The organism is Absicoccus intestinalis, assembly GCF_033971885.1.
Classification (GTDB): Bacteria; Bacillota_I; Bacilli_A; order Erysipelotrichales; family Erysipelotrichaceae; genus Absicoccus; species Absicoccus intestinalis.
The window spans coordinates 1-40,934 of the sequence record NZ_JALBUS010000019.1 but is presented as its reverse complement, the minus strand read 5'-3'; the positions used below and the strand labels follow the sequence as shown (position 1 = coordinate 40,934).

Genomic DNA, 40,934 nt, shown 5'->3' with positions numbered 1-40,934 from the left:
AGCTAAAGCATAATCTTGAACTGATGAATAATCGGCCACGAAAGTGCCTTGGCTATAAGACACCAAATGAAGTTATGAACGAAATAGACTCACATACATCGTGTTGCACTTAATTTGACAATTCATCTATGAAAAAAAACAAGGCCATTGGCCTTGTCAGGAAAGGATCTGGATTTGATCGGCAATCTCATTTTGCACTCGTTCGTAAGCAAATTCCGTAAATGCTAATGGATGCACGAGTTCTTTGGCTTTATAAGCATCCCACAATGGACGAATCTCATCATAGAAGGCTTGGTCAAAATGCGTATCAATTTGTCCTTGATCATCTACCTTTAATAAATCATGATAATTGACATCCGCTAGACTAATTTGCTCCTGCGCATGTGCCAATAAGAAACGTACGATATTTTCTGGTGTACGCAAAAAGACATAAGGCTTATCATAACGACCATCTTTAAATACAAAACCTTGAATACAATTTGAACGTTTAATTTTTGCCATAAATAATGCTCCTTTCTTTTTTAGATACGTGGCAAAGGTAGATTGTGTTCAATTTTTTTATACAAGATGAATGTTAAAAAAAATAAAAACTTGCACCAAATCGATGCAAGTTTTTGTCTTAGTCATGTAAATTGTATTTTGCACGTAATTCCGCTTTACGCTCTTCCCACAACTTATCGGCTACAGGACCCCAGTTCTTTGCGTATTCAACGGTTTTTGAACGTAAATGATCCACTGGTTCTGGTTCTTCAGGGTCCGTTGAATGGGCACCTGATTTTTTGACCATTTCAGGTAGAGCATCTGGGTTTTCAAGCATTGGGCAAGGTTTCAATTGATTTTCATTGAAAGGTTGTCCATCATGATAAGCCATGAACATTGGGCTACGTAAACAATCCAACAAAGATTTTTCACGAATGTTGGAATCGCTATAATGGATAAATACACAAGGATCGACATCACCACGTGCATTGATGTGTAAGTAACGACGGCCACCAGCAATACATCCACCAACATATTCACCATCATTTTGGAAATCCAATAAGAACAATGGTTTGGTTGCACGCGCTTTACGAATACGACGCATAACTTCTGTACGTTGTTCTGGATTTGGCATCAATTCAGGCGATGAAGCCATACCGGTTGGCATGAAATGGAAATACCATGTGAAGTAAGCACCTAGATCGATCATCTTTTGGAAGTATTCATCACTTGTGATGGCATCCCAGTTTTGGCTGGTATAGCAGCAACTGAATCCAAATGGCAAACGACGTTCACGCAACAATTGCGTAGCGCGCATAACGGATTGGTAGACACCTTTGCCACGACGAGCATCTGTTGTTTCTTCATTTCCTTCCAAAGAAATAGCTGGAATGAAATTCTTTACACGAAGCATTTCATCCGCAAAGGCTTCATCGATCAAAGTGGAGTTCGTGAAACTCAAGAAGATACAATCATCATGTTTTTCACACAATTTGATCAAATCTTTTTTACGAACCAATGGTTCTCCACCTGTATAGATATACATGTAGACACCCATTTCTTTTCCTTGACGGATGATGTCATCGATTTCATCATAGGAAAGATTCAATTTGTTTCCATATTCGGCAGCCCAGCAGCCAATGCAATGTAGGTTACAAGCACTGGTTGGATCAAGCAAAATAGCCCAAGGAATATTACATTGATATTTTTCACGATATTCATCTTGCTTCTTCCATCCTTCCAAAGCAGAATTGATGAAGAAGTTGACACCTACTTTTTTGATCATTTCAGGATCTAATGTTAATAAACGATCATAAATAAATGAATAATATGGATTGGAAGGGTCTTCAATGATTTTACGGATTCCTACACGTTCACGTTCGAATCCTCCACCAGAAAATTTATCAGCCCAATCCAATAATTTTGGAAAGTTTTTTTTGGGATCTTTGATCGCATAGTCGATGGCTTTGCCAAGTCCTAAGCGTTTAATGTTTGCACTGACATCCATAATACTTTTCCTCCTTATAGTCTCATGGCCTTTAGTTTAATGGTTCCAAAATAAATATGCAAGGGACCAAAGGCCTTAGATAGGCGAAATTTAAGCATTTCATAAAAAATGACCAATAAAATTTTCTATAGTATAATAAAGACAATGAACTCTAGGGGGAATCAGGATGTTAGCCCAACAAAGACAAGAAGCCATCGTGGAAGAGGTCAATGAAAAAGGCTCCGTTTTGGTCAAAGAATTAGCCATCAAATACGATGTGACCCAAGACAGTATTCGTAAGGATCTGAGTATTTTACAGAAACAAGGCTTGTTAAAAAAGACATATGGAGGAGCGGTTCGCATTCGTAAAAAAATTGCCGCCCAGGATCTTGTGGCATCGAAACGAATCAGTCAAAATCGACAAGCCAAACAAGCCATTGCTCAAAGAGCCTATGCATTGATCGAACCCAATGATTTGATTTTTTTAGATCTTTCTACTTCGAATTTAGAATTAGCACGATTATTGGTGGAAAATGATAAAGGTGCAACCATCGTGACCAATATGCTCGATATTGCGAATCTTTATGCGACAACGACCAATCGCCATTTCATATTGCTGGGTGGCTATTTGAACCAACAAGGCGATTCCTTCGCCGGTGCCTTAGCCATTGCTCAATTGAGTCCCTATCAATTTGATAAAGCATTCATTGGTATCGAAGGCGTGGACATTGAATCGGGCAAGATCTTTAATTACAGTGTGGAAGATGCCCTGACCAAACAGGCAGTATTGAAACAAACCAAATCCACCTATATGATGTTGGAAACACGGAAATTTGAAATGGAAGGCAATTATGCCTTTGCCCATATATCAGACTTTACGGGTGTGATCATGGAAACAAAACCAGAAGATAAATATTTAAAGGCATTAGAAAGTTTAGAGGTAATTGATGAATGAATAAAAAATATTTCTTTTTTGATATTGATGGCACCTTAACGGATCGATCCACAGGTAAGATCGTTCCTTCGGCTCAACAAGCTCTGAACGAACTTCAAGATAACGGTCATTTTGTCGCCATTGCCACGGGTCGTGCTCACTATAAAGCCGTTCCTTTTATGAAGGAAGTGGGCTTACACAATATGGTTTGTTGCGGAGGCGGCGGCCTTGTCATTGATGATCAATTGATCAAAAATGAACCATTGGATCTAGCCAAGGCCAAAGCCATCTTAAAAGAAGCAACCAATCTTGGGTATGGGGCGCTTTTGATGTTGGATGATTCGGTGAAAGTCTATGCGAAAGATGATAAATTCAGAGAACAATGTGGTCCGCGCAAAGAACCAACAGAATACATCATTGATCCCCATTTAGATTATGAATCTCTACCTATAATATATAAGATGTATTTTTCTATTCCCAAGGAAGAGGAATATCGATTAAAACGAAAAGATACATTGGGCAATTTGCGGTTTCAACCCGAATATTTGATGTATCAATACGATGCCAAACGACAAGGCATTCTCGATATGATGGATGCACTGCATGCCAATCCCAAAGATGTGGTTGTATTTGGTGATGATCATAATGATCTGGTCATGTTTGATCCACAATGGACATCGATTGCGATGGGCAATGCCACCGATGAATTAAAAGAGCACGCCAATTATGTGACCGATGCCAATGTGGACGATGGCATCTATCATGCATGTCAAAAAATGGGTTGGATCGAATGAAACCATGGAAAAACAAATAGGCATCGAAAACTGGAAATTAATGGATTATGCATATTGTCCACAAATTGTTCAAGAACTGATTGAACAAGGAATCCATATCCAAGATACACACAATGCTTTGATGATTCGTCTGCAACCGCTTTTTGAATGGAAGCAAGTATTAAAATTAATGAATATCATTGATGATCATAAAGAAGAAATCAAAGCCGTGCATGGCATCGATGGCAATAGTGTTTATCTTTTATTGAACTATGGCTTATCTCGCACCATTATTCGTGATTATATTTTTGGCAAGGTCCATCTCGAAGATCTTTTATTCATGAATTGTGAACAAATCATGAAGACGTTGGATCTTTCTGTATACACCGCATCAAAAATTATGGAAGCTTGTCGATTTGCGATGCACATGTTGGTCGAAGACACCGATTTGCGCAAACAAGAAACGCTGCGCAAAGATGTATGTGATTTCTTTCGTGGTACAAACACTATCTTTCCAATCGAAGAAATCATGGAAACGATGTTATGGCGATCGGATGAAGAGCTTTTAAAAGCTATTTTGGACGCTTTGGAAGATGAAGATTTATTGATCCATGATGAACGTGGCTATAAGAATAAAAAGATCTTTGTGCATAAGAGTTTAAGTGAAGTATTGGATGCCATTCCTGATATTACAGCGCGAACGATCGTCGTGGAACATCTATATGGCAAAACCATGGAATCCATTGGTTTACGTTTATCACCACCGATTTCTCGCTCTCGGGTGGGGCAGATCTTTCATCAAGAAATCGATCATTTTCCCGTTGTCAAAGAAGATGCCTATCGGGATTTATTGCTGCACTATGATATGGATAAAGAAACCTTTTATGCCCTGACCGATGCTTTAGAACCCACCTATGGATATCTGCAAGAACGATATCGACCCGATCTGGAAGGTGAAAAAATCCCATTAAATGGCAATATTCTGCGTTGTGATGTGGCCAAAGAATGGGTCGTTAATACCAAGAAATTAAAACAATATCTATCTGCACATTATTTACATGTATATGATCAATGGGTCGACAAAGAAGATCGCAATGGTTTTTTACAAGCGGTGTGTCATTCTTTTGATGGCTATTTCCAAAAAGCTGAAATTGAAAAACGCTATAAAAAAGTCTTACTAGCCGTATGTCCGGAAAAACAAGAAGAGTGGGCACTCCATGATTTTCGTTTGAATGCCGTTCTAAAACAGGGATATCTGGTTCATTCTGCCAAAAAGGGATCACGTTATCGTATCGTGAGTCGCAAATTAGTGCAAGCCATTATTCGTGATACTCAATTGACACAATATCAAGATACCGTTGTATCCACGAAAAAAATTTTTGAAGATCATCGCGAAGTCATGGAAATGTATGATATCCGCGACCAGTATGAGTTGCATTCGTTATTACGCACTGGCAAAGAACGCTATCAAATCGATGTGAACGAAATGGAATTTAGCCGAATGCCGATGTTGGTATTTGGTAAGGGCAATGAAAATGCGATTGTCAAACAGGAAATGCAAGCGTGTGCACCCATTGATGTGGATGTGTTTGCCCGGCGTATGGCGAATAAATACGGCTATGATATAGGATCCTTTCAATCCTATTTGCGACGGAATTTTAATGTCTATATCGAAGAAAATCGCATTGATATCGTGGATGAGACCATCTTACACTCCCAAGATTTTCAAACGATGAAAAAGCTATTGACCAAAGATTTCTATTTTGTGGAAGACTATCAAAAGACCATTGAAGAAAAGCATCTCAATTCGCAATTGATGGATGCTTATGTGATTCGGCGGTTGGGATATAAATTATATGCAGGTTATGTATTGAAAGAACCTTATACACCGGGTCGATATTTTGAACAATGGATCCAAGAACATGCCCAAGACATTCAACCAAGACATAAGGATATCATGACTTTTCAATCGGCATTGGAACGATTGGAAAAACGATTGGATGTATTCGAATGGACACCCGGTCATTATATTACGTTGAAACAACTCCAAATGTCCAAAAAAGACCTAAAACAATACATGGAACAAATTAAAAATGGCGTTGAGAACGGACAATATTTTACGCAACGATCTTTAAAACAATTACAGATCGTTTCGCAACAAGTGGCGAACTCTTTTTATCGATCCATCTTCAAATCCGAAGCCAGCATTCAAATGATGGCCGTTCTGGATGACTGTGTCTTTGTGAAAAATGCACAACCCCATATGCGTGATTTCTTTTTACAATTGATGCATGAACAACCAGGATTGACAGTCAATAGTTGCATTACCTATCTCTATCAGTGGTATGGTATACGTGTGGATCGAAGATATATGCTTGAACATATCATCGATGCGGGTCTATTCTATAGTTTAGATACAGACCGCATGTACGAATCACGGCCACAAGCTATCTTTACACAGGAGCGATTATTCGAATGAAAGAAGAATTTACCATCGATCGTGTGAAACGATTAAAAAAAGATAAAGACTATTATAATTTATTTCGTTATTGTCAATATCATGCGAAAGGCAGTAATTTGGATGCCATTTACGAATTAGGAAACTGTTATCGCCATGGTTGGGGATGTGATCAAAGCGAATTGCATGCACATTTGATTTATACCGAATTGACCCGATTGGGCTATGTCCCGGCGATGAGCGCCATGGCATGGGATTACTACGAAGGAAAAGGCGTCAATCAAAGTTATCGACGAGCGTTCCGCTTTTTTAAAGAAGCGTGTCAATATAATGATTTGGATGCCATGTTCAATATTGCTCTGATGTATTTTAATGGTACTGGTATTGAAAAGGATGCAACATTAGCCGTTCGATATTTTGAAAAAGCAGCGGTATTGGGACATGTTCGATCTCAATTTAATTTGGGTATTTGTTATCACAAAGGCTGGGGCGTTTCTCAAGATTTGGTTAAATCACATTATTGGTTGTCTCAAGCTGCCAATCAGGGGTATCATAAAGCTGGTGAATATTTAGGCCAATTACCATCGTATTATGTACTCGAAGATCTAGAACGGGTCAGCGAACAATTGGAATCCATCGAACAAGAAATCGATGGTCCTGTGAACGTTGATAAGATCCTTCGTAAAATACGACGTACACTTGATCAAATTGAGGAGGAAACACAAAATGAACATGAGTAACGCAAAAGGACATTTGATCGTATCTTGTCAAGCTCTACCAGATGAACCTTTACATTCTAGTTTCATCATGGGACGCATGGCTTTGGCAGCTTATCAAGGTGGTGCCAAAGGAATTCGTGCCAATACCGTGGAAGATATCAAAGAAATCCAAAAGATTGTCGACTTACCGATCATTGGTATCATTAAACATCCATATGGAGATAATCCCGTGTTTATCACGCCAACCATGAAGGAAGTGGATGCTTTGATGGAAGTAAAGCCAGCCGTTATCGCTTTGGATGCTACTTGTCGACCTCGTCCGGATGGAAAAACATTGGATGAAATGGTACAAGAAATCCGTGCCAAATATCCAGATCAAAAGATCATGGCGGATTGTTCCACTTTGGATGAAATGAAACATGCCGATGCATTAGGATTTGACTTTGTCGGAACGACCTTGGTTGGGTATACGGAAGAAAGTAAGGGCGATCATATCGAAACGAATGATTTTGAATTGATTCGTAATTTCATTGCCCAAAGTGATCGACCTGTCATTGCTGAAGGCAATATCGATACCCCAGAAAAAGCACGAAGAGTCCTTGATCTAGGATGTTACAGTGTGGTTGTGGGTTCTATCATTACCCGTCCACAATTGATCACAAAACGATTTGTGAAAGCCGTTGACGGCGAATAAGTCATGCATACGCATGGCTTTTTTTACGTCTTAGCTTTTAAATTTGACCACTTACTGATAAATGAAAGACAGGATCGATCAAATTCTATATAGTGTAAGTGAAGAAAGGGGAACGGGCCATGAAAGCAGAAATTAAAATTGAAAATTGTCCAGAACCTTATGCAATCATCCATACGCCCGAAGTTAATGAACAGGTCCAACGTGTCTTATCCTATATGCGGCAGGATACACATACCTTGATTGGTCAAAAAGACGATCGACAATATGTGTTATCGATCCATGAGATCTTGTTTGCACAAGTCAAAGAGGAAAAAACCTATGTCTACACCATGGATCAAATGTATCGAGTCAAACACCGATTGTATGAAATCAAACAGATGGTCGGCCATGATTTTGTACAAATATCCAAATCATCGATCGTGCGAATCGATGCTTGTGAAAGTGTGGAAATTGATTTTGGCGGGGCGTTGGTCTTGCATATCAAGAACGGACTGAAAACCTATGTATCACGACATTATTTGAAAAATTTTAAGAAACAAATTGGATTGTAGGAGGTCAATATGAAACAAGTCATGAAATCCAGTTGGATTGGTGTAAGTACAGCCACTCTCATTTTTATCATCATTGGCATCGTATTTGATCAAACAAACCAGGGAATCTTGCCGTTGGAAAACTATCAATACACAAAAATGGCAGTGGGATCCATTATTGTTGGATTAGGCTTTGGCTTACCAAGCATGATCTATGAAAAAGAAGAAATTCCGTATGCCATGCAAGTGCTCTTTCATTTGGGCATTGGCTGCGCGATCCTTTTGATTACCGGATATCTGGTGGGATGGTTTACCGATTTTGTGAGCATATTTGTAGAAATGGGCATTTCCATCTTCATTTGGATTGGATTTGATCGTCATTATCGAAAAGAAGCCAAAAAAATTAATCAACAATTAAAAAAGTAGGGTGCACGTATCCTACTTTTTTCCAAATACATAACCCGTCATGGCCATGGAGCCTAGGTTACAAACATTATTAAATACTGTTACTGGATCGTTTCCAGCAGCGCCTAAACAATACAACAAAGGTAAGAAGTGATCGGGTGTTGGTACGGCATAGACCGCATCAGGAAGAGTATCATAATGAATGATTGATGCATGATCGTGGGATTCAACCGCATGAGTGATGGCATCATTGAATCGATGGGTCATTTCTGTACCATCGGGATTGTCCCATTCTACCCGACCAAGATTATGAACGACGTTTCCACTGCCAAAGATCAAATAGCCCTGATCACGTAAAGGTTCTAATTTTTGACCGAGTGCATAGCTTTGTTGCGGATCTAGATGACGATTTACCGATAACTGAACCACGGGAATATCGGCTTTGGGAAACATATGAACCAAGACCGACCACGTGCCATGGTCAATGCCCCATGTATCATCGATCGTAACCTCCGTTCCAAGTAAAGAACGTACGGATTCAGTCAACGGCGCAGAACCAGAAACGGGATATTGTAGTTCATACAATTCTTTGGGAAAACCATACATATCATAAATTTGTTTTGGATGTGCCACACTTTGAATCGATGTATGATCGGTATACCAATGGGCGGAGATGGCTAAGATAGCTTTGGGCTTTTCAATCGAATCGCCAATGGCATTCATCGTTTGGGTAATTTCATTGTTTTCGATGGCAACCATCGGACTTCCATGTCCAGAAAATATAACAGGCATTTTCATAAAGGGTCCTCCTAGTATAAAAAATATACTTGATAAAAAGATTATACTTATTTACACTATAAGCAACAAGTAGGATTTTTTACGCAACTTAGTATCTTTTTATGAACTATTGGAGAACAAATGAAAAAAGAAACATGTCAAACTGCAGGCGAATTTGGAAAATGTCCCTTTGTGACTGCACAACAACTATTAAAAGGGAAATGGGTCATCTTGATCATGCACGAATTGAATGAAGGACCCAAACGATTTGGCGAATTAAGAAGGAGCATTGATATCACCCAAGCGACTCTATCCAGTCAATTGAAAAAGATGGAAGAAGAAGGCCTGATCCTTCGAACCATTTATCCGGAAGTCCCACCACGAGTGGAATATACATTGACTGATATTGGCAAAGAATTTCATATTGTCTTGGCGAGTATTGAACAATGGGGCAATGCCTATATTGAATATTTGAAGAAAAAGGCTTGACTTAAAGTATCCTTTAAGTCATAAGATACGTTCCAGGAGGTATCTTATGTACGAACTTTTACAAACAATTTCAGGTCCAGAAGATGTAAAAAAACTATCGATAGATCAATTGCATACATTATCTACGGAAATGCGCGAGGCTTTATTTAACCGTCTTACCAAAATAGGAGGTCATTTTGGCCCGAATTTTGGGATGGTTGAAGCAGAAATTGCCATGCACTATGTGTTTGATTCTCCCAAAGACAAGTTTGTCTTTGATGTGTCGCACCAAGCCTATCCTCACAAGATGTTGACGGGCCGTTGGCAAGGCTATGTCGATGATGCTCATTTTGTGGAAGATTCAGGTTATACCAATCCCAATGAAAGTGAACATGATTTCTTTAATGTGGGGCATACATCGACTTCGATCACTTTAGCACTGGGATTGGCAAAGGCACGCGATTTGAAAGGAACAGAAGAAAATATCGTTGCCGTCATTGGTGACGGTTCTTTGAGTGGTGGACAAGCCATGGCTGGTTTGAATGTGGCTGGTGAAATGCATTCCAACTTTATTATTCTTGTGAATGATAACGAAATGGCAATTGCAGAAACGCATGGTGGTCTCTACAAGAGCTTGCAGGATCTTCGCATATCAAAGGGAACTAGCCCTAACAATATCTTTAAAACATTGGGTTTGGATTATATCTATGAAGAGAATGGCAATGATGTCGAATCAATGATCGCAGTATTAACGAAAGTAAAGGACATCGATCATCCAATTGTGGTTCACATCCATACGCAAAAAGGTAAAGGATATGCGTTTGCCGAACAAAACAAAGAAGCTTGGCATTGGTGTATGCCATTTGATCGAAAAACGGGGTTGCCTACTGTTGATTTTGGTCCAGAAGAAAATTATTTAACTTTAACACAAAACTATATTTTGGATAAAGCGAAAATGGATCCCGAATTTATTGTGATCACGCCGGCCATGCCGGGTGCCATTGGATTACAACCTGAACAAAGGGCACAATTAAAAGATCAATATCTAGATACAGGCATTAGTGAAGAAGCAGCTGTTTCCATTGCTTCAGGTGTTGCTCGTAATGGCGGCAAACCATTGGTCATCACGAATATGACATTTCTTCAAAGAGCGTATGATCAAATTTCCCAAGATATTTGTATCAACAACAGTCCAGTGACCATGGTCATGAATTTCTCTTCATTTGATGGTTTGACGGATGTGACGCATTTAGGTATTTTTGGTTTATCCACTTTTATTAATATTCCCAATTTGGTCGTATTGGCGCCAACTTGTCAAGAAGAATACCAAACGATGTTAGATTGGTCGGTGAATCAAACGGAAGATCCTATCTTGATCTTGATTCCGGGAAATGGGCTAACGCATCGTGCAGTAGATACAAACTATGTTGATCTAAAGTATCGTATCGAACAACAAGGTGAAAAAATAGCTATCCTCGCGTTGGGTGATTTTTATCAAAAAGGTCAAGAATTAGCTCAAGCAATCGAAAATGAATTTGGTTTTCAACCCACGTTGATCAATCCACGCATTGCTTCCAGTGTGGATGAAGATTTGTTGGAAAATCTTCAAATCAATCATGAGTTGATCATTACCTTAGAAGATGGGGTATTGGATGGCGGTTTTGGTGAAAAGATCAGTCGCTTCTATGGTGCCAAACCGATGAAAGTAAAAAACTATGGGCTCCAAAAAGTTTTCTATGATCGATATGATCCAGCAAAACTATTAGAAGAACTGGGTATGACAACTCCACAAATCATAGAAGAGATCAAACAAATGATATAAGAACTACCGATGGCATTTTGTCATCGGCATTCTTTATAAAAAAGACCTCCACCAAAGTGGAGGCATGTTAATGATTTCGTTTGGTAATAAACATAAGGCCCATTGTGGTAATCAAAAGACCAAAGAAAGAACCAAGAATATGTGTTTGTGTACTTGTTTGTACGGAGGTTGTTGCAACGGATTGAACCGTTTTTGTTTCTTTTTCGTCATTGATTTGTTCTGTTTTTGATGCTGGATCTTGGGTACTAGGGGTCGTACCTGGATCTGTACTTGGATCTGTACTTGGATCTGTACTAGGGTCTGTACTAGGGTCTGTACTTGGATCTGTACTTGGGTCTGTTCCTGGATCTTCTGTATATGGTTCAACCGATAGTGCCGTTGTAGCTGCAATCTTCTTTTGTTGGATCATGGCACCAACCATGTTTTGGAAACCTTTTCCATCGGAGGCTTTTGCACCAGCGGCAGGAATATACACACGGGCCTTACCATATACATAAGCTAAAGTAGAAGCCAATTCCATCGATGTATCTTTGGAAGGTTCTTCTTGGGATACTAAGACAAACGAGCCATTATTTGTGATCGAAGTAGTACCTGTTGTGGTTTCGATACCAGAAGGTAATGTTAAAGTGAAATCACCATAGTATGTATCAGGTACTTGTAATGTCAATATTCCGGTGTACCATTTGCCATCGGCTTTATTGTAGCGGAAGGTTGTATCACCGACAACTTTGATCTGATCTGAAGATGGTTCTTCACTTAATAGAGTGGCAGATGCATTCAATAATTTTACAGCTAATGGATAACGAGAAACATCCGAAATGTTGTTGTTGGTAATGCCATTATCATACATCAATTTCCATAGTGCATAAGCGGTGCTTGTATATGCCTGTTCTTCGGTAACGGCATAGTCGGTACCGAATTCTCTACTATAATATTCCAAAGGATTGTCTGAATATAACATATAGTAAATCGCATTGTAGAACGATGTATTGGTGATATCTGCATAGCTATGGCTCGAAGGGGTAGTGGAACCATAATACGATGCCATTTCTGTTGTAAACTGTACCAACTTTTGATAGTTTTCCGTTTTATTTTTGTAGTCATCATATGTAAATATGGTATCACCTAGTGTGTTATAGAAATCAGAACGAAGCCAATCCGGTGGACTCAGCAAGGTAGTGAATTCACTTTCAGACATGATCACGGGGTCCGAGACAACCTTGTATAGATTTAGACCATTGTATGGATAGCCCGCATATAATAAAGTCTGAATTTTCTGGATCAATGCTGGACTTAAATTGGTCGTATCGATATTGACATACGTATAAGTAGGTGTCTGATACGTTGGCGTATCATGGGGCCAATGGAGTGCATCATTCATGCAATAAAGAATAATATTTCCATTTTCAGCCGAATGGATTTGGGTAGCCTCGTTGTATTCGATCTTTATGGGGTCATTAGCCGATGTTGTGGTATTTTCTTCAGTAGTCGTTGTATCGGTTGTCTGAACATTGGCATTGGATGTATCTTCTGTTGTTGCTTCTACAGTTGTGTTTGTTGTTTCTGTAGCGACCGGTTCTGCTTCTTCCGCATGGATGGTAGAAGAAACCGTCAAAATAGAAAACAGCAGACCAAAGGCAACGCAGAAAATTAATAACGGAAAATAATGTCTTGATTGTGTTTTCATGGGTATTCTTCTCCTTTCTAGCAAAAATGTTGATAGGACAACAATATTGCATTCTTATTATAGCGTCTCACATTGCATCCTTCAAAGGATACGCTATAATAGTGGGATAGAATGAGGTGAAAAAATGCTTAAAAAAGAACAATTAGAAGCTCTTTTAACACGTGCCATGCATTCTTTAGCAGATTTTGCCGAAATCTTTGAAGAAGAAGGCACAAATGAAAATATTTCCATGACCAATGATGAAGTCGAACGTGTAAATCGCACCCAAAAAGCGGGTGTTGGGATTCGTTTGTATCAAGGTGTACAATCCGTATACGGGTATACAAACGATACAAGCATGGAATCACTCAATGAATTGGTGGATTCGTTGCGAGATGGTTTTGGCCGTAAAGAATCGGATGATAGGATTTCTTTGCATCCAGAAACCATTGAAAATAAACATATCGTAAAAATTGATCCCATCGATGCGAAATTAGCGGATAAAGTGGCATTGATCCAGCGAATGGATACCGCCGCAAAACAATATGATCCACGCGTATCAAAGACCCAAACCGGACTCTTATCTGTTCGTCAACATGTTCAAATTTCCAATAGTGAAGGAAAACTGGTACAAGATACGCGAACTCGATGTCGTTTGGTTTGTTCCGCGTATGCCAATGAAGCAGACAATATGCAGTCTGGTTTCTATGGACCCGGTGCCAGCAGTGGCCTGGAATATTTTGAAACCATCACACCGGAACAGATTGGAAAAGAAGCAGCACGAATCGCAATCGTGATGTTGGCAGCCAAAGATTGTCCATCCGGCCAAATGCCTGTCATTATTGATAATGGATTTGGCGGCGTGATTTTCCATGAAGCATGTGGCCATGCCTTGGAAGCCACCGCTGTATCCAAGAACCAAAGTGTTTTTGCGAATCAATTAGGCCAACAAATTGCCAGTACAAAAGTAACAGCTATTGATGATGGAACCATTCCGAATGGATGGGGTTCTGAAAACATTGATGATGAAGGAAATCCACAAACGCGTCGTGTCTTGATCAAAGATGGTATCTTACAATCGTATATGGTTGATCGTCTGAATGGCCGTCGCATGGGAATGGCATCCACTGGATCCGCTCGTCGTCAATCGTATAAATTTGAACCAACCAGTCGAATGTCCAATACGTACATTGCTCCTGGTACCGATTCTTTCGAATCCATGTTTGTCGGTATCAAAAAAGGTCTATATGCGAAAAAAATGGGTGGTGGATCGGTGAATCCACAAACCGGTGAATTTAATTTTGCGGTCAATGAAGGCTATTTGATTGAAGACGGCAAGATTACCGATCCGGTCAAAGGTGCTTCTTTGATTGGTACTGGTGCTGAAATCTTAATGAATATTGACAAAGTCAGCGATAATTTAGAACGTGGTCAAGGCATGTGTGGTTCCATCAGTGGTTCCATTCCTGTGGATGTTGGTCAACCAGCTATTCGCGTTTCCCGTATTACAGTAGGAGGTACGACCAGTGAATAAAGAACAATGGATCAAGCGTGCCTTACAAAAAGGCATCGAAGCTTTTGAAATCTATCAAAGTGTACAAACCGAAAAAAGCATCACTTGGTTTGATGGTCATATGGATACGATGACAACCAGTCATGTGCTGGGAACTTCCATTCGTGGTATCTATGAAGGAAATATGGCTTATATAGCCATGGAAGAGGTCAATGATGACCAAATGGATGCGGTATTGGATGAATTGATCGATCAAGCAAAGATCATCAGCACCAAAGATAAAGATGTTTTACGAAAACCAGAATCGTTTGATGTAGTAGAATCACCAAAAGACTGGGTTGCTCCATCTACCCAAGCCATCAGACAATGTTTGATGGCCTTGGAAAAAGAATTGCTTGCCTATGATCCTCGGGTGATCCAAGTAGCCTCTTTGGGATGGGAAGAAAGCGCATCCAGTCGAGAAATTACTAATTCGTATGGCATGCATGTGGCCGATCAATCGCAAGTTCAATATTTAGTTGCCAGCGTTGTTGTACGTGAAAAGGATGTCGTTAAAGATGATTATGAAATTGCGATCATTGAGAATTTAGATCAGTTTGATCATGAAAAATTCGTTAAAAAGTTGTGTGATAAAGCTTTATTTAAACTTCATACGACATCATTAAAGTCCGGCGAATACCCTGTGATCTTTTCTCAGGAAGCCATGACCGCTTTATTTGGATCTTTTATTGATCTCTTTAATGGTGATTTGATCTATAAAGGCATTTCACCCATCAAAGATCAATTAAATGAGCGTATCTTTTCCAATAAGATCACGATCATTGATGACCCGCAAAATACGGATTGTCTGACCATTGCGAACTTTGATGATGAAGGTTGCCCAACCCAAGCCAAAGTTCTTGTCAATGATGGTATTTTTGCCAATATGTTGCATGATACAAAAAGCGGCAATCGCATGGGAATGGAATCCACCGGAAATGGTTTTAAATCTGGATATGCCAGTGCCATTAGCGTTCAACCCATGAATTGTTATATTGAGCCTGGCCAATATACATTGGATGAATTGTGCGAAGAAATGAAAGATGGCGTAGTGATCACCGATTTGCAAGGATTACATGCAGGATTGGATTTTGTGAGTGGGAATTTTTCGCTACAAGCCAGCGGCTATACGGTAAAAGACGGGAAAAAAGAGCATGCGCTTGCCTTGATCACGGTTGCAGACAATTTCTTAGAATTAATGAATAAAGTCGTCGAAGTAGGCAATGATCTCGATTGGCAATTTCATCAAATTGCCAGCCCAAGTATTCGCTTTACAAAATGTGCCATCAGTGGCCAATAAGGAGGTTCTTATGCAACAATTTCGTAATACAGCTATGAAACAAGCCATCCAAGCATTGCGTCAAGACGAGAATCCAATCACGATCCAACATATGAGAGATTGCTTGGTGGTTGGTCAATTGTTAGTGCCAGCCCAATGGGATAAAGATCCAATCAGAGATAATAAGGGACAAATGGTTTTCTCACCTGACACCAAATTTCAATTGATGGTCATTGCCGATGATGAAGGCAAGTATTACTTTCCTATGTTTACCAGCATGGAAGAACTGCGCAAATGGGACAAAGAAGAAGAAGTGCAATCTTTGGTCATGACTTTTGATCAATATTTGCCATTTGTGAAAGTAGCACAAAATGATATCCAAGGTATCGTGATTGATCCGTATAGTGAAGATGTGCCTTTGACGTGCCAATACATCTTGGACATCAGTGAACAAAAAGATAATGAATTCCAAGCCAGAGACATTCGAGCAGATGATGAATTTGATCTAAGAGATCCTGTTGCGAATGTGGAAGCCATGATCAGTCAACTTCAATATTTAGGAAATCGCTATTCAGAAATCAAAGCCATTTACTTTAAAGAACGCCTGGTCAAAGGGAAACCATCCCATTGGTTTGTGATGGTGGATATGGATCCAGAAAATCCCGAAATATTCCGAAGCATGGGAACGACTTGTGCCCCTGTTGCGAAAGGAAAGGGCATTGAATTTATGTTTGCTTCAACCCCACAAGGAGAAAAGATTGCCCAAGAAAATCAACCGATTTATCAAGAAAAGACAAATTAACGTTCTGGCATATTCTTTGTATGGAATATGCCTTTTCTAGTGGTACACTAGAAGAAAAGGGAGTACACAGTATGCAAGAGTATAATGAAAAACCACACTTAACTTTAACACCAGATCAGGATGAAATCGGTCAAGAAAGCACGATAAAGAAAAATCCCCCATTGGCTGAAGATATACAAATTGATGAGAGTCAATTTACCCAAGAAGAAAGGGAACAAATCCAAGAATTTGCCAAAAAAATTGATATTACGGATACGATGATCGTTCTACAGTATGGAATCAATGCCCAAAAGAAATTGGCAAATTTCTCAGATAAAGCCTTGGCTGAAGTACGCACCAAAGACTTAGGCGAAGTGGGGAATATGTTGAGCGATGTGGTTACACAATTGCGCGATTTTGATGTCAATGAAGAAAAGAAAGGTATTGCCGGCCTATTTAATAAAGGCAAAAATCGTGTGGAAAAATTAACGGTTCGTTATAATGCCGTTGAAACCAATGTGAATAAAGTCGCTTCGATGTTGGAAGATCATCAAGTTCGTTTGATGAAAGATACCAGCATGTTGGAACAAATGTTTCAAATGAATAATGCCTATTATAAAGAATTAAATATGTATATCATTGCCGGTAAACAACGATTGAATGAAACGTATCAAAAAGAATTGCCAGCCTTACGGGCCAAAGCGGAACAAACGCAAAATCCTGAAGACATGCAAGCAGCCCAAGATCTGGCTCAAGCCTGTGATCGGTTTGATAAGAAATTGCACGATTTACAGATGAGTCGTATGATTGCCATCCAAACCGCACCGCAATTGCGATTGCTTCAAAACAACAATTCTTTGATGATCGAAAAGATTCAATCGACACTTGTCAATACGATTCCATTATGGAAAAGTCAGATGGTCATTGCGTTGGGTCTTAATCATGCTACACAAGCGGCCAAAGCCCAACGTGAAGTAACCAATACAACCAATGAATTATTGCGACGAAATGCGAATGCTTTGCATACCGCAACGGTAGAAACAGCTAAAGAATCCAATCGCGATATTGTGGATATTGAAACGTTAAAACATACCAATGAACAATTGATCCAAACCTTAGATGATGTAATGCAGATACAAAAGGATGGTCGCCAAAAACGACAAGAAGCTGAACAGGAATTACGACAAATTGAATCGGAATTGAAACAAAAAGTATTAGAAGTAACTAAAAGTGAGTGAGCTAGGTATCTTACCTAGCTCGTTTAGTAAGAATACATGATTGTGAAACAAAAGAAATAAGACGAAAAATATTTGCTTTTATATATTGAAAACAGTTAGGAGATAGCATCTTTCACATGTTTTAATGTAGTGGCATCTGCTTCTTTTGAAGAATCTGTATATCCATTAAGATTTGTATTTTTAATGGCAGTTGTCAAATCTACACCTGTTTTTTCTTGTAACCATGTGTAGAATACAGCTAATCCTTTATCATACTCCGTATTAGCTTCATCTGCTTTTGCCTTCAATTCCGGATCATATGCTTTCAATGCAGCATCATAATCTGCTTTGGTCTTATTATAGGTATTCGTAGCCTCTGACAATTTTGTTTCCGCTTGATCCAAGGCTTCATATGCGTCCTTATGATTATTTTTATAGGCATTATATTTGTTCTCTGCATCCGTAACTGCTTTTTGTTTTTCTGTCAAAGTAACTTGAGCAGCATCCAAGTTAGATTGAGCATCTGATACAGCCTTATCCAAGGAATCTTGTTGAGCAGTGATCGATGCCAATTCTGATTGAGCTTGAGCTAAAGTCTGATTCAGTGTGGCAATTTGTGCATTGACGATATCACGAGCAGTAATTGCATCTTGTACCTTTTGATTGGCTTCTTCCAATGCATTTTTTGCATCTTCTAAAGATTGAACGGCTTCTTTATATTTTTCTCCTTGTTCTCCAGTTGTGATCAGATCATATGCATCTTGAGCTTCTTTTTGAGCAGCTTGTGCATCGGCCAAATTCTTCTCTAATTCACTTTGTTTCGATGTTAGCTCATCTAATTGAGCTTTTGCAGAAGCTTCATCCGATACAGCTTGGTTATAATCAGCCGTTTGTTTATCTTTTTCAGCTTGTTTAGCATCTAAATCTGCTTTGGCCGTATTGTATGCGTCTTGAGCAGCATCTGCATTTTTCTTAGCCGTATTGTAATCGTCTTCTGTGATATTTCCTGCATTAGATTTTGCGGTATCCAATGCTTTTTGATACGTATCTTGTGCCTTTGATAGATCTTGTTGCTTTTGGGTTAGTTCATCTTTTTGTTTTTGAAGATCATTCAATTTTTGCGTATTTTCATCCAATCCCTTTTGGTTTTCATCGATCGCTGCTTGCTCTTTTGACTCTTCGGTTGTGATGGTTGAGTCAATGGAAGCTTTAATTTCGTTAGCAGTAGTTTGTTTGTTGTTGTAATCTTTTTGTGCAGATGATTCGTTTTCTTTCGTTTGATTTAATTCCGATTGAGCATCCGCTAATTTCTCACTTGTTGTTTTTTGAACTTCTGTCGAATCCGAAGTTTCTGCAGTAGTTGTCGTAGTATCCATAGCATTTGTTGCCGGCTGAATATCTTCTGCATGAATTGTTGTACTAGCCAATGCGGTCATACCTGTAGCTACAAATCCTATAGCCAAACTCTTTTTTAAAGCTGAAGTTTTCATATACATTTCGCCTCTCTCTATATTTAGTCATCTTTATACGTTTAACTTCTATACTATAGGATAGTAGAATAATTAATAATTGTTAATAACTAATTTTACTTAAATATAAATTCAGCATTTTGAAACTGTAGAATCATAGAGATAGAGAGAAAGGATATTGGAGTATTATTTTATATGAAAAAGAGAACTATCGCTAAAATAGTTCTCCCTTAATGTTATGCATTCGCATGTTCTAGATCAACGGATTCAGAATCTTGTTTATCTTCTGGATTTTTCTGATTGTATGCGACTAAATCTAATTCGTTTTCCGTTTTTGCAACTAAGACGGTTGCTGTTGCGGCACCAACCACATTGGTTGCGGTACGAGCCATATCGGCAATACTGGAAATTGGTGTTAATAAGACGATAACTTCAACCGGTAATCCAGCAGCAATAAATACAGCTGTTGCGGTAATGGTGGCCGTTCCCGGTACACCAACAGTACCAATGGCTACAACTAACGTTAAGACAATTAAGAAGATGTATTGACCAACGCTGTAATGAATTCCTAATAGATTGATAGCAAAGATAGCAGATACAACAGGCCAAATACCAGCGCATCCTGGCATACCAAGATTGGCACCTAAACTAGCAACAAACGATGCAATATCTTCTTGTACACCTAATTTCTTTAAGGAATCTGTCGTGACAGGAATGGTACCAACCGAACTTTGGGATGTAAAAGCAACCAAACCAGCTGGGAAAATGCCTTTAAAGAAGGCAATTGGATTCAATTTGCCAATCGCTGTCAATAAAGATCCTTCGACTAAGAAAATCTGAATTGCACATAAAACATAAACGATAACAAGAACACTAAGCAAAGGTAATAAATCAGATAATGTATGAGAACTAATGACACGACCAATCAATGCCAATACAGCATATGGCGTATAATCAATCAAATAACTAACGACGGTACCTAAGATTTTATTGGTGGCATCCACAAATTGTTTAAAGATCTTGATATCGGTTTCGCCATATTTGATCAATGCGTTATAGGCAAGGGCAACAAAGATAGCAAAAAGCACGATGGGTACGATTTCTCCATTCACATAATGACTGGCTAAATTGGATGGAAATAAATTTGTGATCGTATCAATAAAAGATGGAACTTCTTCTGCTTTATAGTCTGTAGCTAGTTGATATTGGAATCCTTTTCCAATATGGAAGAAGACACTAAACAATAAAGCGAATGTACTCGCAATCAATGTATTCAATAGTAAGAAACCAACGGATTTTAAGCCAATCTTTTTCAAGTTAATCTTTTCCGTTAGATTAGTAATGCTGGAAATAATACTAAAGAATAGTAATGGAACAACGATGGCACTGATCAATCGTGTATAGATCGTTCCGAAAGCAGAATAGTAAGTATATTTATTCTTAAAGGCAAGACCAACGATCACGCCAAGACCAACGGCAAGGAAGGTTGCTTTGGTGAAGCTCCAATCTTTTTTCTTTCGTAAGTACCAAATAATCGCATAAAATACAATGACAAGGCCTAAAGCGGCTAATTCTAAAATATCTATATTCATGTTTCTCTCCTCCTGGTAAATATTTATATGGTTATGATTTGAACCAACACATTCGTTTATTTATCGTGCGACAACACATCGAAACCACCTCTTTCTTAAAACACACATATCTTATGTGATTACTATGATAAAGCGTGTACGTATGCTTTGTCAAATAATATATATAAAAACTATAGGAATAATATGAATAATTCATAACTCCAATCGATGAGGTTGCGAAAACAGAGAGGAAATTCTATTCTGAAACAGAATGAACTTAGAGAGAAGGAATAACATGACGATTCACTTTACTGAAGAAAAACGATTTACTCAAAATCAAGTCCAACAGTTATTTTTATCTGTTCATTGGATATCGGGTCAATATCCACAAAGACTATATAACGCATTGATGCATTCTTCTACGGTCATTACGGCATGGGATGATGAGCGTTTAGTTGGATTGGCACGGGTGTTGGATGATAGTTAAATGTTGGCGTATATACACTATGTATTGGTCGATCCGGCTTATAAGGGACAGGGAATTGCGGGGCATATGATCGAAAGGATCAAAGAAAAATACAAAGATTATTTGTATATCGAATGGATGCCCGAAGAATCAAAAAACGCTTCCTTTTATGAACGATTTGGCTTTGAAGTCATGGATGATGGCATAGCGATGCAACGTTGTAACTTCGCGAATAAACGATAAAAAAACCAGCTCTTTCGAGCTGGTCGAATGCCTATTCGATCGAAATGGTTTCATGATTTTCAATGGCTGCTTGTTTGTCAGGAACCGTAATTTGAAGTTCACCATTTTCGAAGTGGGCCTTAACATCTTCTTGTTTAACATTGTTGCCGACATAGAAGCTACGACTGTAACGTCCATAGTGGCGTTCCTGACGAATCAATTGACCATGATCATCTTTTTCATCATGATTCTGGTCGCGGCTTGCTGTGATATTTAATACTCCATCATTCAATTCAATTTGGATGTTGTCTTTGTTTACACCTGGCACTTCCATATTGAATTGGATATTGCCGTCTTTTTCTACGATATCTGTTTTCATGACATCGCCACCAGACCATTGCGTATCAAAGAAATCATCAAATAAACGATCAAATGTTGGATAGTACATCATAATATCACCTTCCTATTATTCAATAGAGATATACTGTTTCGTGTCTTCGATCTTTTTGGCTTCCGTTGGTAAAGTAATCGTTAATTCACCATTATCAAAGGAAGCTTTGATATCTTGTTGATGATAGTTGTCACCTACATAGAAACTTCTCGATTGTGTTCCGGAATACCGTTCTTTACGAACAATGCGACCTTGATCATCTTTATCATCAGTACTGCTTTGTTTTGTTGCTGTTACTTTCAAATAACCATCACTCAATGCAATTTGAATATCTTCTTTCTTGTAGCCGGGTACTTCCATGGATAATACATAGTTTCCATCTTTTTCTACAATATCAGTTTTCAATACACCGGCTTGGTTGGTAAAGCCACCATTAAAGAAATCGTCAAATACACGTCCGAATCCTGGATAATATGTCATGATCTATACCTCCTTATTCAATTGTGATCATTTTGTTGTTTGTTTCTGGCTCTTTAACTTCCTTTGGCAAGGTAATTTTTAATTCACCATTATCGAAAGAAGCTTTGATATCTTCTTGATGATATCCATCGCCAATATAGAAATTTCTTGAACAAGTACCTTCATACCGTTCTTTACGAACATAACGACTATTCGAATCATCGTGATCGATCTTTCGTGTTGCACTGACTTTCAAATAGCCATTGCTCAATTCAATTTGAATATCTTCTTTTTTTACACCGGGAATGGCCATGTTCAATTCATACATTCCATCTTTTTCATGAATGTCTGTTTTCAATAAACCAGTTGGTTCATCGGTAAAGAAGTCATCAAATAAATGATTCAATGGATAATATCTCATATATCTGCACCTCCAATTTCTTTCTACGAGTATAATAGCACAAAAATTAGCAGAGTCAATATAAAAGTGCTAAAAAGTTTATTTTTATAATTTATGGCAGTTATAGATTAAAAGTGCTAAAAACAGGCCTACCCATGTAGGCCTGCATAGTCTTCCTTCCATTGTGCTAATGAAAGCTTTTTATAATTTTCATCAATCAAAACCTTACCAAAGTTTTCATACAACTCCGTCGATGTGGTCTTGATCTCAGGAATCTGCCGTTTTAAGGACTTCAAGAAACGCTTGGCTTCTTCGGTTTCTACATCACCAATCCGAATTTCTTTTCCATTGATGGTCTGAACATAAAAAATGGTATAGTGCCGAGATTCTTGACCACTCAATCGCGTGATCATTTTTCTGGGAATGTAGACCTTTCCCATATAGACCCAATGCTTCGATATACAAATATCGGAAGGCAAGTAGGCTCTTTTGATCAGTGAAAAAGACAATTTATGAAAGGTTTCCGATTTTAGAATGGCTTCTAATTCTTTATAAGAAAGCTTATCTTTGACAACTTTTAAACTTTCAGGAATATAGAGATAATAGATGATAGCCCCCAATACACCTGCAATCACAATAAAATTAAAGTGTACGAACCAAGGATAGGTACCATGAGCCAAAAAGAATATATACTGCATCAACCAGATGATTTCTAAGAGGATGCTCCCTATCCATAAGAATTTTCGTTTTTTCGTATATTTTTCTGTAATCATATTTCAACCTCGCTAAAGGGTATTATACGCTATATGATATAATGGAGCCAATGAAAATACTTTGTCCAAATTATGTAAAAACAATTCTAGATACATTCCATCAAGCTGGGTTTCAAGCCTATATTGTGGGTGGTTGTGTACGAGATTCCTTATTAAATAAAGTACCCCATGATTATGATGTGACGACCAATGCCAAACCCGAACAAGTGCAGGCACTATTTGAACGAACCATCCCTACAGGTATCGATCATGGAACCATTACGGTCATGAGCGAATGTCCTGTTGAAGTGACGACATTTCGACAAGAATCGATGTATTCCGATCATCGACATCCGGATCATGTAGCATTTGTGAATGATTTGATTGAGGATCTGGCCCGTCGTGATTTTACGATCAATGCCATGGCTTATGATCCTATCCTTGGTTTGGTCGATCCATTTGGAGGACAGACCGATTTAGAAAAACACATCATTCGAGCGGTTGGTAATCCATATGAACGTTTTCATGAAGATGCTTTGCGAATGTTGCGTGCCCATCGATTTGCCGCACGATTTCATTTTCAAATCGAAACACAAACCAAAAAAGCCATCCAACAATTGCACAAGGATATTCAATATGTATCGGTGGAACGAGTTCGCCATGAAATTTTAGAAATTTTAGCTGCCAATCCCTATGAAATTGAGAATATGACATTATTATTGTCACATTGGATGCCAGAATTAGAATCGTGCAGAACATGTCTCCAACAAACCCCTTATCACGATACAAATGTTCTGCACCATATTTTAAGAGCAATCAAGCTATTGGATCCATTTGATGAAACATTGGCATGGACCTTGTTGTTTCATGATCTAGGAAAACCAGCTTGTCATACCAATAAAAATGGAATTGATCATTTTAAAGGCCATCCAGCCATCGGTGCAGAAATTGCCTGTCGTATATGTAAAGATCTGAAGATGACCAATGCCCAACAAAAAATCATTCCTGCCTTGGTTTATTATCATGATGAAAAGATGAAAGATCCATTGGCTTTCATTCGCAAATTTCGAATACAAAAACATTGGAGCGATGCCTGGATCCGACAATTATTCATTGTGAAGCATTGTGATATCATGGCTCATTCGGCCTATGGACAACAAACGATCAAACAATTAGAAGCCTTGGAAATAGGCTACGAAACTTGTGATCGACCAATGGATCTGGCACATCTTGCCATCCATGGCAAAGACATTTTGGAAAATACGCCACTTTCAGGTAAACAAATTGCGGATGCGTTACAAGCTTGTTTGGAATATGCGTTTGACCATCCCGAAAAGAATCACAAAGAAGATTTATTATTGTATATAGAATCGAGGCCAGCATGGAAATAGGAATCTTACTTTTATTGATCTTGGTTTTGTGTGCTTTGATCGTATTGATCTTGCAATTAAAGAACCAACAAACCAACAGTCTTCAAATGATGATGAAAAGTCAGGAAAGTGCAACCCATACACAAGATATTTCGCATCAATTTGACCATATTCTCCAACAAATTCAAAATTTACGTAGTGAACAAAGTGTATCTTTTCAAACGATGGATGCGATGGATGCCCGATTGGATTCGATCAATCGGATCATGACCAACACCAAGGCGCGAGGCAATTGGGGTGAATATCAGCTGGATGCTTTGTTGGAAATGTATGCCGGATCCAATCCCGAAATCTATACGATGCAGTATCATCTAAAAAATGGAAAAATTGCTGATGCCATCTTACATCTTCCAGATACGCAAAAGGTATTATGTATCGATTCAAAGTTTCCCATGGAAAACTATATATCGAAACAAGATCATTTATTTATGCGAGATATGAAGAAACATATCGATGATATTGCCGATAAATATATTACGTATGAAACCGTGGATCAGGCCATCTTATTTTTGCCTAGTGAAGCCATCTATCAATTTATCTGTGCCAAACAAGTTGATGTATTAAACTATGCCCTACAAAGGCATGTTTTATTGACATCCCCCACGACATTGATTGGGGTAATCTATACATTATTAGCCAGTACGCGTGATTTTTACCGTGCAAGTCACATGGAAGAAATGGAATCTGCGATTCTTTCTTTACAGGAAGACATCAATCGACTATGTTTAAGAAGTGAAAAGGCGGAAAAAACATTGGATACGCTACAAAAACAATTTCATGATGTATCCATTTCTGCTCATAAAGTAGGCCAACGTATGGAACGTATGGCAAATGGAAAGAATGATGAACTATGATGCATGTATTAAAAGGAGATATTACCCGTTTGGATTTTGATGTGATCGTCAATGCCGCCAATGAACAATTGGCACCGGGTGGTGGTGTTTGCGGAGCTATCCATCAAGCGGCTGGAAAAGCGTTAGCTGCCGAATGTTGGAAATTAGGTGGGTGTCGTACTGGACAAGCCAAAATGACCCATGCGTACGAACTGCCTTGTAAAGCAGTGATCCATGCGGTAGGACCAATCTTTTCTGGATCTCCTAAAGACAAAGAATATTTAGAAGCTGCATATTGGAACAGCATGGTGCTGGCCTATGATTTCATGACAAAAAATCACATGGATCATTTAACCTTGGCTTTTCCTTGTATTTCAACGGGGATTTATGGCTATCCCAAAAAAGAAGCTTGTCAGATCGCAACACGAACAGTGCAGCGGATGTATACGCAATACAAGGCCACACGACATATCGATGTGACCTTTGTGTGCTATGACGAAGAAAACTATATGCTCTATAAGGAAGCATTGCACCTACGATGAGATCCATGGTGGAAAGATCACATGACTTTTTGAAAAAAGTTTTGCACCCACAAGCCATTTGTATTGATGCGACCTTAGGCAATGGCAAAGATGCACAATATTTTTTAGCGCAAAAGGTAAAAAAAGTCTATGCGTTTGAGATTCAAGAAGATGTGATTGAAAAGACAGAAAAAGCAATTTCGAATCCGCGATTGTTTGTATACCACAAAGGACATGAACATATGGATATCATCCATGAACCAGTGGATGCCATCCTTTTTAATTTTGGCTATTGTCCCCATGGCAATCCAGAAATTACGACTTTACCGGATACAAGCCTAGAAGCCGTACAAAAAGGAATCCAATTGTTGCGTGAAAAAGGACGAATGGCCTTGGTTTTTTATGCGCATAAACAAGCCAATCAAGAACAGAAAGCCATTGAAAATTATGTATCCACATTGACGAGTTGCGATGTATGTAAAGTTCAAATGATGAATCATGATGCGCCCTATTTAATCGAGATCGAAAAAAAGTAACGTTGGACAAACAAAATAAAATGTACATTTGATTTTAAAATGTAAGCGGTATAATATGCACGTCAAGTATATTCATATCATACGAGGAGGTGCATGTGTGTATGTTGTATGAAGTAGAATTTTTGTCTTATAATCAGCGTGATCAAGTGCAAGGTTGGATCTATGTGCCTGCTGCCAAGCCCAAAGGCATTGTGCAATTGGTTCATGGCTTTGGGGAACATTCCCGTCGTTATTTGAAGATGATCGTGCAATATTTGGATGCAGACTATATTGTTGCTGCCGATGATCATGTAGGACATGGTAAGACTGCTATTGTCAATCATAATAGTTGGGGTGATTGGGGTGACAAAGGATTCCACACCATGATGGAAGATGAACACAGTCTACATGATCTTGTCGTTGAAAAATTCCCAGATCTTCCGTATTTCCTGTTTGGACATAGCATGGGATCTTTCATAGTTCGTGACTACATGTCAAAATATGGTGATGATTTAGCCGGAGCAACCATTTGTGGAACGACCGGTGTCTGGCCGGATCTTAAAAAAGGGATGCAGATATTGGAACAAGATGTGGCCGAACATAAAGGCAATGAATCCGATCCAGAAGCAGCCAATGCCTTAATGGGTTGGATGTTTGGCCGTTGTAAAGAAGGTGTGAAATTAGGCAATGAATGGATTTGTTCTGATCCAAATGTACAATATGATCATGCCAATGATCCATTTGATGCGTTCACCAAACCAACCACCAATCGAGCTTTCTTATATTTTGCCCAAATGATGGATTACATTTCCAGTGTGGATTGGGCAAAGAAAGTGCCAACAAGCTTACCTATTTATAATATTGCCGGTGATCAAGATCCTGTTGGTCAGTATGGTAGCGGCGTTTATCAAGTATCCAATTGGCTGATCGATACAGGCCATGATGTTACGACCAAATTATATCCAGGTTATCGTCATGAGATCCATAACTATAAGGATATTCAAGAAGAAGTTGTTGCAGGAATTATCGCCTTTATGGATGCACATCGATAAAAAAGGGCATCGAATCTTAGGATTCGGTGCCTGTTTTTTGAGCAATATAGGTATTGACATTCTTACGAATGATATCAAAATTGATCACGCCATATTTTAATAACGTATCAATAAATTCTATATTATCATAGGAATCACCCAATGCTTTTTTTACTTTGTCTCTTAGACTATCCAATTGATACCATCCATAGGCATAGGGTAAATACATACAAGGCTCATAACAGAAGCTATCATACATATCTTTTAATGTATCTTCGTCATACATATCTTTCATTTGATCAACGAATTCTGATTTGGATAATTTACGAAGATGGATCATCAAGTCAAAAGTAGCTGGTAAATAATAAGAAAATTTATCATTGATGATCTGCATGTCTTTGGCATCACTGCTGACTAACTGATCATCTAAATAGCCAAGCGCTTGTTCTTCTGCCAACATCGCAAAGCCTTCAGTAAAGGCAATTTCCGAAAAACAATGTTGAATGGGATAGGTCAAGTGTTGATGGTTGTAGTTGGCTTGATACATATGACCGGGAATGCCTTCATGGGCAAAGGTCATATACGTATCCAATGAAGTAACATCGCCACCATAGTCTACCGCATTGAAACGAATTCGATTGGTATCATTACTATCAAAGGGTGGTTCTACATAATAAGCCACCACATTATCACTGGTTTGTTCTTCCGGTAGATTTTGAATTTCATAATTCGGCATCTGAATTTCTGGATAATCCTGGGTATATTTCGTCTTTAAAAATTCCATGATCTCATTGGCGGATGAAAAATTTGTTTTGGCTTCTGTACTTGAAGAATCATATGACTGCATTTGTGTGATCATATCATCGCAACCATTGGCTAGATCAAATAAGATCGCATTGGGACTTTTTGTGGTTCCTGCATTTTGTTCCACCAATAATTTATAGTAAGCCAAGCCATTTTTTTGTTTTGTGATCGGGGTAGCCTTATTGTTTTTGGATTTCAATTTCTTGAGCTCCGTTTTCATGGTTTGATACGCTGGAAAATAATCCGTATCTAAAGCCTTTTGTACTTGTTCCTTATATTTATTGGTTTTCGTCTCACTTAATTGTAACGCATCGATTTCTTGAGATGCATTATTATAAATTTCATTTTGATCTTTATTTTTGATTGTCGTATTGATGGTTTCCATCACATCGTTATAGTCAAAACACAAAGTACCTTGTTGCGCTTGTTTTTTTGAAAACGCAATCGCATCATCGGTATAACGATCGGTATCCTTCAACAATTTGATGAAAGCTTTGACATCGTCTTCACTATACATATCAAAATTCGCAAAGTAATTGGCAAGAACACTTTGAATTCCATTGGAACTGGACCAAATATTAGGTAAATACCGATATTTTGCTTGCATCTGCTTTTTCGCTAAGGTATTGGAAGCGACATATTCATCATAAATTTCTTGTTGCGTTTGATTTAACGAACTTCGTTTGAATTTCTTTAATTTTTTGATGGTCGCATTTAATTCTTTTTTATCTTCTTTGGTGTAACTGATCGAACCTAAGGTAACCTTTACATCGGATGCCTGGATGCCATATTGTTCAGGATTGGATAGATAACTATGCATCGTTGTATAGTCATCTTCCATCGTTTCTTTAAAATCTTCTTGCAGGAAGGTATCAAAAGCGGCATTCGGTGAGCTGGCACTTTTGGCATAGACCGGTACGATGGAAGTCGCACACATGGCGGTTGCACAAAGAATAGATAGGATTTTTTTCATATTGCTTGCTCCTTGCATAAAAGGACGATTAAGATGCCGTTTCCCTTAATTCAACGATGGTTTGACCAATTCGATGATTTTTGACTTCACGAACAATGATTCGCATTTGGTCCGTATCCACTTCAAAATGCGAGCCATCTTCAGGAATATGACCATATTGCGATAAGATATATCCATTAAACGTTTCATCTTCTTCATCGTGCAGATCGATATGAAGGGCTTCTTCTACATCTTCAAGTTCAGCCCGACCATGGATACGCCATTGATATTGATCCAATCGCTGAATATCTTTGGTGTCTATTTCATCTTCTTCGTAAATTTCGCCAACCAAGCTCTCCATGATATCATGAAGCGTACAAATACCGGTCAGTCCCCCATATTCATCCAATACGATCGCAAAATAGTTCTTTCGCGCGGTCATTTCTTTGAATAAATGATCGATCTTGGTGCTTTCCGCCACAAAGAAAGGCTCATCGACCGCTGCTTTCAGGATCTCTTCTTTGGAAGCATTTGAACGCATGCGAAAATAATCACGAGTATCCAATAGACCAATGACATTATCTTCATCATCTTTATATACTGGATAAAAAGTATGACGGTGATCATGAATGATTTGATGCCATACTTCTATGTCCTGATCCAAATTCAGGGTGATGACTTCACTACGATGGGTACAGATCTCTTCAACAGCGACATCATCCATCTCAAAAATGTTTTCGATCATCGCAGTTTGGGCTTGGTCAATATGACCGGATTCGGATCCATCTTTGATCATTTCACGGATTTCTTCTTCGGAGATATCCTCCTCCTCAAAGAAGGTCGTGATTTGGGTGGGTAAGCTAAATAGATAAAAGATACCTTCAAACATCTGATAGATATGGATTGGCCATTTGGCGGGATGTTGGTGGATCCATCGTTTTGGCAATTGAATACAAATCAATGTAAAAACATAGATCAATACGATGGCAATCAACCATTGGTATTGATCAAAAAACTGGATGCCACATTGTACAAACCAGAAACCACAAAAAATATGTAGCCAACGCGTTGTGGCCAAGGTCTGATTGGTCTTGCGAACCTCATCTTCATCGATGCTCGATTGGGCAATAGATGCCAAGATCGCAAGGACCATGCATAAAATAATAATTCCTATACAATAGGGTCGACTCGGGAAATCGTCCATAGAATGGTTCTCACTCCTTTTTAGCTATGATAACGAATTTTACATAGGAATTCAAACGGACGGATTGGATTTGTGGTCTTGTAGCTGTTTCATCAAGAACGTTAAGATTCGTTTTCTGGTGACGATCCCAATAAAAATATTTCGATCGTCCACGATGGGAACAAAATTCTGGTCTAAGGATCGTTTAAACAATTCCGCTACCGGTGTTGTGATCGTGCAAGCCGGATTGAAATTCTTCCGAATTAATTTTTTGATGGGAATGCTCCGATCCTCGTGATTTAAACAATAATAAAGAAAATCTCCCTCACTTAATGTACCCACATAATTGCCCTCCTTATTAATGACAGGAAGGGCGGTAAAGTGATAACGTTCCAGAATTTCCAGTGCCTCTGAAACACTCATATCATTATATAAATAGAGCACATCTTCTTTATGTCTTAAAAAGAAAAAAACATTATCTAACATACTTCTTACCTCTTGTTTCATCCTAACAAATTTTTATTCCAGGAAAGTCAATGAATTATGTGAAAATATTTATTTGATTTATCAACAAATTTGTACTATAGTAAGGACCATTATCGAAAAAGGGGTGATCCAATTGACAAGATTATCAGAAATTCTTCAATCCAAATTGAATCAAAAAAATTGGGGATATCGTCAATTATCGGCAAGATCCAGACTCTCTGAGTTTTATATTGATAACCTAATGAACAATAAAGGCATCTTTATTCCTTATTATGTATCTCGTCAATTATATAGAGCATTTCCGGACGAAGATTGGCAAAAAATTTGTGAAGAAGAGATGCAAGCAAGGAACATTCATTAACCCAAAAAAGGAATTTGAAAATGAAACACATTATGGTAGAATATATCCGATATAGCGATATAGTTGATGTAGGATTGTTTTTGAATCCTTTTTTTTAAAAAGATAGGAGGTTTGATTCTATGAATCAATATTCATTGCTATCGATGAGTGACTTATCCAATGATGATATTTTTAGTATTCTTCATGATGCTAAACTTTTTGATAATTCTATGAAAGATTGGCAATTGCCAATGCATAACGCATTGGTTGCTAATCTTTTTTTTGAGAATTCGACACGAACCCATTTCTCCTTTGAAAGTGCCCAGCTTCAACTGGGATGTAAAGTCGCTGATTTTGATGCCAAAGCATCCAGCGTACAAAAAGGGGAAAGCTTATATGATACCGTAAAAACATTTGAAATGATTGGTTATCAATGTGTCGTGATTCGTCATCCCAAAGATGAATACTTTAAAGAATTAGAAGGACTACATATTCCCATTGTCAATGCTGGTGATGGAAAAGGCAATCATCCTAGCCAATGTCTATTAGATCTGTTAACTTTCTATAATGAATTTGGCACATTGAGCGGATTAAAAGTTGCCATTTGTGGGGATATCAGCCATTCACGCGTTGCTTCATCCGATAAAGAAGCATTAGAACGTTTAGGCTCTACCGTTGTCTTTGCCGGACCCAAGGAATGGGAACGTCCAGGTTATCCAACCATGGACTTTGATCAAGCCGTTGAATGGGCCGATGTCGTGATGATGTTACGCATTCAAAAAGAAAGAGGGGCCTCTTTGGCCAGCATGTCCAATGAAGAATATTTAAATCAATATGGACTCACCAAAGCACGCTATGGCCGTATGCAAAAACATGCCATTGTTTGTCATCCGGCTCCAGTCAATCGCGGCATTGAAATCGATACCGATTTGGTTGAGGCAGAAAAAAGTCGGATCTTTCTACAGATGCATAATGGAATGTTGGTTCGAAAGGCCATCATGAAACGAGCATTTGGATATGCACCATTTAAGGAGACGGTATGAAAGTTATAAAAAATGGAAATGTCCTAACTGAAAAGGGACTACAAAAAGTAGATATACAATTCGATGAAAAACAAATTCTTGCGATTGGTAAAAATCTCGAAGCGGATGAGATCATTGATGCCCATGGCTTGACGGTCTTGCCCGGATTGGTCGATGTGCATGTTCATCTTCGACAACCGGGAAGAGAACAAAAAGAAACCATCCATACCGGAACGATGGCCGCTGCTCATGGCGGATTTACCTCGATTTTTGCGATGCCCAATGTCATTCCCTTTCCGGATGATGTGCCAACGATGCAAGATTATCTGGCTCTGATCCAAAAAGAAGCGGTGGTTCGTACCTTTCCTTATGCGACGATCACCACTAAAGAAGCAGGTAAAGCAGTAGTGCCCATGCATGCACTAAAAACCTATACCCATTGGTTTAGTGATGATGGTGTAGGCATTGATGATGATGCGGTGATGAAAGAAGCCATGGAAACGGCTAAAAAAGAAGATGTGCTCATTGCGATGCATACCGAAGATATGGCCTATCGAAAACCAGGGGCTTGCGTACACGATAGTGCCATCAATCGCAAGCGAGGCTATATTGGGATTCCGAGTGCTTGTGAAGCAGAACCACTAAAACGAGATCTTGATCTTGCGGTTTCCATTGGCAATCGTTATCATGCTTGTCACATTTCTTGTATAGAAAGTGTACAATATCTACAAGAAGCAAAGGCGGCAGGTGGAGATATCAGTGCGGAAGTCACAGCCCATCATTTATTGTTGGAAGATAAAGATGTGCAAGGACCGATGTGGAAAATGAATCCGCCACTTCGCACGCATGCCGATCGCATGGCATTGATCGAAGGATTGGAAAAGGGCACATTGGATTTTATTGCGAATGATCATGCGCCCCATACGCTTGCCGAAAAAGATCAATCGATGGAAAAGGCACCTTTTGGCATCGTTTCATTGGAAACCAGTTTTCCATTGTTGTATAGCGAATTTGTTGTAAACGAAAAACGATGGACATTGGCGCAATTGGTCGATTGGATGGCAACCAAACCAGCGCAACGCTTTGGTATTCCGGCCGGTGAAATCAAAGTAGGCAAGTATCCCGATTTTGTCTTTGTAGATCTGGATGCGACCTATACGATCGATGCTTCTTCCTTTGTGTCAAAAGGAAAAAATACGCCATTTGATGGATGGCAAGTACAAGGAAAGATCTGTCAGACCATTGTTGGTGGCCAGACAGTATGGAAAGGATAAAATCTATGGAAAGACTATTGATTTTAGAAGATGGCAGTGTATATCACGGTATCGCTTTTGGATCGGACCACTTCCGTATGGGGGAACTGGTCTTTAATACCTCAATGACTGGCTATCAAGAAATTATTACGGATAACTCCTATTGCGGACAAATTGTCATGATGACCTATCCATTGATTGGAAATTATGGCTTTAATGGGGATGATAGTGAATCGATGATTCCTGCAACCTTTGGCTTTGTGATTCGCGATTATTGTGAAGTACCAAGTAATTGGCGCAGCCAAGAAACGTTAGATGACTACTTGAAGCGGACCGATATTCCCGGTATCTATGGCATTGATACCCGAGCCATCACATTGAAATTGCGCGAATATGGAACCATGAAAGCCATTCTTGCTGATCCAGATGTTGATGTGGAAGCGATGGTACAAGACTTGAAAAATGCCGATTATCTACATGATCAAGTCAAACGCGTGTCCACCACAAAGGTATTCCCTATTCCCAATCGAGGCAAGAAAGTTGTTTTGATGGATTTTGGTGCCAAATTAGGCATTGTTCGTGAATTAAGCAAGCGCGGCTGCGACTTGATCGTGGTACCATACGACACACCTGCGCAAACGATTTTAGGTTATCATCCCGATGGTGTCATGTTGTCCAATGGACCTGGGGATCCACAAGATGTAACGATTGCGATCGAAACGATCAAACAATTGATTGGCAAAACATGTATTTTCGGTATTTGTTTGGGTCATCAATTGATTAGTTTGGCGTGTGGCGCAAAGACCTATAAATTAAAATTTGGCCATCGAGGCGCCAATCATCCCGTTGTCAATCTGGCAACAGGAGCTGTTGAGATCACGAGCCAGAACCATGGATTTGCGGTCGATATCGATAGTCTGAAAAATACCGATCTTGTGATGACCCATCAAGCTTTGAATGATAAGTCCTGTGAAGGGGTGCGACATACCAAATATCCAATTTTCTCGGTCCAATATCATCCAGAAGCCAGTGCCGGTCCACAAGATAGCAACTATTTATTTGATGAGTTCATTGCCATGATGGATAAGGAGGAAGCCCATGCCTAAACGTACGGATATTCATAAAATTTTGGTGATTGGTTCAGGCCCTATCATCATTGGTCAGGCCGCTGAATTCGATTATTCCGGTTCGCAAGCATGTCAGTCTTTGCGAGAAGAAGGATATGAAGTGATCTTGATCAACTCCAATCCAGCCACGATCATGACCGATACGACCATTGCCGATCGTGTCTATATTGAACCATTGACCGTTGATTTTGCGAAACGTGTTATTTATAAGGAAAGGCCCGACGCGATCTTAGGAACCCTAGGTGGTCAAACCGGATTGAACTTGGTCGTTGAACTGCATGAAGACGGGATCCTGGATGAATTTGGTGTGGAAATTTTAGGTACGCATCTAGAAGCCATCAACCATGCCGAAGATCGTGAGTTGTTCCGTGCTTTGATGAACGAATTGGGTGAACCCGTTCCTGAATCACGAATCGTTCATACCATTGAAGAAGCCGTTGAATTTGCGAATACCGAAGGCTATCCTTTGGTCGTTCGTCCGGCCTATACGTTAGGCGGTACCGGTGGCGGATTTGCCCACGATGAAGAAGAACTTCGCCATATCACGGATGCCGGATTGAAAATGAGTCCGGTCACACAATGCTTGATCGAACAAAGTATTGCCGGTTATAAAGAAATCGAATATGAAGTCATGCGCGATGTCAAAGACAATGCCATCGTTGTATGTAATATGGAAAACGTCGATCCAGTGGGTATCCATACCGGAGACTCCATTGTCGTGGCACCGGTTCAGACCTTGACTGATCGAGAAAACCAAATGTTACGAAATACTTCTTTACGGATCATTCGGGCATTAGGAATTTGTGGTGGATGCAATGTACAATTGGCACTGGATCCACACAGCTTTAAATATTATGTCATTGAAGTCAATCCACGTGTATCAAGAAGTTCGGCTTTGGCTTCCAAAGCCACGGGATATCCAATTGCGAAGATCAGTGCAAAATTAGCTGTTGGCTTAGGCTTGGATGAGATCATCAACCCCATCACCAAGACCAGCTATGCTTGTTTTGAACCGGCTTTGGACTATATTGTGACCAAATTCCCACGTTTGCCATTTGATAAATTCCCAAATGCCGATCGTCAATTGGGTACACAAATGAAAGCCACTGGGGAAGTTATGGCCATTGGTCGTACCTTTGAAGAAAGCTTCTTAAAAGCCGTTCGTTCTCTGGAAATGAAAGTGGATCATTTGGAAAAAGCCGAATTGAAAGAAATGGACAAAGAAGAATTGTTCAATAAGATCAAAGCCCGTGATGATGAACGCATCTTTGCGGTCATGGAATGGTTGCGCAAAGGCTATGACATGGAAACGGTCATGCATGTTACGAATATTGACTTATTCTATTTGGCCCATCTACAACGAATCCTAAAATTAGAGAAACAAATGGCCAAACATGTCAAAGATGTAAATACATTGCGTACTTTGAAACAAAATGGTTTCAGTGATTCCTATATTGCTCGTAACTGGAATATGTCGGAGATGGAAGTCTATAACTTGCGTAAAGAAAACAACATCATGCCGGTTTATAAAATGGTCGATACTTGTGCTGGTGAATTTACCAGTGAAACACCATATTTCTATTCCACATATGAACAAGAAAATGAATCCATTCGCAGCGACAATAAAAAGATCATTGTTTTAGGTTCAGGTCCGATTCGAATTGGCCAAGGAGTGGAATTTGATTATGCGACAGTACACTGTGTAGAAACCTTGCGTGAATGTGGCTATGAAGCCATCGTCATCAATAATAACCCCGAAACAGTTTCGACCGATTTCAGTATCAGTGATAAATTGTATTTTGAACCATTGACCACAGAAGATGTCATGCATGTCATTGAAGTGGAACAACCATTGGGCGTCATCGTTCAATTTGGTGGTCAAACCGCCATCAATATTGCCGATAGTTTAGCGCAACATGGCGTAAAGATCTTAGGTACGTCTTTAGAAAATATCAATCGTGCCGAAGATCGTCATGAATTTGAAGAAATGTTGGAAAAACTAGACATTCCACAACCAGAAGGACAAACCGCTACCACGGTTGAGGAAGCCTTGGTCATCGCCAATAAAATTGGTTATCCTGTCTTGGTTCGTCCAAGTTATGTCTTAGGTGGACGAGCTATGGAAATTGTTCATGATGATGATGAATTACGTGTATATATGGCGACTGCCGTGAAGGAAATCAGTCATGATGCACCTATTCTAGTGGACAAATATGTCTTAGGAAAAGAATTGGAAATCGATGCGATTGCCGATGGTGAAAATGTGTATATTCCTGGAGTCATGGAACACATTGAACGTGCCGGTATTCATAGTGGAGATAGTATTTCTGTCTATCCAACCCAAATTGTGAATCAACAAGTCAAAGACACGATCATTGATTATGGTACCCGAATTGGCAAAGGTTTCCATTTTGTCGGTTTATACAATATCCAATTTATTGTCGATAAAAGTAATAAAGTCTATGTATTGGAAGTCAATCCACGATCCAGTCGTACGGTACCTTTCTTAAGCAAGATCACCGGTGTACCAATGGCCAATATGGCAACACGTGCTGTTTTGGGTCAATCCATTGTGGATCAAGGCTATACACCAGGCTATAAACCAGAAGATAAGAACCGTGTATTTGTCAAAGCACCGGTATTCTCTTTTGCGAAATTACGTAGTGTCGATACGGTTTTAGGACCAGAAATGAAATCGACCGGTGAAGCTTTGGGTGGCGATGTGAATTTAGAAAAAGCATTGTATAAAGCGTTGATTGCCAGTGGTGTCAAAGTTCCAAGCCATGGTTCGGTATTATTGACGATTGCGGATGAAGATAAAGATGCTGCCTTGGATGTAGCGAAACGTTTCTCCAATATTGGTTATGGCTTATATGCGACGGCTGGAACTGCGAAGTTCTTATCGGATCATGGCTTATTTGTTCATGTAGTCGCGAAAGTTAGTGAAGACTCCGATACAGAAAATGTATTGGATGTCATCAGTAAAGGCCATGTCAACTTTGTGATTAATACGATTTCGACCAAAGAACGTTCCAGTTCAAGTGATGGGTTCTTGATTCGTCGTGTTTCGGCTGAAAATAATATTTCGTGTATGACAAGTCTGGATACGGCCTATGCCCTATTGGGGGTACTTGAGTCGCGCTCTTTCTCTTTGATCAGCATGAATGAAATGGAGAACTAAGATGATTCAAGAAGCACGCATTCGCTCCAATCAAAAACTCTGTACGGATACTTTCCGTATGGAGTTGATTTGTGATAGTAGTGAAGTACAACCTGGACAATTTGTGCAAGTCCAAGTACCTGAATTCTTTTTGCGTCGTCCCATTTCAATTTGTGAAAAAACAGATGATGGCATTGTTCTAATTTATAAAGTAGTGGGTCAAGGAACGAAGAAATTGTCCGAAATGCAGGATCAAACCATCAATATCTTTGGTCCATTAGGAACGGGGTTTCCCATCGAACAAAAAGACCATGTGGTTTTGATTGGGGGAGGTGTTGGTGTTCCTCCATTGTATGAAACGGCCAAACAATATCGCAAACAAGGAACAAAGGTCGATGTGGTCTTAGGCTTTAATACCGAGGAACAAGCTTTCTATATCAATGAATTTCAAACGTTAGGTTGTTCGGTATCCGTTGCGACCATGGATGGTTCACTCGGAACCAAAGGCACGGTCATCGATGCCATTCAAGCCCATTCGATTGATGTGGATTTCTTAGAAGCTTGTGGTCCCTTACCCATGTTGAAGGCACTACAAAATACGTATGATCAAGGCTATCTATCCCTAGAAGCACGGATGGCCTGTGGTATGGGAGCTTGTATGGGATGTGTCGTAAAAGATCAAGAAGGCCATGCCTTACGGGTTTGTAAGGATGGCCCGGTGTTCCCGTTAGGAAAGGTGGTTTTATAAGATGGATATTTCTGTAGAATTACCTGGCTTGCATTTAAAAAATCCCATCATTCCTGCTTCGGGTTGTTTCGGGTTTGGGAAAGAATTTGCCGAATTGTATGATTTAAGCTTGTTGGGGGGCATTGCCATCAAATCAGCTACGCCCAAAGAACGATTTGGGAATCCAACCCCACGCATTGCCGAAACGCCTATGGGCATGTTGAATGCGATTGGTCTCCAAAATAAAGGCGTTCAATCCATTATCGATAATGAATTACCCTTTTTAGCTCCATACGATACCGAGATCATTGCCAACGTAGCCGGTGCTACCGAAGAAGATTATGTCGAAGTGGTGCAGGCATTGAATGACCAAGACGTTGTGAAAGCGTATGAATTAAACATTTCTTGTCCCAATGTCAAACATGGTGGTATGGGTTTGGGTACCCAGCCGGAATTGGCTGCGCATGTAACGCAGATGGTCAAGGCCGTAGCCCAAAAACCTGTCTATGTGAAATTATCACCCAATGTGACAGATATCGTGGCCATTGCCAAGGCAGTGGAGCAAGCGGGTGCCGATGGATTGGTCTTGATCAATACGTTAATGGGTATGCGCATTGATTTGAAAACAGGTAAACCACTGTTAGCGAATAAGACGGGTGGTCTTTCTGGACCTGCCATTAAGCCTGTAGCGATTCGTATGGTCTATCAAGTCGCTTCTGCCGTGCAGATTCCCATCATTGGTGTGGGTGGTATTACGTGTGCGGAAGATGTCTTAGAATTTTTGAATGCGGGAGCTAGTGCGGTCGAAGTTGGTGCACAAAATTTTGTGGATCCGTATTGTTGCCCGAAAATCATTGAAGATCTACCAAAGGTGTTAGAAAAGTATGGCTATGATTCAATCACACAAGCCATTGGAAGGAGTTTAGATGAGTAAAACCATTGTTGCGTTGGATTTTTCCAGTAAACAAGAAGTTGTTGATTTTTTATCCCAGTTTGATGAACCCGTATATGTCAAAGTCGGTATGGAATTGACCTATGCGTGTGGTCTTGAAATTATTAAGACCATCAAAGAAATGGGACATCATATTTTCTTGGATCTAAAGTTACATGATATTCCCAATACCGTAAAGGGAGGAATGAAAAACTTAGCTGCCTTAGGCGTGGATATTGTCAATGTCCATGCGGCTGGGGGCATTCCCATGATGAAAGCGGCCATCGAAGGTTTGGAAGAAGGTGCCATCGATGGTAAGCGTCCATTGTGTATTGCGGTCACCATCTTAACATCTATTTCGCAAGAGATCATGAATGATCAAATTGGCATTGAAGGCGAAGTCATCGATACGGTCAAACGCTATGCCCAAAATGCGAAAGCAGCCGGTTTAGATGGTGTGGTTTGTTCGGTGTATGAAGCCAAAGCCATTCATGAAGTATGTGGCGATGATTTCTTGACCGTTACACCAGGCATTCGTTTAGCTACAGATGCAAAGGGCGATCAAGCTCGTGTGGCGACACCAGATTTTGCTCGCGAACAAGGATGTGACTATATTGTGGTGGGTCGATCCATCACCAAGAGTGAGAATCCTGTCAAAACGTATCATTTGATCGAAGATACGATGCAAAAGTAATAAGGATACGATCCTAGCGGATCGTATTTTTTTTGCGTAGCGAATACCACGCGCTATGTGCGTGGTGGTAGACCTTTTAGTGTTAAAAAAGACAACCTCCTATACTACAATGAATATGGCCCGCCAGCCGTAAACAAAATAATATAGGAGGTTG

Annotated in this window: 41 protein-coding genes and 1 pseudogene; 29 read left to right on the top strand and 13 right to left on the bottom strand. The window is 39.4% G+C overall.

From position 1 onward, the window contains the following. Positions 1–113 (top strand): annotated as a pseudogene (locus tag MOZ64_RS11660) (IS30 family transposase); the annotation flags it as partial. A gap of 43 nt (positions 114–156) precedes the next feature. Here MOZ64_RS11660 and MOZ64_RS10115 read toward each other — a convergent pair. Beyond that, on the bottom strand, positions 157–501 hold the full coding sequence (locus MOZ64_RS10115) for a hypothetical protein (RefSeq protein ID WP_320326433.1): 345 nt from the start codon (positions 499–501) through the stop codon (positions 157–159). 118 nt (positions 502–619) lie between these two features. Continuing rightward, the gene (locus MOZ64_RS10110) at positions 620–1,987 is read right to left on the bottom strand and encodes a radical SAM/SPASM domain-containing protein (RefSeq protein ID WP_320326432.1); all 1,368 of its coding nucleotides are present in this window, start codon (positions 1,985–1,987) and stop codon (positions 620–622) included. Positions 1,988–2,153: 166 nt separating this feature from the next. On the opposite strand from MOZ64_RS10110, the gene MOZ64_RS10105 reads away from it, so the two are divergent. The 7 genes from MOZ64_RS10105 (at position 2,154) to MOZ64_RS10075 (ending at position 8,500) form a co-directional block, all read left to right on the top strand. Beyond that, entirely contained in the window at positions 2,154–2,921 is a 768-nt protein-coding gene (locus MOZ64_RS10105; protein ID WP_320326431.1) for a DeoR/GlpR family DNA-binding transcription regulator, read from the top strand. Beyond that, complete coding sequence (locus MOZ64_RS10100; RefSeq protein ID WP_320326430.1) at positions 2,918–3,694, top strand: HAD hydrolase family protein; 777 nt, start codon at positions 2,918–2,920, stop codon at positions 3,692–3,694. The genes MOZ64_RS10105 and MOZ64_RS10100 overlap by 4 nt, the downstream gene beginning before the upstream one ends. Next, the gene (locus MOZ64_RS10095) at positions 3,663–6,152 is read left to right on the top strand and encodes a hypothetical protein (protein ID WP_320326429.1); all 2,490 of its coding nucleotides are present in this window, start codon (positions 3,663–3,665) and stop codon (positions 6,150–6,152) included. The genes MOZ64_RS10100 and MOZ64_RS10095 overlap by 32 nt, the downstream gene beginning before the upstream one ends. Continuing rightward, the gene (locus MOZ64_RS10090) at positions 6,149–6,871 is read left to right on the top strand and encodes a tetratricopeptide repeat protein (RefSeq protein WP_320326428.1); all 723 of its coding nucleotides are present in this window, start codon (positions 6,149–6,151) and stop codon (positions 6,869–6,871) included. Before MOZ64_RS10095 ends, MOZ64_RS10090 begins: the two co-directional genes overlap by 4 nt. Beyond that, complete coding sequence (locus MOZ64_RS10085; protein WP_320326434.1) at positions 6,864–7,544, top strand: N-acetylmannosamine-6-phosphate 2-epimerase; 681 nt, start codon at positions 6,864–6,866, stop codon at positions 7,542–7,544. The genes MOZ64_RS10090 and MOZ64_RS10085 overlap by 8 nt, the downstream gene beginning before the upstream one ends. Before the next feature lie 119 nt (positions 7,545–7,663). Continuing rightward, positions 7,664–8,095, top strand: coding sequence for a LytTR family DNA-binding domain-containing protein (locus tag MOZ64_RS10080; protein WP_320326427.1), 432 nt, complete (start codon positions 7,664–7,666; stop codon positions 8,093–8,095). Between the two features lie 9 nt (positions 8,096–8,104). Next, positions 8,105–8,500 (top strand): DUF3021 domain-containing protein, encoded by a 396-nt coding sequence (locus MOZ64_RS10075; RefSeq protein ID WP_320326426.1) that lies wholly within the window; start codon positions 8,105–8,107, stop codon positions 8,498–8,500. 12 nt (positions 8,501–8,512) lie between these two features. On the opposite strand, the gene ygiD is transcribed toward MOZ64_RS10075, so the two are convergent. Further along, complete coding sequence (gene ygiD, locus MOZ64_RS10070; RefSeq protein ID WP_320326425.1) at positions 8,513–9,277, bottom strand: 4,5-DOPA-extradiol-dioxygenase; 765 nt, start codon at positions 9,275–9,277, stop codon at positions 8,513–8,515. A 120-nt stretch (positions 9,278–9,397) separates the two neighbouring features. Here ygiD and MOZ64_RS10065 point away from each other — a divergent pair, with 120 nt between their 5' ends. Together MOZ64_RS10065 and MOZ64_RS10060 are read left to right on the top strand one after the other, a co-directional pair. Continuing rightward, positions 9,398–9,745 (top strand): winged helix-turn-helix transcriptional regulator, encoded by a 348-nt coding sequence (locus MOZ64_RS10065; protein WP_320326424.1) that lies wholly within the window; start codon positions 9,398–9,400, stop codon positions 9,743–9,745. A 46-nt stretch (positions 9,746–9,791) separates the two neighbouring features. Next, on the top strand, positions 9,792–11,546 hold the full coding sequence (locus MOZ64_RS10060; RefSeq protein ID WP_320326423.1) for a 1-deoxy-D-xylulose-5-phosphate synthase: 1,755 nt from the start codon (positions 9,792–9,794) through the stop codon (positions 11,544–11,546). Between the two features lie 67 nt (positions 11,547–11,613). Here the strand turns inward: MOZ64_RS10060 and MOZ64_RS10055 are convergent, their stop codons facing one another. Next, on the bottom strand, positions 11,614–13,233 hold the full coding sequence (locus MOZ64_RS10055) for a hypothetical protein (RefSeq protein WP_320326422.1): 1,620 nt from the start codon (positions 13,231–13,233) through the stop codon (positions 11,614–11,616). A gap of 124 nt (positions 13,234–13,357) precedes the next feature. On the opposite strand from MOZ64_RS10055, the gene MOZ64_RS10050 reads away from it, so the two are divergent. The 4 genes from MOZ64_RS10050 to MOZ64_RS10035 all read left to right on the top strand — a co-directional run bounded on the left by MOZ64_RS10050 (position 13,358) and on the right by MOZ64_RS10035 (position 18,062). Then, positions 13,358–14,746: a TldD/PmbA family protein gene (locus MOZ64_RS10050; protein ID WP_320326421.1), complete on the top strand. Its 1,389-nt coding sequence runs from the start codon at positions 13,358–13,360 to the stop codon at positions 14,744–14,746. Beyond that, positions 14,739–16,064 (top strand): TldD/PmbA family protein, encoded by a 1,326-nt coding sequence (locus MOZ64_RS10045; protein ID WP_320326420.1) that lies wholly within the window; start codon positions 14,739–14,741, stop codon positions 16,062–16,064. Before MOZ64_RS10050 ends, MOZ64_RS10045 begins: the two co-directional genes overlap by 8 nt. Positions 16,065–16,074: 10 nt before the next feature. Beyond that, the gene (locus MOZ64_RS10040; protein WP_320326419.1) at positions 16,075–16,845 is read left to right on the top strand and encodes an enhanced serine sensitivity protein SseB C-terminal domain-containing protein; all 771 of its coding nucleotides are present in this window, start codon (positions 16,075–16,077) and stop codon (positions 16,843–16,845) included. Between the two features lie 71 nt (positions 16,846–16,916). Further along, positions 16,917–18,062 carry a toxic anion resistance protein gene (locus tag MOZ64_RS10035; RefSeq protein WP_320326418.1) on the top strand — a complete coding sequence of 382 codons (1,146 nt, stop codon included), beginning with the start codon at positions 16,917–16,919 and terminating at the stop codon, positions 18,060–18,062. 95 nt (positions 18,063–18,157) lie between these two features. Here the strand turns inward: MOZ64_RS10035 and MOZ64_RS10030 are convergent, their stop codons facing one another. After that, entirely contained in the window at positions 18,158–19,531 is a 1,374-nt protein-coding gene (locus MOZ64_RS10030) for a coiled-coil domain-containing protein (protein WP_320326417.1), read from the bottom strand. Between the two features lie 215 nt (positions 19,532–19,746). Continuing rightward, positions 19,747–21,102, bottom strand: a complete 1,356-nt coding sequence (locus MOZ64_RS10025; RefSeq protein ID WP_320326416.1) for a dicarboxylate/amino acid:cation symporter — start codon at positions 21,100–21,102, stop codon at positions 19,747–19,749. A 274-nt stretch (positions 21,103–21,376) separates the two neighbouring features. Between MOZ64_RS10025 and MOZ64_RS10020 the strand changes: the two genes are divergently transcribed. Then, complete coding sequence (locus tag MOZ64_RS10020; RefSeq protein ID WP_320326415.1) at positions 21,377–21,568, top strand: hypothetical protein; 192 nt, start codon at positions 21,377–21,379, stop codon at positions 21,566–21,568. Next, on the top strand, positions 21,569–21,790 hold the full coding sequence (locus MOZ64_RS10015) for a GNAT family N-acetyltransferase (protein ID WP_320326414.1): 222 nt from the start codon (positions 21,569–21,571) through the stop codon (positions 21,788–21,790). 31 nt (positions 21,791–21,821) lie between these two features. On the opposite strand, the gene MOZ64_RS10010 is transcribed toward MOZ64_RS10015, so the two are convergent. The 4 genes from MOZ64_RS10010 to MOZ64_RS09995 all read right to left on the bottom strand — a co-directional run bounded on the left by MOZ64_RS10010 (position 21,822) and on the right by MOZ64_RS09995 (position 23,792). Continuing rightward, complete coding sequence (locus MOZ64_RS10010) at positions 21,822–22,220, bottom strand: Hsp20/alpha crystallin family protein (RefSeq protein ID WP_320326413.1); 399 nt, start codon at positions 22,218–22,220, stop codon at positions 21,822–21,824. A gap of 15 nt (positions 22,221–22,235) precedes the next feature. Further along, positions 22,236–22,640 (bottom strand): Hsp20/alpha crystallin family protein, encoded by a 405-nt coding sequence (locus MOZ64_RS10005; protein WP_320326412.1) that lies wholly within the window; start codon positions 22,638–22,640, stop codon positions 22,236–22,238. Between the two features lie 13 nt (positions 22,641–22,653). Next, the gene (locus MOZ64_RS10000; protein ID WP_320326411.1) at positions 22,654–23,040 is read right to left on the bottom strand and encodes an Hsp20/alpha crystallin family protein; all 387 of its coding nucleotides are present in this window, start codon (positions 23,038–23,040) and stop codon (positions 22,654–22,656) included. A gap of 128 nt (positions 23,041–23,168) precedes the next feature. Then, positions 23,169–23,792 carry a hypothetical protein gene (locus MOZ64_RS09995; protein ID WP_320326410.1) on the bottom strand — a complete coding sequence of 208 codons (624 nt, stop codon included), beginning with the start codon at positions 23,790–23,792 and terminating at the stop codon, positions 23,169–23,171. 50 nt (positions 23,793–23,842) lie between these two features. Between MOZ64_RS09995 and MOZ64_RS09990 the strand changes: the two genes are divergently transcribed. The 5 genes from MOZ64_RS09990 to MOZ64_RS09970 all read left to right on the top strand — a co-directional run bounded on the left by MOZ64_RS09990 (position 23,843) and on the right by MOZ64_RS09970 (position 28,122). Next, the gene (locus MOZ64_RS09990) at positions 23,843–25,162 is read left to right on the top strand and encodes a CCA tRNA nucleotidyltransferase (RefSeq protein ID WP_320326409.1); all 1,320 of its coding nucleotides are present in this window, start codon (positions 23,843–23,845) and stop codon (positions 25,160–25,162) included. After that, a complete protein-coding gene (gene rmuC, locus MOZ64_RS09985; RefSeq protein ID WP_320326408.1) occupies positions 25,153–26,055 on the top strand; it encodes a DNA recombination protein RmuC in 903 nt (300 codons plus the stop codon). The genes MOZ64_RS09990 and rmuC overlap by 10 nt, the downstream gene beginning before the upstream one ends. After that, on the top strand, positions 26,052–26,576 hold the full coding sequence (locus MOZ64_RS09980) for a macro domain-containing protein (RefSeq protein WP_320326407.1): 525 nt from the start codon (positions 26,052–26,054) through the stop codon (positions 26,574–26,576). Before rmuC ends, MOZ64_RS09980 begins: the two co-directional genes overlap by 4 nt. Positions 26,577–26,581: 5 nt before the next feature. After that, entirely contained in the window at positions 26,582–27,091 is a 510-nt protein-coding gene (gene mnmM / locus MOZ64_RS09975; protein WP_320326406.1) for a tRNA 5-(aminomethyl)-2-thiouridylate-methyltransferase MnmM, read from the top strand. Positions 27,092–27,192: 101 nt separating this feature from the next. After that, positions 27,193–28,122, top strand: coding sequence for an alpha/beta fold hydrolase (locus MOZ64_RS09970; protein WP_320326405.1), 930 nt, complete (start codon positions 27,193–27,195; stop codon positions 28,120–28,122). Positions 28,123–28,138: 16 nt separating this feature from the next. Here the strand turns inward: MOZ64_RS09970 and MOZ64_RS09965 are convergent, their stop codons facing one another. Genes MOZ64_RS09965 through MOZ64_RS09955 form a run of 3 tightly spaced genes read right to left on the bottom strand, consistent with a single transcriptional unit; the run spans position 28,139 to position 31,526 of the window. Next, a complete protein-coding gene (locus tag MOZ64_RS09965; protein ID WP_320326404.1) occupies positions 28,139–29,878 on the bottom strand; it encodes a DUF885 family protein in 1,740 nt (579 codons plus the stop codon). Between the two features lie 28 nt (positions 29,879–29,906). Further along, positions 29,907–31,061, bottom strand: coding sequence for a hemolysin family protein (locus MOZ64_RS09960; protein WP_320326403.1), 1,155 nt, complete (start codon positions 31,059–31,061; stop codon positions 29,907–29,909). 51 nt (positions 31,062–31,112) lie between these two features. Then, the gene (locus tag MOZ64_RS09955; protein ID WP_320326402.1) at positions 31,113–31,526 is read right to left on the bottom strand and encodes a CBS domain-containing protein; all 414 of its coding nucleotides are present in this window, start codon (positions 31,524–31,526) and stop codon (positions 31,113–31,115) included. A gap of 133 nt (positions 31,527–31,659) precedes the next feature. Here MOZ64_RS09955 and MOZ64_RS09950 point away from each other — a divergent pair, with 133 nt between their 5' ends. The 8 genes from MOZ64_RS09950 (at position 31,660) to pyrF (ending at position 40,780) form a co-directional block, all read left to right on the top strand. Then, positions 31,660–31,887 (top strand): hypothetical protein, encoded by a 228-nt coding sequence (locus MOZ64_RS09950; RefSeq protein WP_320326401.1) that lies wholly within the window; start codon positions 31,660–31,662, stop codon positions 31,885–31,887. 119 nt (positions 31,888–32,006) lie between these two features. Continuing rightward, complete coding sequence (locus MOZ64_RS09945) at positions 32,007–32,909, top strand: aspartate carbamoyltransferase catalytic subunit (protein ID WP_320326400.1); 903 nt, start codon at positions 32,007–32,009, stop codon at positions 32,907–32,909. After that, on the top strand, positions 32,906–34,162 hold the full coding sequence (locus MOZ64_RS09940) for a dihydroorotase (protein ID WP_320326399.1): 1,257 nt from the start codon (positions 32,906–32,908) through the stop codon (positions 34,160–34,162). Before MOZ64_RS09945 ends, MOZ64_RS09940 begins: the two co-directional genes overlap by 4 nt. 5 nt (positions 34,163–34,167) lie before the next feature. Next, the gene (gene carA, locus MOZ64_RS09935) at positions 34,168–35,247 is read left to right on the top strand and encodes a glutamine-hydrolyzing carbamoyl-phosphate synthase small subunit (protein WP_320326398.1); all 1,080 of its coding nucleotides are present in this window, start codon (positions 34,168–34,170) and stop codon (positions 35,245–35,247) included. Continuing rightward, positions 35,240–38,449 (top strand): carbamoyl-phosphate synthase large subunit, encoded by a 3,210-nt coding sequence (carB, locus tag MOZ64_RS09930; RefSeq protein ID WP_320326397.1) that lies wholly within the window; start codon positions 35,240–35,242, stop codon positions 38,447–38,449. Before carA ends, carB begins: the two co-directional genes overlap by 8 nt. A 1-nt stretch (position 38,450) precedes the next feature. Continuing rightward, positions 38,451–39,176: a dihydroorotate dehydrogenase electron transfer subunit gene (locus MOZ64_RS09925; RefSeq protein ID WP_320326396.1), complete on the top strand. Its 726-nt coding sequence runs from the start codon at positions 38,451–38,453 to the stop codon at positions 39,174–39,176. Between the two features lies 1 nt (position 39,177). Then, positions 39,178–40,089 (top strand): dihydroorotate dehydrogenase, encoded by a 912-nt coding sequence (locus tag MOZ64_RS09920; protein WP_320326395.1) that lies wholly within the window; start codon positions 39,178–39,180, stop codon positions 40,087–40,089. Beyond that, positions 40,082–40,780 carry an orotidine-5'-phosphate decarboxylase gene (gene pyrF, locus MOZ64_RS09915; protein WP_320326394.1) on the top strand — a complete coding sequence of 233 codons (699 nt, stop codon included), beginning with the start codon at positions 40,082–40,084 and terminating at the stop codon, positions 40,778–40,780. The genes MOZ64_RS09920 and pyrF overlap by 8 nt, the downstream gene beginning before the upstream one ends. The last annotated feature ends 154 nt before the right edge of the window (positions 40,781–40,934 follow it).

What these genes read in the sequence shown, in the direction of transcription:
- MOZ64_RS10115 (WP_320326433.1), bottom strand. Translation starts at nt 501, where the DNA reads ATGGCAAAAATTAAACGTTCAAATTGTATTCAAGGTTTTGTATTTAAA.
- MOZ64_RS10110 (WP_320326432.1), bottom strand. Translation starts at nt 1,987, where the DNA reads ATGGATGTCAGTGCAAACATTAAACGCTTAGGACTTGGCAAAGCCATC.
- MOZ64_RS10105 (WP_320326431.1), top strand. Translation starts at nt 2,154, where the DNA reads ATGTTAGCCCAACAAAGACAAGAAGCCATCGTGGAAGAGGTCAATGAA.
- MOZ64_RS10100 (WP_320326430.1), top strand. Translation starts at nt 2,918, where the DNA reads ATGAATAAAAAATATTTCTTTTTTGATATTGATGGCACCTTAACGGAT.
- MOZ64_RS10095 (WP_320326429.1), top strand. Translation starts at nt 3,663, where the DNA reads ATGCATGTCAAAAAATGGGTTGGATCGAATGAAACCATGGAAAAACAA.
- MOZ64_RS10090 (WP_320326428.1), top strand. Translation starts at nt 6,149, where the DNA reads ATGAAAGAAGAATTTACCATCGATCGTGTGAAACGATTAAAAAAAGAT.
- MOZ64_RS10085 (WP_320326434.1), top strand. Translation starts at nt 6,864, where the DNA reads ATGAGTAACGCAAAAGGACATTTGATCGTATCTTGTCAAGCTCTACCA.
- MOZ64_RS10080 (WP_320326427.1), top strand. Translation starts at nt 7,664, where the DNA reads ATGAAAGCAGAAATTAAAATTGAAAATTGTCCAGAACCTTATGCAATC.
- MOZ64_RS10075 (WP_320326426.1), top strand. Translation starts at nt 8,105, where the DNA reads ATGAAACAAGTCATGAAATCCAGTTGGATTGGTGTAAGTACAGCCACT.
- ygiD (WP_320326425.1), bottom strand. Translation starts at nt 9,277, where the DNA reads ATGAAAATGCCTGTTATATTTTCTGGACATGGAAGTCCGATGGTTGCC.
- MOZ64_RS10065 (WP_320326424.1), top strand. Translation starts at nt 9,398, where the DNA reads ATGAAAAAAGAAACATGTCAAACTGCAGGCGAATTTGGAAAATGTCCC.
- MOZ64_RS10060 (WP_320326423.1), top strand. Translation starts at nt 9,792, where the DNA reads ATGTACGAACTTTTACAAACAATTTCAGGTCCAGAAGATGTAAAAAAA.
- MOZ64_RS10055 (WP_320326422.1), bottom strand. Translation starts at nt 13,233, where the DNA reads ATGAAAACACAATCAAGACATTATTTTCCGTTATTAATTTTCTGCGTT.
- MOZ64_RS10050 (WP_320326421.1), top strand. Translation starts at nt 13,358, where the DNA reads ATGCTTAAAAAAGAACAATTAGAAGCTCTTTTAACACGTGCCATGCAT.
- MOZ64_RS10040 (WP_320326419.1), top strand. Translation starts at nt 16,075, where the DNA reads ATGCAACAATTTCGTAATACAGCTATGAAACAAGCCATCCAAGCATTG.
- MOZ64_RS10035 (WP_320326418.1), top strand. Translation starts at nt 16,917, where the DNA reads ATGCAAGAGTATAATGAAAAACCACACTTAACTTTAACACCAGATCAG.
- MOZ64_RS10030 (WP_320326417.1), bottom strand. Translation starts at nt 19,531, where the DNA reads ATGAAAACTTCAGCTTTAAAAAAGAGTTTGGCTATAGGATTTGTAGCT.
- MOZ64_RS10025 (WP_320326416.1), bottom strand. Translation starts at nt 21,102, where the DNA reads ATGAATATAGATATTTTAGAATTAGCCGCTTTAGGCCTTGTCATTGTA.
- MOZ64_RS10020 (WP_320326415.1), top strand. Translation starts at nt 21,377, where the DNA reads ATGACGATTCACTTTACTGAAGAAAAACGATTTACTCAAAATCAAGTC.
- MOZ64_RS10015 (WP_320326414.1), top strand. Translation starts at nt 21,569, where the DNA reads ATGTTGGCGTATATACACTATGTATTGGTCGATCCGGCTTATAAGGGA.
- MOZ64_RS10010 (WP_320326413.1), bottom strand. Translation starts at nt 22,220, where the DNA reads ATGATGTACTATCCAACATTTGATCGTTTATTTGATGATTTCTTTGAT.
- MOZ64_RS10005 (WP_320326412.1), bottom strand. Translation starts at nt 22,640, where the DNA reads ATGACATATTATCCAGGATTCGGACGTGTATTTGACGATTTCTTTAAT.
- MOZ64_RS10000 (WP_320326411.1), bottom strand. Translation starts at nt 23,040, where the DNA reads ATGAGATATTATCCATTGAATCATTTATTTGATGACTTCTTTACCGAT.
- MOZ64_RS09995 (WP_320326410.1), bottom strand. Translation starts at nt 23,792, where the DNA reads ATGATTACAGAAAAATATACGAAAAAACGAAAATTCTTATGGATAGGG.
- MOZ64_RS09990 (WP_320326409.1), top strand. Translation starts at nt 23,843, where the DNA reads ATGAAAATACTTTGTCCAAATTATGTAAAAACAATTCTAGATACATTC.
- rmuC (WP_320326408.1), top strand. Translation starts at nt 25,153, where the DNA reads ATGGAAATAGGAATCTTACTTTTATTGATCTTGGTTTTGTGTGCTTTG.
- MOZ64_RS09980 (WP_320326407.1), top strand. Translation starts at nt 26,052, where the DNA reads ATGATGCATGTATTAAAAGGAGATATTACCCGTTTGGATTTTGATGTG.
- mnmM (WP_320326406.1), top strand. Translation starts at nt 26,582, where the DNA reads ATGGTGGAAAGATCACATGACTTTTTGAAAAAAGTTTTGCACCCACAA.
- MOZ64_RS09970 (WP_320326405.1), top strand. Translation starts at nt 27,193, where the DNA reads ATGTTGTATGAAGTAGAATTTTTGTCTTATAATCAGCGTGATCAAGTG.
- MOZ64_RS09965 (WP_320326404.1), bottom strand. Translation starts at nt 29,878, where the DNA reads ATGAAAAAAATCCTATCTATTCTTTGTGCAACCGCCATGTGTGCGACT.
- MOZ64_RS09960 (WP_320326403.1), bottom strand. Translation starts at nt 31,061, where the DNA reads ATGGACGATTTCCCGAGTCGACCCTATTGTATAGGAATTATTATTTTA.
- MOZ64_RS09955 (WP_320326402.1), bottom strand. Translation starts at nt 31,526, where the DNA reads ATGTTAGATAATGTTTTTTTCTTTTTAAGACATAAAGAAGATGTGCTC.
- MOZ64_RS09945 (WP_320326400.1), top strand. Translation starts at nt 32,007, where the DNA reads ATGAATCAATATTCATTGCTATCGATGAGTGACTTATCCAATGATGAT.
- MOZ64_RS09940 (WP_320326399.1), top strand. Translation starts at nt 32,906, where the DNA reads ATGAAAGTTATAAAAAATGGAAATGTCCTAACTGAAAAGGGACTACAA.
- carA (WP_320326398.1), top strand. Translation starts at nt 34,168, where the DNA reads ATGGAAAGACTATTGATTTTAGAAGATGGCAGTGTATATCACGGTATC.
- carB (WP_320326397.1), top strand. Translation starts at nt 35,240, where the DNA reads ATGCCTAAACGTACGGATATTCATAAAATTTTGGTGATTGGTTCAGGC.
- MOZ64_RS09925 (WP_320326396.1), top strand. Translation starts at nt 38,451, where the DNA reads ATGATTCAAGAAGCACGCATTCGCTCCAATCAAAAACTCTGTACGGAT.
- MOZ64_RS09920 (WP_320326395.1), top strand. Translation starts at nt 39,178, where the DNA reads ATGGATATTTCTGTAGAATTACCTGGCTTGCATTTAAAAAATCCCATC.
- pyrF (WP_320326394.1), top strand. Translation starts at nt 40,082, where the DNA reads ATGAGTAAAACCATTGTTGCGTTGGATTTTTCCAGTAAACAAGAAGTT.